The sequence below is a fragment of the Baekduia sp. genome (assembly GCF_035318805.1).
In the GTDB taxonomy this organism is placed as follows: domain Bacteria; phylum Actinomycetota; class Thermoleophilia; order Solirubrobacterales; family Solirubrobacteraceae; genus Baekduia.
The window spans coordinates 1-55,625 of record NZ_DATHDY010000031.1; the positions used below are offsets into that span (position 1 = coordinate 1).

Sequence of the window (55,625 nt, forward strand, 5' to 3'; positions counted from 1 at the left end):
GATGAGGTTCTTGCCCAGCTTCTGCTCGCCCTCCATGTCGAGGAGCAGGTGGTAGGGCATGATCAGGTGCGCGTTGGCGCTGAGCTTCAGGCCGCTGACGTCGACGCCGCGGGCGCGCAGGTCGTCGATCTCGGCGGTCAGCACCGCGGGGTCCACGACGACGCCGTTGCCGATGACGCAGGTGCGGCCCGGGTAGAGGATGCCCGACGGGATGAGGTGGAACTTCCACGTCTCACCCGCGTGGATGATCGTGTGGCCGGCGTTGTTGCCGCCCTGGAAGCGGACGACGACGTCCGCTCGCTCGGCGAGGAGGTCGATGACCTTGCCCTTGCCCTCGTCGCCCCATTGGGCGCCAACGATCACTGTGCCTGGCATTTCTTTGGGAAGTGTAGGCGGCGAAGGCCTACGCCCGGTCCCACGTGACTGGTGAGGCCACCGGGTCGGGTTCGTCTACCAGGTCGTAGGTTTTCCGACGAAGGTCCGCGCCGGTGACAGGCAGCACCTCGCACATCTCCTCCAAGCGGGAGACGGTGCGTGCGCCGATCTGCTCAGCCAACTCTTCGCGCTCGTTGAGATTCGTGGTTACGACGATCGCCTTCTTCGCTTCGTAGCGGGCGTTGACGATCGCGTAGAGCTGCTCGAGCACCCACGGGCTGGTCGATTCCGCGCCCACGTCATCGATGTGCAGGAGATCCACGGCGGTGAGTTGGTCGATCAGCTGGGTCTGGGTAATCGGGCTGCCCTCGTCGAACGTCCGCCTGATCTCTGCAAGAAGCCGTGGCAACGAATAGATCGCCACGGAATGACCCGCTGAGATCGCAGCTTTGGACACGAGCATCGCCAGCGTTGTCTTACCGGTGCCGTGGCCTCCGAACATCCAGAGGCCCTCGCCCTGGTCCAACCGCTCGTCGATCTGCGAGGTGTATCGCCGGACGGCGTACACCGCGGCTTGATTGATCTGAGGCACGGGATAGCGATCCCAGGACGAACCCGCGTAGAGCTTGGGGATGACAGCGCGCAGGCCCTTGGCCTGGCGCTCGGCAACAACCTGGTCGCGGCAACGGCAGAACGACGACGTCCGGGTGTCCTCGTCGACGAGGATCCCGCTGCCGTCACAGAGCGAGAAGGGGCAGGTGCGCGCCACGGGCTAGGCCGCTCGTTGCAGGCCGAGGAACCGCGGGTACTCGCCCTGGAAGGTGAGCGGGATCTCGCCCAGGCCGCCGTTTCGGTGCTTGGCGACGATGAGGTCCGCCTCGCCCGGGCGGTCGGTGTTCTCGTTGTAGTACTCGTCGCGGTAGATGAACATGACGAGGTCGGCGTCCTGCTCGATCTGGCCGGACTCGCGCAGGTCGGAGAGCATCGGCTTCTTGTCGGTGCGCGACTCGACGCCACGCGACAGCTGCGACAGCGCGATGACCGGGACCTCGAGCTCGCGCGCGAGGATCTTGAGGCCGCGCGAGATCTCGCCGATCGCCTGGACGCGGTTGTCGGTGCGCGCGTCGGTGCGCAGCAGCTGCAGGTAGTCGACGATGACGAGGCCCAGGCCGCCGTACTCGGCCATAGTCTGCTGGTGCAGGCGGCGCGCCTTGGCCCGCATCTCGAGGATGCCGATGTCGGACGAGTCGTCGACGTAGAGCGGCGCGCGGTCATACCGCGACGCGGTCTCCAGCACCCGCTTCCACTTGCGCTCGTCGCGCAGCCGACCCTTGCGCAGGTCGTCGCCCTTGATCGACGCCTGCGACGCGATGAAGCGCTGCGCCAGCTCGGGCTCCGACATCTCCAGGCTGAACAGCGCGACGGGCCGCGGGCGGTCGACGCTCAGCGCGACGTTCTCGGCGAAGTTGGTGACCAGAGCCGATTTCCCCATGGATGGTCTGGCCGCCAAGATGATCATGTTGCCGGGCTGGAAGCCGCCGGTGAGCTCGTCGAGGTCGTGGAAGCCCGAGGCGGTGCCGGTCAGCGAGCGGCCCTCGGTCGAGAGCTCGTGCCAGCGGTCGAGCTCCTCGTGGAGGACCTCGCCGACCTTGCGGAAGTCCTTCTGACGGTCGTCGCGACCGACCTCGAGCATCGCCTTCTCCGCCTGCTCGACGATGTCGCGCGGAAGGCCCTCGTGGTTGTGGACGGAGGACTGGATCTGGTAGGTCGCCGTGAGCAGCTTGCGCAGCAGCGACATCTCGCGCACGATCGAGCCGTAGCGGCGCAGGTTGCCGACGGCGGGCACCGCGGCCGTCAGCGCGTCGATCTCCGCGGGGCCTCCGGCCGCGTCCAGCACGCCGCGGGCCCGCAGGTGCTCGGTGACCGTGACGACGTCGATCGGCTCGCTCTCGTTGTAGAGCGTGAGCATCGAGTCGTAGATGAGCTGGTGGCGCTCCCGGTAGAAGTCCTCCGGCCGGAGGCCCTCCTCGATGACGTAGGCGTAGTGCACCTTGTCGGACAGCAGGACGGCGCCCAGCACGGACTGCTCGGCCTCGAGCGAGTGCGGCGGCGCCAGGGCCTGGCCGGCCGACGAGGGAAGGGCTTCGGGGTACGCGCTCACGGTGAATCGAATGACGCTAGCGGAGGGGGCAGACGCCGGGAATCGAAGTTCCCGCAACGTCCGGGCACGGCCGTCGGGCGCCCCAGAACGACGAACGGCGCCCCGCGGGGCGCCGTCCTGCGAAGGCTGCGGTGGGGTCGAGGCTAGGCCTCGGAGACCATCACCTTGACGGTGGCGGTGACGCCGTCGTTGACCTCGAGGACCACCTGGTAGGTGCCCACGTTCTTGATGGGCTCGTCGAGGTGGATCTTGCGGCGGTCCACGTCGATGGCGCGGGCCTCCTTGATCGCGTCGGCGATGTCCTGCGTGGTGACCGACCCGAACAGGCGGCCGTCCTCGCCGGCCTGCTGCGAGATCGTGAGGACCGTCTTGTTCAGCTGCTCGGCGTACTCGTGCGCCTGGGCGATGCGACCTGCGGTGGCCTTGGTGTGGGCCTCCTGGGTGCGGCGCGCCTCGTTGAGGGCGCCCTTGGTCGCCGGCGCGGCGAGCTTGCGCGGGATCAGGAAGTTGCGGAGGTAGCCCTTGGAGACGTCCACGACGGCGCCACGGGCGCCGATGCCGTCGACGTCCTTGAGGAGGATGGCCTCAGGCACGGGCTAGTCCCGCTCCCGATCGCGATCGCGGCCACGGCGGCCGCCGACGCTCTCCGACGCGGGCTCGGCGGCGTACGGCAGCAGGGCCACCTCGCGGGCGCGCTTGACCGCGCGGGCGATGGCGCTCTGGTGCCGGCGGCAGGCGCCGGTGATGCGACGGGAGCGGATCTTGCCGCGCTCGGAGACGAACCGGCGCAGGCTGGTCACGTCCTTGTAGTCGACGTGCTCGATCTTGTCCTTGCAGAACGGACAAGGCTTGCGGCGCCCGGAACCGGGTCCGCCCTTCTTGTCCCTGCGGCGAGCCGGCTTCGCTGGGCTCTTGCGCTGCTTGGCCACGTGTGTGAAGTCCTCTTTGGTGCGATGAAGTCTGGACGTGCGGACGCGCGCCGACGAGGGCGCGCGAACCCACAGTGTGACACGTGGGCGGCCGTACCGGCCTTCCGCTCGGTAGCGAACGGTCCGGATGGATCCCCGGACGCGCGGCTACTCGGGCGCTTCGTGCTCCACGATAGCGATGCCGAGGGCTGCCGCGAACGTCCCGGCGCCGGCGCGCCTGCTCCAGGGACGCCTCGCGCAGGTCGCACCCGCGCAGGACGACGCGGTCCAGGCGCGCGCCGGTCCCGGGCGCCAGCGTCCCGGTGAGCTCGAGGCCCTCGAGGCGATCCTCGTCGGCGAGGGCGATCTGGCCGAGGTCGGTCTCGGCGAGGTCGTCGGGGAGCGTGGGGGCGCGGGCGGGCGGGGGCCGGTTGAGCGGGCGCCGGTTGAGCGGGCGCCGGTCGAGCGGGGCGGCATCGGCGGGCATGCTGGCACGTGGCCTGACGCCGCGGGGCGCCCGGAACGCGCGAGCCCCCGGACGCGGGGCGTCCGGGGGCTCGAAGGCGCTACGACCCGCGCGCGGGCGATGCCCGCGCCGGGGCTAGAACGGGATGTCGTCGTCGGCCGGCGCGCTGACGGGCGCGGAGGCGGCCGCCGGGGCGAAGTCGCCCGTGTCGACGGGGACGTCGGAGCGCGGGGTGAAGCCGCCGGCCTGGCCGCCGCCGCCACCCTGGTCGTCACGCCCGCCGAGGAACTGCACGGTGTCGGCGACGACCTCGACCTTCGAGCGGTTCTTGCCGGTGTCCTTGTCCTGCCACTCGGACCACTCGAGGCGGCCGTCGATGGCGACCGGACGGCCCTTGGCCAGGTACCTGGCGCAATTCTCGCCCTGCGCGCCCCAGACCGTGACGTCGAAGTAGTTGGGCTTGTCCTCCCAGTCGCCGGTCGCGTTGTTCTTCTTGCGCGTGTTGACGGCGACACGCAGCTTGCAGACCGAGGTGCCGCTCGGCAGCGAGCGCAGCTCAGGGTCGAAGGTCAGGTTGCCGGTCAGGATGACCCGGTTGATGTTCGAGGCGGCCACGAGGGCTCCTTTCGGGGGCGAACTTGAAGTCTGCGGCGAGTCTAGGGGCCGCTCCGGATCGCACGGGCCAAAACCCTGCACCCTGCGGCCGATTCGTCGCAGAGTCGTCGCAAAGCCCGGTGATCGGACACGTCCCGGAACGACAGCAGCGCCGCGGAGGCGGCGCTGCGGGTGCGGCGAGACGGTGCGAGGACCGGTGCTACAGGCGCTCGACCGGCGCGAACTCCGCGGCGACCTCGGGAGCGGGCTCGCTCGAGGCGCTGAGGTCCGGCACGGGCGGAAGGCCGGCGCGGAGCTTGATCACGCGGAAGCGGATGACGCCGTCGGTGATGCGCAGGAAGCGCCCGACCGCCGCCGGGACCTCGGGGCCGCCCTGGAACTGGAGCAGGTGGTAGTCCGCGTCGTGCTTGTGGCGGATCTCGTAGGCGGTCCGACGCGTGCCCCAGTCGTGCTTGCTGACGATGGTGGCGTCGTTGCTCTCCAGGATGCGCTCAGCCTCGGCGAGCACCTTGGCGCGCTGGTCCTCCGGCGCAGCCGTGTCGAGGAGGAGCATCAGGTCGTACGTGGGGTTCTGTGCAGGCATGGTGAAGGTGCCCCGAGGGCGACGAAGGATTATAGCGGGAGGGTGCTGATCGGGACGTGCGGGGGGCGAGTTGCGCCGCGTGCGGGCCTTGTGCGGATGTGATGAACGACTTCTTGCACCGGATCCGCTGGCCCAACGTGGCGCGCGCCGCCGCCGTCCTGGCGGCCGTGGCGCTGCTGATCTCCTGGCCGCACCTGCGCGGCGCGGCGCCCGAGCTGCCGCCACCGGCGCCGTCGGAGGCGGCGGCGCAGCCGTCCGCGCCCGCGCCCGCCGCGCCCTCGCGCCGAACACGCACGCAGGCGCCGCCCCGGCCCGCGGCCGCCTCGGAGCCTCGCGGCGCGCGCCCCAGGCGCACGCGGACCGGCCGCCGCCACGCCACGGACCGCACGCGCCACCGCCGCCCGCCGGCACGCGTCCCATTCCCGCCGCCCGCCGCGCCGCCACCCCCGCCGGTCGCCGCCACCCCGCCCCCTGCGCCACCGTCCGGCGCGGAGTTCCGGCCCTAGGCGGCGCGCCGGGGTCCGGGTCGCTCTGTGCCGGATAATTCCCCGTCAGCCGACCCGGATCCCCCAGGACCGCCGAGGATGACCAGCCGCGCCGGCGCCCTCGCTCACCCTGTCTCCGTCATTGCCGACGAACCACGCGCCGCGGCACGACCAGCGCCCGAGCGGAACGCCACAAGCGCCGGCGCCCCCTCTACGCTTCCACGCCGGCCTTCTTGCGGATGTCGGCGATCTGGTCGTCGATCCAGTCACCCGGATTGCGGGACGTGATGATCTGCTGGAGGCCCTGGGCCCGGCGCTGGCGCTCGGCGGGGCTCATCGTGAGCGCCGCGTGGATGGAGTCGGCGAGCTCCTGGATGTCGAACGGGTTGACGCTGAGGGCGAACTCGCCGAGCTCCTCGTGGGCGCCGGTGTTCTCCGAGAGGATCGAGACGCCGTGGCGCTCGTTGACCATCGGCCCCTCCTTGGCCACGAGGTTCATGCCGTCGAACATCGCGTTGACCAGGAGGACGTCGTAGTTCTTATAGGCCGCCACGGCGTCCTCGAGGTCGTCCTTCAACTTCAACTGGATCGGCATCCAGTCGGGCGTGCCGTGGCGGTGGTTGACCACCGCCACGATCGCCTCGATGCGCTCCAGGTACTCCGCGTACTCGGGCACGTCGGTTCGGGACGGCATGAGCTGCGCGACGAACGTGATCTTCTCGCGGAACTCGGGGTGCTGCTCGAGGAAGAGGTCGAACGCCGTGAACCCGCGCAGGACGTTCTTCGACAGGTCGGCGCGGTCGACGCGCAGGACCAGGTGCTCGCGGCGGCGGCGCAGCAGCTCGGCCTCGAACTCGGCGACGCGTTCGGACTGCGCGGTGCGCCGGATCGCCTGGGCGTCGATCGGCAGCGGGTAGGCCCGCACCCAGACCTCGCGGTCCTCGAAGCGCACGACGCCGGCGTCGAAGTCGACCTCGACGTTCTCGAGCAGGTCACGGCAGCACTGCAGGAAGTTCCAGCGGTAGGACCGGGTGTGGAAGCCGATGATGTCGTTGGCCAGCAGGCCCTCGTAGATCTCGGTCCGCACGCCGCGCGGCAGGACGCGCCAGGCGTCGGGCTGGGTCCATGGGATGTGCACGAAGTGATGGAGGAACGCGTCGGGCCGCGCCCTGCGGACGAGCGCCGGCAAGGTGTACAGGTGGTAGTCGTGGACCATCACGACGGGCTCGTCGACGCCGTCGATCTCCTCCACGACGGCCTTGGCCAGGTCCTCGTTGACCACGTTGTAGCCGAACTCGAACGCCTCGATCTCGTGGCGCCGCACGTCCGGGGCGTTGGAGAGGTCCCAGAGGTAGTGCTGGATGAACCACAGCATCGGGTTGGCGAAGATGTTGTAGAAGCGGTCGTAGGCGTCGGGGTCGCTCTCGACCAGCCGGACCTGGAACTCGCCGTCGCCGCCGGCCTCGACGTCGAAGGACTGGCCGTCGGCCTCCTGGGCGCGCCTGGCGTCGCCCGCGGTCAGCGCCGAGGCGATCCAGACGACCTCGCGGTGCGACGCCAGGCCGGTGAGCGCCGTCACCAGGCCGCCGGTCCCGCGCTTGAAGCCGCCGTCGTCGTCGAACGTCACGGGCCCGCGGTTGGAGACCAGCACCAGCGGGCGCTTCTGGGTGGTCATGCGGCGCACCGCATGGTCGGGTTCTTGTTGGTGACTGCTCATGCGGCGTCGTCCTCCACGCGAGCCTGCTCGGCATGCACGCCGACGCCCAGCTGCTCGCTGAAGATCTTGAGGTAGTCGCGCAGGTAGCGCGGGGTGAGGAAGTGCTTGCGGACGTGCTCCTTGCCGCGCCGGCCGAGCGCCTTGCCCAGTGCCGGGTCCTGCAGGATGTCCAGGCAGCGGGCCGCGCACCGCTCGGGCGTGTCGACGAGGTAGCCGCTGATCCCGTTCTCGACCTGCAGCGGGATCCCGCCGACGTCGCCGCCCACGAACGGCCGCCCCTTCCACAGCGCCTCGCTCACGGTCAGGCCGAAGCCCTCCCGCGTCGACTTCTGCACGACCACGTCGGACTGCGACTGGAACGCGTTGACCTCGATCGAGCCGACGTTGTTGAAGTTGTTGAGGATGAAGATGTCCGGGTCGCCGTCGGCGTGGGCGACGGTCGCGTTGTAGAAGTCCCAGCCCTCGGGGTCGTCGCTGGCCATCGAGCCGACGAGCGCGAGCTGCACGCTGGGCATCTCCTCCTTGACCAGCCGGTACGCATCGATGACACCGAGCGGGTCCTTCCACGGGTCGAAGCGCGAGACCTGGCACATCAGCGGCCGGTCCACATCGATGCCGAACTGGTTGCAGACGAAGGCCGCGTCGTCGGGCGACAGGGCCATGTTCTTGGGCGCGAGCGGATCGATGGCCGGCGGCACGACGTTGACCGTCCCGCGCAGGCCGTCGGGCACGTAGGTCTCCATGTGGAACAGCGACTCGGGGTAGTCGCGGATGTAGGGCAGCAGCCGGTCGATCGTGCTCGGGTTCGGCGTCGAGAGGTCGATGTGGCAGCGCCACACCCAGCTGCGCGCCTTCTCGGGGACGAGCGCGAGCAGGCCCGCCGGCTGCGGGTCGTGCACGAGGCACACGTCCCAGCCGTCGTGCAGCTCAGCGGCGTTGATCTCGTTGTACTTCTGCCAGATGTCCCACTGCTCGTCGGTGAGGTCGTCCGGCGCGCCCTGCAGCGCGTTGTGCATCAGCTTGGTGACGTTGAAGAACTCCTCGCGCCCGTAGAGGATCTGCCACTCGACGTCGAGCCCGACGTCCTTCATCAGCGGCACGAGCGTGTACAGGATCTCGGCGACGCCGCCCCCGAACGCGGTCGCGGAGATGTGCGCGACGCGGGCGCCCTGCAGCGGCTCGGCGAGCTCGCGGATCTCCGCGATGAGCTCACGCCCCACGATGTGGGTGTAGTCCGTGAGGATCTTGGACCCGACGGCGACCGGCTGGAGCACGAACTGAGCCTAACTACCCGCGCGGCGACTGCAGCGGCCGCGTTCCGAGTCGTACCTCGATGGTGCGAGGCTTGCCGTCGCGGATGAGGCCCAGCGTCACGGTCTCGCCCGGCGCGTGGTCCTGGACGGCGAGCGCGAGGTCGGCGTCCTGGCGGATCGGCTCGCCCTCCACCGTCGTCACGATGTCGCCGCCGACGCGCCACGGCGTCTCCTGGAAGCGCTGGCGATCGGTCCCGGCCTTCAGCCCCGCGCCGGCGGCCGGCCCGCCCGGGACGACCGCCTGGATCCACGCGCCGCGCTCGGTCCCGAGGTGGAACCGCTCGGCCAGTTGCGGGTAGACGCCCTGCGTCGAGACGCCGAGGAAGGCGTAGCGCACGTGGCCGGTGGCGCGCAGCTGGTCCAGCGATCGCCGGACGACGTCGACCGGCACCGCGAACCCGACGCCGCTGCCCTCGCCCGAGGTCGTGCGGATCTGCGAGTTGATCCCGAGCACGCGGCCGCGCGCGTCCAGCAGCGGGCCGCCCGAGTTGCCGCTGTTGATCGCAGCGTCGGTCTGCAGCGCGCCCGAGGTCTGGAAGCCCGTGAGCGACTCGATCGACCGGCCCGTCGCCGAGATGACGCCGACCGACAGCGAGCGCTCCTCGCCGAACGGCGACCCGATGGCCGCGACCGGCTCGCCGACGTGGACGGCCGCGATCGAGCCGAGCGGCAGCGGCCGCAGCGTCAGGCCGCGGGGATCGACCTTGACCAGCGCCACGTCGGAGAACGGGTCGAAGCCGACGATCCGGCCGGCGACCTGGTTGCCGTCGCCGAAGCGGACGAACACCTCGCGCGCGGGCTTGATCGAGCGGCCCGTGCCGCTGGTCACCACGTGCGCGTTGGTGGCGATCTCGCCGCTGGCGTCGACCACGAAGCCCGACCCGAGGCCGCCGCGCGCCGACGAGCCCGTGCCGGGGTCGATCGCCAGGAGCGTCACGACGCCCGGCGACTCGCGCCGGTAGATCCCCTGCGGGTCGAAGCCCGTGTCGGCGCCGGCCTGCCGCACGACCTCGACGCGCGTGGTGCGCTGGACGGTCTCGGTTTGCGTCCGGGTCTGCGCGGTGGACGTGCCCCGGGCGCCGCCGCCACTCCCGTCGCCGCCAGAGCTGTCGCGCCCGCATCCGGCCGCCGGCAGGGCGAACGCCATCGCGGTCGCGAGGCCCGCCGCCGCGCGCGCGGCCGTCGTCGCCCTCATACCGGCAGCTCCAGCGTGAACGTCGTGCGCCCGGGCTGGCTGTCGACGGCGAGCCGCCCGTTCATGCGCTCGGCCAGCTCCCCGGCGATCGCGAGCCCGAGGCCGGAGCCCTGGGCGTCGTCGGTCGTCACGAACGGCTCGAAGATGCGGGGGAGCATGGTGCGGTGGATACCCGGTCCGAAGTCCCCCACTCCCAGGCGCGCGCGATCGCCGCGGCGCGAGGCCGAGACGACGAGGTCGGTGCCGGGCGGCGTGTGGGTGATCGCGTTGTCGATGAGGATGCGCATGACCTGGGCGATGCGCTCGGGATCGCCATCGACGACGATCGGCGCCGGCGGCAGGCGCAGCTCCAGGTGCGAGTCATGGCTGCTCAGCGCGGGGCTGAACTCGTCGGCGACCGTGCGCGCGACCACGCCGAGATCCGTGCGCTCGGCGCGCAGCTCCAGCGAGCCGGCCTCCAGCTTGGAGAGGTCGAGCAGGTCGGTGGCGAGCTTCTGCATCCGCCCGACCTGCTCGCGCAGCTGCGCGACGAAGCGCCGGCGGGTGTCCTCGTCGAGGTCCTCCTCCTCGAGCAGCTCGAGGAACCCGCCGAGGCTGAACAGCGGCGTGCGCAGCTCATGCGAGGCGATGGCGATGAACCGCTTGCGGGCGTCGTCGAGCTCGGCGAGCTGGCGGCGCATCGACTCGAGCGTGCGCGCGAGCTGTCCCAGCTCGTCGCGGGAGTCCACGGGGAAGCGCGCCGACAGGTCGCCCTGCGCGACGCGGTCGGCCACCGCCTCCAGGCGCCGGACCCGCCACGAGATCGCCCGTGCGACCAGCCAGCCGGCCAGCGTGGCGATGAGCAGCGCGGCCAGCCCCGCGGTCAGCAGCCGGTGGCGCACGAGCGCGACGTCGGCGGTGATGTCGTCGATCGGCTTTGAGAAGACGACCACCGTGCCGACGACCCGCCGGTGCGTGCGCGGGTCCTGGTAGAGCAGCGGGATCGCGGCCTCGCCGACGCGGCCGCTGTCGCCCGACTCCACGCCCGTCGCGGGCCGCCCGGTGCGGCCCGCCTCGGCGGCGACGTCGAAGCGCAGGTCGCGGATCTCGACCTGGCGGGTCGAGTCGGACTTGAACCATGTCTTGAGGTCGCCGGCCTGGCGGTACATGCCCAGCAGCGTCACGCGTGCCGTCGTTGCGTCGGCCGCGTCGCGGACCAGGCCGTTGATGCGGCCCGCCGAGGCGCCGCGGTCGATCGCCGCGTCGATGGAGCGCGAGTAGCGCTGGCCGTCGGCCTGCAGCTCCTGCAGCGCCTGGTCGCGCAGCGCGTCCTGCAGCGAGGTGAGCACGCCCAGCGTGACGATCGCGACCGTCCCGAGGACGATCACGAAGACAGACAGCGCGAGGCGGGTGCGCAGCGATCTCATGGACGCCGCGGATTCTCGCCGAGAGCTAGAGACTGTGTCGCTGTCGCGACTGGGGACCCACCTCCGGCGGCGACGGCTGGCCGTCGTGGGCCTCGGCCTCGCTGGCCGCCAACGGCACCCCTATCGCGCTTCGTCGCGGAAGCGGTAGCCGACGCCCCGGACCGTGAAGAGGTACTCGGGGTCCTTGGCGTCGGTCTCGAGCTTCTCGCGCAGGTGGCGGATGTGCACGTCGATCGTGCGCGGGTCGCGGTACGCGCTGTCGCCCCAGATGCGCGTCAGCAGCATGTCGCGCGTGAACACGCGGCCCGGGTTGCGCGCCAGGGCGTTGAGGATCTCGAACTCGACGAACGTCAGCTCGACCGACGTGTCGCGGATGCGGACGGCGCGCTTGGCCGGGTCGATCTCCAGCTCGTGGACGGTCAGCGGGAGGTCTTCGGCCTCGGGCTCGGCCTGCGTCTGCATGCCCGCGCGGCGCAGCGCGGCCCGCACGCGGCTGCGGAACTCGCGCAGCGAGAAGGGCTTGGTGATGTAGTCGTCGGCGCCCAACTCGAGGCCGAGCACCTTGTCGATCTCCTCGGCCTTGGCCGTGAGCATGATGATCGGGACGTTGTGGCGGGCCCGGATCCGCCGGCACACCTCCAGGCCGTCCATGCGCGGCATCATCACGTCGAGCACGACGAGGTCGAACCGGCTCTCGTTGAACCGTGCGAGCGCCTCGCGGCCGTCCGACGCGGTGGTCACGTCGTAGCCGTCCTTGCGCAACGGGAAGCTCAGCAGGGTCTGGATCGACTGCTCGTCGTCGGCGAGGAGGATCCGGGGGGCGCGTTCGGCCATCGGGTGAGACACACTGTATGTGCATGCTCGATCCGCGCCTCTACCGCGTCGCGTTCGTGCCCGTGCTCCTCGCGCTGCTCGTGGCGGCGTTCTCCCTCCAGGATCGACCGCGTCCGATCGGGACGACGCTCAACCCCGAGGCGTTCGACGGGATCCGGGCACAGGACACGCTGGACGCCCTGGCCCGCCGCTTCCCGACGAGCCGCCGCCCCGGCAGCGCGGCCGACGAGCGCCTGGCCGGCGACATCGCCGCGCAGCTGCGCAAGACCGTTCCCGGCACGGTCGAGGAGCATCGCTTCCGTGGCGAGACGATCGACGGCGAGCGCGATCTGGTCGACGTCGTCGCCACGCGCCCCGGCATGCCGGGACCCGGCCTCGTCGTCGTCGCCCACCGCGACGCCGCCGGCACGAGCGCGAAGGCCGAGCTCTCGGCGACCGCCGCGCTGCTGGAGCTCGCCCGGGTCGCGGCCGACGGGCGGCTGCGCCGGACCATCACGTTCATCTCGACCTCCGGCGGCAGCGGAGGGTTCGCGGGCGCGCGCGAGGAGGCCCGCCGGCTGCAGGGGCGTGCCGACGCGGTGCTCGTGCTCGGCGACGTCGCGAGCGCCAACACGCGCCGGCCGTTCGTCGTCGGCGTCTCCAACGACCTCGGCCAGGCGCCGATCCAGCTGCAGCGGACGGTGCAGGCGGCCGTGCGCGCGGAGGTCGGGAGTGACGCCGGGGCGCCGCGTGCGCTGACGCAGTGGCTGCGCATGGCGGTGCCCGTGACGATCTCCGAGCAGGGCCCGTTCCTGCGCGCCGGGCAGCCCGCCGTGCTGCTGTCGGCCAGCGGCGAGCGCCCGCCCGCCGCCGGCGCGCCCCTGCGCGACGGGCGCATGACCCGCTTCGGCCGCGCTGCGCTGCGCGTGCTCTACGGGCTGGACAACTTCCGCGACTACGCCGCGCGGCCGCGCGACGACCTGGTCCTCCGCGGCAAGGTCCTGCCGGGCTGGTCGGTCCGGCTGCTGGTCGGCACGCTGCTGCTGCCGCCGCTGCTCATGGGCGTCGACGCGCTCGCGCGGCTGCGCCGCCGCCGCGAGCCGCTCGGCGCCTGGGGCGTCTGGGCGCTGGCCGGGTCGGTCCCGTTCCTGATGGCGTGCCTGTTCGCGGTGCTCCTCGCCGCGATCGGGCTGATCTCGGTCGCCCCGGGCGCGCCCGTGCCGCCGGCCGCGCTGGCGCTCGGCACGGGATCGGTGATCGCGTTCGTCGCGATCCTCCTGATCTTCGCGCTCGGCTGGCTGGTCGCGCGCCCGGCGCTGCTGCACGCCGCCGGCGCGGCGCGTCCGACCCGGCGGTCGCCGACGTCCGATCAGCCCGGCGGCGTCGTGGCCGTCGGGCTGACGACCCTCGTCGTGGCGGGCGCGCTCTGGTTGGGCAACCCGTACGCCGCGGCGCTCGTGATCCCCGCCGTCCACATCTGGCCGTGGGCGCTGACGCCCGACCTGCGCCTGCCGCGCTGGGCGTCGCTGGCGATCGTCGTCTTCGCGCTCTTCCCGCTGGCGCTCGTCGGCCTGGTCGACGCGCGGGCGTTCGGCATGGGCCCGGTCCGTGGCGCGTGGTTCTGGACGGTGCTCGTCGCCGGTGGGCACATCCCGATCGGCTCATGGGTGCTGTGGAGCTTCGTGTGGGGCTGCGCCGTCGGCGCCTGCCTGCTGGCGCTGCGCCGGCGCCGCCCGCGCGACGACGACCCCGACGAGGTCACGGTCCGCGGACCGGTCAGCTACGCGGGACCGGGCTCGCTGGGCGGTACGCCCTCGGGCCTGCGGCGGTAGCCGATGGCGGCGCGTGCGCCCGTCCCGGAGCGTCGGCGGCGGGTCCTCCGCGGCCTCTCGACCGTCCTGATCGTGGCCGGCGCGCTCGTGCTCGCCGACGCCGCCACGACGCTGCTGTGGCAGGAGCCGGTCACGGCGCTGCAGACCCGCATCCGCCAGCACGGGCTCAGCGGCGACCTGCGGCGCCTCGAGGCCCGGGGCCCGACGCGCCTGGAGGCGCGCGCGCTCGCGGGCCTGGACGGCGAGCGGGAGCGCATCGCGTTCCTGGCGCGCTCGCTGCAGCGCCGCACCGCGCCGGGCGACGCCGTGGGGCGGCTGAAGATCGGGCGCCTCGGGGCGGACTTCGTGCTGGTCAAGGGCTCGGATCCCGGCGACCTGCGCAAGGGCCCCGGCACCTACGACGGCACGCCCCTGCCCGGCGTCCCGGGGACGGCGGCGATCGCGGGGCACCGGACGACCTACCTCGCGCCGTTTCGCCACCTCGACGAGCTCAGACCCGACGACCGCATCACGGTGCAGATGCCCTACGCGACGTTCACCTACCGCGTGGAGCGCACGCGCATCGTCGACGCCGACGCGCTGTGGATCCTGAAGCGCGCGACGACCGACCGGCTGGTTCTGTCGGCCTGCCACCCGTTGTTCAGCGCTGCTCAGCGCATCGTCGTCTTCTCGCGGTTGACCTCCGTCGTCCCCCTCGGCTTCGCCCGGGCTGGACAAGGGTCGGAGTTTGGCCGCGCTCCGCTCAAAGCGAAGCCGTCCTGAGCCGATGGAGGATCCAGCCCGGTACGCGCCTGCCCCGGATCACCGCTCCGAGAGAGGGTGCCGGCGGGAGGCGACTCCAGCCGAACCGGTCGAGCAAGGCAGGGACATGTACGCGAAGGAGCTCAAAGCTCAGGTCCAGGACGACGCCTATGTCGTGGACCCCCATCTGGTCGCCGAGGCGCTGCTGCGCAAGGCGGCCTCGCGGCGCGCGGACGCGCCGTCGGTCAGCCGACGGGGTGCTCGTGACCGCGCAGCGGCCGGGCCCCGTCCGCGCCCGCAAGGCTGAGCCCCGGCTCGCCGCCGGCAGGCACGGCCGTCACGCGGCCGACGACCGTCACGGCACCGCCGAGCGCGGCGACGGCCTCCGGTGCCAGGCAGGCGCACAGCTCGTAGTCCTCGCCCGACGTGGCGGCCAGCTCGGCCGCCCCGACGCCCAGCTGCGCCGCCACGGCCGCGACCCCGTCGGCCAGCGGCAGCGCGGCGAGGTCGACCTCGATCCGCACGCCACCGGCCTGCGCCAGGTGCGCTGCGTCGGTCGCGATGCCGTCGGAGAGGTCGATCAGCGCGTGGGCGCCCGCGGCCGCCAGCGCGCGGCCGGCCTCCAGGCGCGGCTCCGGGCGCAGGTGGCGCCGCACGAGCGCCCGGGGTCCTGTGGCCTCGCCGGTGAGGATCGCCAGCCCCGCGCCCGAGGCGCCGAGCGGGCCGGTGACGACCACGACGTCGCCCGGCTGCGCGCCGTCGCGACCGATCAGGTCCGCTTCGCGCTCGGCCCAGCCGACGACCGTGACCACGATGGTGAGCACGGGCGCACGCGTGACGTCGCCGCCGGCGATCGTCGTGCCGGTGCGGCGCGCGAGATCCTCCATCCCGCCGGCCAGCGCGACCGCGTCGTCGCGGGTGAACCCCGGCGGCAGGCCGAGCGCGACGTAGGCCTCGCCGGCGTCGGCGCCCATGGCGGCCAGGTCGCTCAGCGCGCCGGCCAGCGCGCGGTGCCCGACGTCGGCGGCCGTCACGTCGGGATGGTGCATCAGGAAGTGCACGCCGTCGACCATCGCGTCGGTGCTGACGGCCTGGAACGGCCGGGCCGCGACGACCGCGCAGTCGTCGCCGGACCAGCGCACCACGCGCGGCGAGCGGTTGGTCAGCAGCTCCTGGAAGGCCGCGATGAGGGCGTGCTCGCCCTCGGCGGGTGGCGGAGGCTCAGCGATGCCGGTAGACGATACGGGCCCGGTTGAGGTCGTACGGGCTGAGCTCGACGCGGACGCGGTCGCCGGGGAGGATGCGGATCCGGAAGCGGCGCATCTTGCCGGCGACGTGGCCCAGGACTTCGTGGCCGTTGTCGAGCTGCACCTTGAACATCGCGTTCGGGAGCGCCTCGGTCACCTCGCCCTCGAACTCGACCTTGTCCTCCTTGGGCATCGCGCCGAGACCGTACCAGGGCGTGCGACGCGCGACCGACGCGTTCTGCTACGGGAGGACCGTGTCTACGGGGGTGGCGCCGTGCCGCCGCCGGCGCCCGTGTCGGGGGCGGGCGTCGCGGTCCCGGTGCCCGTGCCGCCGCCGGTCCCGGTGTCGCCGGTCGTGCCCGGCGTCTGGGTGGCGGGCGGCGTCTGCGGCGGCGTCTGGTACTGGTCGGGCGGGTACTTGGTGGAGCCGTTGCCGTTGCCGCCGTTGGCGCCGTTGCCCTTGCCGGTCTCCAGCGCCTGGCTCCCGTTGCCGTTGGTCTGGTAGCTGCCGGGATCGACCTTGTTGTCCGTGACGCCGGTCTTGGCGTACTTGCCGAAGAACGGCGTGGAGACGAACGGGTTCTTCGGCTTGGCGAAGTCGCCGCAGTACGAGCCGTGCGCCGTCTTCATGTAGGCGCCCCAGATCGGCGCGGCGACCTCGCCGCCCGCGGCGCCCGGGCCGAGGGTGCGCCGGTCGGTCGCGTGCCCGACCCACACCGACGTCGCCAGGCGCGGCGTGAAGCCGACGAACCAGGCGTCGGTGAAGTCGTCGACGGTGCCGGTCTTGCCCGCGGCGGGGCAGCCGAACTGGGCCTTGGTGCCCGTGCCGCCCTCGACGTTCTGCTTGAGGATCTCGGTGGCCTTGGCGGTGACGCCGTCCTCGAAGGCGCGGTGGCGGTGCGCCTTCTCGGACTTGCAGTCGAACCCGCCCAGCTTCTTGGGGAAGCAGACCTTGCGCACGGCGCTGACGCGGTTGCGCCAGCCGTGGGAGGCGATCGTCCCGTAGGCGTTGGCCATCTCCAGCGGCGTGATGCCCTTCGTCAGGCCGCCGAGCGCCGCGGCGGGCAGCGCGTCGACGGGGGACTTGATCCCCATGTCGATCGCCGTCTTCTTGACCTCCTCGGGGCCGAGGTCGAGGTCGAGCTGCTGGTAGATCGAGTTGTCGGACGTCAGCGTCGCCTTGACGAGGTTCGCGCGGCCGATGTAGCTGTGGGAGTAGGTCTGGACGTCGATCGGCCCCCACTTGGGGTCGTTGAACTTCAGGGGCATCGACGTGTAGGTCGTGGTGTTGGGGTCCACGCCCTTGCGCAGGGCGGTCATCAACACCATCACCTTGAACGTCGAGCCGGCCGCGTAGTGGCCCTGGGACGCCAGGTTGAACTTGAACTGCCCGTACGTGGCGGTCGAGGCCATGGCCTTGAGGTCGCCGTTGCGCGGGTCGACCGACACGATGGCGCCCGAGCGGTCGGTGCCGGCCAGGTTGTCGTCGAGCGCCTTGCGTGCGGCCCGCTGCATCTTGAGGTCCAGCGTCGTGTAGATGTGCATGCCGCCGGCCTGAACGCGGGCGCGGCCGTACTCCGAGACCAGCTGCTGCTGGACGTAGTCGTAGAAGTAGCTCTCGCGCTTCTTGGAGTAGTAGCCGTTCGGCTTGACGCCCAGCGGCTGCTTGATCGCCTTGGCCGCCGCGGCCTGGGTGATGTATCCCTGCTCGGCCATCCGGCGCAGCACGTCGTCGCGGCGCGCCTTGGCCTTCGAGGCGCTGAGGAAGGGGTTGTAGACCGACGGCGCCTGGGGCAGGCCGGCCAGCAGCGCGGCCTGGGCGAGCGTCAGCTTGGAGGCGGGCTTGTCATAGAAGATGCGCGACGCGGCCTGGATGCCCACCGCGGTCTTGCCGCCGACCGTGCCGTAGGGCACGTTGTTGAGGTAGCTGTCGAGGATCCAGCGCTTGCCGCGGACGCCGGGGTGCTTGTTCTCGAGCTCCTCGGCGAGCTTGGCCTCGCGGATCTTGCGCTTGTAGCCCTCGACGCCATTGCGCACCGTGTCCTTGGTGTACAGGTTGCGGATCAGCTGCATCGTCAGCGTCGAGCCGCCCTGCACGTCCTTCTTGGACTCGAGGTTCTTGACCGCCGCGCGGACGACGCCCTCGAAGTCGACGCCCTTGTGGTCGAAGAAGCGCCGGTCCTCGATCGCGACGGTCGCGTCGCGGGCGACCTGCGGGATCTGGCCGCCGGTGACCGGGGTGCGCAGCACGTCGGTGCTGATGAAGCCGAGGCGCTGGCCGTCGGCGGAGTAGATGACCGAGGCGGCGCCCTGGTCCTGCGGCTTGATGCTGTCCAGCGACGGGCCGGAGGTCGCGACGGACACGACCCAGCCGACGGCGCCGAGCGCGCCCAGGGCGGCGAACAGCGTCAAGACGCCGAAGGCGAGCAAGAGGGGGCGGCCGGGGCCGCCCTTGTTGCGACGGCGGCGGCGCTGTCGTTCGCGGCGGGACATAAGTTGGGCGTAGCGCTGGTCAGCCCCTCCCGAGGGCGCGCACGCGAGTCCGTGATTCTAGCCCGCTTCCGAGAACCCTCCGCCGGTGGGGCTCTCGTTGCGCCAGCTGCGGGTGGCTCGGGCGGGGCTGGCTGGGCGGCACTCCGCGACGCCGTCACCGCGCTGCGCTGCGCGCTCGCGTGTTTGGCGGCGCGTACATCGGTCGTCGGTATCGCTGTGCCGGGCGACGCGATCCGCCGTGGCATCGATCACGCGCTTAGCCGCTCCGCGCGGATGCCGACGTCACGGAGTGCCGCCATGGACCGTCCCCGCGGCAGCGCTCCATCCTTCCCCGACGCTCGTGAGCACTTCTCGGTCCAAGCCGAGAACCGACGGAGGCTCAGCGCCACCGGTCCGCGAGCCGCGCCGGCGGCGTTCGCGGGAGCGCTGGGCGGCGCAGCCGTGTGCCGAAGCTGTGGACGTAGCGGGGACGTGTGACGTCGCCATCCGCGCGGAGCGGCAAAGCGCGTGATCGATGCCAGCGCCGTCGGCGCCCCGGCCGCAGCGATACCACCGACCGACGCCAGCGCCACCGCCACGCGAGCGCGCAGCGCAGCGCGGGGGCGACGCCACACGGCGCCGCCGACCAACCACGCCCCGGGTCACGACCAAGTGCCCACAGCTACCCCCGAACACCCGCCGCCCGCAGCGCCGCGAGCGCCGAGGCGCGGAGGTCGCCCTCGTGGGCGAGGCGCTCGCTGGGTGGGCCCGGCGCGCCCGTCACCAATAGGCGCAGGCCCTCGTGCGTTGCCTCTTCGATGCGGGCGCTCACGCCCTCGATGGCGTTCAGCGCGGCGACCGCGACGGACTCCTCCGCGTCGGGCGCCACCCACACCGAGACCTGCACGGCCACCGTGGGCGAGCGGATCGAGTCGTTGCGCAGCACGCCGCTCGCCAGCCGCTCGTTGGGGATCAGGATGCGCGCGTCGGCGCCCGTGCGCAGCCACGTGTAGGCCAACCCGACGTCCTCCACGGTCCCGGTCTCCCCTTCGAAGGTCACCAGGTCGCCGATCCGGATCGGCTGCACGATCGCCAGCAGGATGCCGGCGACGCCGTTGGCCAGCGTCTGGCGCGCGGCGAAGCCGACGATGGCGGCGGTGATCGCGCTGGAGGCGAGGATCGTGCGCCCGACGCGGTCCAGCGAGTCGAACTGCGACAGCGCGACGGCGAACGCGATGAGCACGATGATCGCCTCGATCGCGCGGCGGGCGAAGCGCAGGCGCGTGGCGGCGTCGCGCGACAGGCCGCGATCCCCGGCGACCGCGTGGGCCAGGCTGCTCGCGCGGTGCACCAGGAACCGATCCACGAGCACGACGGCCACCACCGCGGCGATGATCGTCCCGACGGCGGTGAAGAGGTTGGCGTACTTATCCAGGAACGACTGGGCTGCGACGATGGTCCTCACGTGGGCGTGACCGTACAAAAGCCGCAGGCGTCCCCACGCCCGGCGACGCATCCGTGGCGCGCCGACTTCGCCGTCGCGTGGCGTGCGTTCTGGCTCTCGCGCCTGGTGGTCTGGGTCGCCGGGATCGGCGCGATCGCCGTCTGGGGCGTGCACGCCGGGCATCGCCTCGCGTTCGACCCGGCCGGGGTGACGCGCCCGTTCGGGGCGGTCGGCGACCTGCTGGTCGCGCCGGCCGCCCGCTGGGACTCCGTGTGGTTCCTGACGATCGCCGACTCCGGCTACGACGGCGGCGACCGCACGGCGTTCTTCCCGCTCTACCCGTTGCTGGTGCGGATCGGCGGCACGCTCTGCGGCTCGCCGCTGGTCGCCGCGATCGCGATCTCGTGCGCGGCGTTCGTCGTCGGCCTGGCGGCGCTGCACCGGCTCGCGGTGATCGAGGTGGGGGAGGAGGGCGCGCGCTGGGCGGTCCTGTCACTGGCGCTGTTCCCCGGCGCGCTGTGGTTCTCGGCCGCCTACTCGGAGTCGCTGTTCCTGATGGTGTCGGTCGGCGCGGTGCTGGCGGCGCGGCAGGGCCGCTGGCTGGTGGCGGGCGCGCTCGGCGCGCTGGCGGCCGCCACGCGCAGCGCGGGGCTGCTGCTGCTCGTGCCGCTGGCGCTGCTGTGGCTGGACGCGTGGCGCGCCCGCGAGGCGCGCGTGCCCGACCTGCTGTGGCTGGTGGGCGTGCCGCTCGGGCTCGCGGCGTTCTGCGGGTACCTGGCCCTGGCCGGCCATCCGGCCGACGCGCCGTTCTCGGCGCAGGACACCTGGCACCGCAGCCTCGCCGGGCCGTGGGCGGGCGTCCGCGACGGCGTGGTGGCGGCGTGGGACGGTGTGCGCCAGATCGCGCACGGGTCCGACGACCCCGTGTACTTCACCCGGGCGGCGGGCGACCCGATGGCGATCGGGCGCCACAACATCGCGCTGCTGGCCTGCCTCGTGGCGGCCGTGCCCGCGGTGATCGGCGCGCTGCGCCGGCTGCCCCTGGCCTACGGCGCCTACGCGCTGGCGGCGCTGCTGCTGCCGCTGTCCTACCCGGTGGCGCCCCAGCCGCTGATGTCGCTCGTGCGCTTCGAGGCGGTGCTCTTCCCGCTGTTCATCTGGCTGGGATGGTGGCTGGCCCGCGGGCCTGCATGGCGCCGCGCGGCGGTCATCTCGATCTTCGTCGCGGGCCTGGCGGCCTGCAGCGCGCTGTTTGCGACGTGGCACTGGGTTGCATGAACGCGGACGACCCGCCCAGGGGGCGAGCTTCCGTGCGCGGGCACGCCCAGGGACTCGCTCGCGCGGCATGGGGTGCTGCGTGACCGCTCCGGCGCGCCGCGCCGTGCTGCTCGACGCCCTCGGCGTCCTGCTGGAGCTCGAGCCGCCGTGGCCGCCGCTGCGCGCCGAGCTGGCGGCGCGCGGCGTGGCGATCACCGAGGACGAGGCGCGGACGGCGCTGCGCGCCGAGATCGCCTACTACCGCGCCCATCACGACGAGGCCTCGGACGCCGAGCGCCTCGAGGCGCTGCGCGACCGCTGCGCGCGGGTGCTCGACGCCGCGCTGCCTCCGCACGCCCGCGGCCTGCCCGACCTGCGCGCCGTGCTGCTGGCCAGCCTGCGCTTCCGCCCGTACCCCGAGGTCGCCGAGACGCTTGCCGCGCTGCGCGACGACGGCGCCACCCGCCTGGTCGTCGTCAGCAACTGGGACGTCTCGCTGCACGGCGTGCTGGCCGACACCGGGCTCGCGCCCCTGCTCGACGGGGCGATCACGTCGGCCGAGTGCGGTTCCTCCAAGCCCGATCCCGCGATCTTCGCTCGCGCGCTGGACCTGGCCGGCGGCGTCGCGCCGGCCGCCGCGGTGCACGCCGGCGACATGGTCGGCGCCGACGTGGAGGGCGCCCGCAGCGCCGGCATCCGACCCGTGCTCGTGGCCCGGGACGGCACCGCGGCGTGTCCCGGCGTGGCCGTCCTGGAGGACCTGCGGGGGCTGCCTGCGCTCGTGGCGGCCTATCTTCCCTTGCGATGACGAGCGAGCCGCCCGCCGATCACCCCTCTCCCCCCGAGCATCCCGAGCGGCCCCTCGGCGCCGAGACGCGGTCCGCGCCGCCGCCCTGGCCGGCCTGGACCGCGCCGGCCGCCCTGCTGGCCGGCTTCGCCGCCGCCATCGTCGGGGCGCTCGTGCTCGGCCTGATCGCCGCGATCCTCGGCGCCGACTTCAACAAGACGCCGGCCTCGGTGAGCATCCTCTCCGTCGTCGTCCAGGACGCCTGCCTCATCGGCGCCGCGCTGGTGTTCGCTCGCATGACGGCCTTCCCGCGGCCGTGGCACTTCGGCCTGCGGCCGGCGCCCTTCTGGCGCGCCGTCGGCTTCACGGTCGCCGGCTACCTGATCTTCGTCGTCGCCAGCTACGTGTGGCTGCAGATCATCGGCGAGCCCGACGCCAAGGACACGATCACCGAGGAGCTCGGCGCCAAGGACAGCACGGTGGCGCTCATCGGCGTGACCTTCGTGGTGACCGTGTGCGCACCGCTGGCCGAGGAGTTCTTCTTCCGCGGCTACTTCTACGGCGCGCTGCGCCGGATGGGCGTCTGGCGGGCCGCGGCGCTCACCGGCCTGGCCTTCGGCACCGTTCACGTCTTCGGCTCGCCGATCGCGTTCATCGTGCCGCTGGCCCTGCTGGGCATGGGCCTCGCGCTCCTGCGCGAGTACACCGGCTCGCTCTATCCGGGCATCGCGCTGCACTGCATCAACAACTCGGTGGCCATGAGCAGCAGCGAGGGATGGAGCTGGCAGGTCCCGGTCGTGCTGGTCGGCTCGCTGGGCACCATCGCGCTCCTGATCTGGCTCGCGCTGCGCTTCTGGCCCGAGCCGCGGCCGACCGCCGCCGCGCCAGCCGCGCCGGCGCCCGCTCCGGCGGGGTGAGCGCGCCACCGACGCGGGTAGGATGGCGGCGCCATGCGCCGCCTGATCGCCCTGTCGCCCGCCCTGCTCCTCCTGGCCGGGGCCGGTCCGGCCGCCGCGCAGGATCCCGCTCCGACCAGCGCCACGCCCGCACCGACGACCGCCACGCCGGCGCCCACGACGGTGCCCGTCCCGGCGCCCGCGCCCGCTGCGGGCACCCTCGGCCTCACGCTCGAGCGCGTCAACGGCAAGGCCGCCAGCGTGCTGGCCGGCGACCGGATCCGCGTCCGCGGCGCGGTCACGCCCTACGTCGCGGGCCAGAAGGTCGTCGTGCGCTTCTACCGCGGCGCGAAGAAGCTCGCCAGCCGCCAGGTCACGATCAAGCCCACCAAGAGCGGGACGAGCGGCACGTTCGTCCTCGGCTACCGGACGTCCTCGGCGGGCCACGTCACGGTGCGCGCGAGCCACCGCGCCACCGCGCAGCTGCTGACGATGGTCGCCAAGGGCCAGGGGGTCGACGTCCTCCCGCTGCGCGCCCGCCCCGGCTCCAAGGGCCTGGCCGTCCGCGTGCTGCAGAGCAAGTTGAAGGCCTTCGGCTACGTGATCGGCCAGGCCGGCGTCTACGACGGGCGCACGGCGCGCGCGGTCCTCGCCTTCCGCAAGGTGACCGGGATGGCGCGCACGCAGGACGCCACCACGGACGTCTTCCGCAAGCTCGCCCGCGGCGCGGGGGCGTTCAAGGTCCGCTTCCCCAGGCAGGGCAAGCACGTCGAGGCCGACCTCTCGCTCCAGGTCCTGGCGCTGATCCGCGGCAGCAAGGTGGAGCGGATCTACCCGATCTCGTCGGGCAAGCCCTCGACGCCGACGATCCTCGGCAGCTACCGCGTGTACTCCAAGACCCCGGGCACCAACGCCAAGGGCATGGTCTACACGAGCTACTTCCACGGCGGCTACGGCATCCACGGCTACGCGGACGTGCCGACCTTCGCCGCCAGCCACGGCTGCCTGCGCACCCCGGTCCCCGACGCGATCTCGATCTTCCGCTGGATCGCCTACGGCGACTACGTGGACGTGTACCGGTAGGACCGGGACGCGGCGAGCGCCGCGTCCATCAGCGCCCTGCCGCGAAGCGGGCCAGCAGGCCGAGGCCGAAGCCGTAGACCACCAGCGCCAGCAGCGCCGGGATCGAGCGCCGCAGCCATTTGCTCGAGCTGTCGGCCGTGACGGCGGCGAACGGGCGCAGCAGCACGTCGTTGGCATCGTCCACGTACTCGTGGACCTTGCCGTGGGCCTGCTCCCGAGCACGCTCCTGGTCGGGATCCGGATCGACCGTCCGTGTGGCCACCTGGCCCGCGATCTCGGCCTGCGTGTCCCGGGACGCCGCGCCGGTCTCGTCCGCGGCGAACCAGCCCCAACCGGCGACCACCAGCAGGCTGCAGATGATCGCGGCGAGGCGCAGGGCACGTTCCAGCACGCGCATAGACTACGGCCGCTCATGGACGCGACCCAACGCCTCGTGGACGAACTACGGACGCACGCCCTCGTCGTCGGCGAGGTGGTGCTCACCAGCGGAGCGACCGCGCAGTACTACGTGGACGCCAAGCGGGCCGTCCTGCGGCCGGCCGGCTTCCGCGCGCTCGGCGAGATCGTCGCCGCCCAGGCCGCCGCGTGGGGCGCCACCGCGGTCGGCGGCCTGACGATGGGCGCCGACCCGGTCGCCTGCGCCGCCCTGGCCGGCGGCTTCGACGGCAAGGCCTTCTTCGTCCGCAAGGAGACCAAGCAGCACGGCCTCCAGCGCCGCATCGAAGGCCCGTTCCTCGAGCCGGGCGACCGCTGCGTGATCGTCGAGGACGTGGTGACGACCGGCGGCTCGACGCTGGAGGCCATCGAGGCCGTGCGCCGGGCGGGGCATGAGATCGTGGGCGTCATCTCGGTCCTCGACCGCCTCGCCGGTGGCGCCGAGAAGATCGAGGCCGCCGCCGGCGCCCCGTACGTGGCGTGCGCGACGATCGACGACGTGTACCCGGACCGTCCCGACCGATCCTGAGCAGGGCCGGCGCAAGCGCGTGTAGGTTGGCGCCGTGCACGCGCCGGGCACCGTCAGCGAGACGGAATTCCTGAGAGACACGGCCCTCCGACTGCTGCTCGTCGAGGACGACGACGGCGACGCGTTCCTGTTCGAGGACCTCCTCGAGGACGCGGATCTCAACGTGGACGTCTCGCGCGCCCGCACCGTCGCCGGCGCCGAGGACCTCCTGCCGGCCGACGTGTCCTGCGTCGTGCTCGACCTCGGCCTGCCCGACGCCGACGGCCTGGCCGCGCTGCACCGCCTGCGCGCCGCCGCACCGGGCGTCCCGATGCTCGTCCTGACGGGCCTGTCGGACACCGCGCGCGGCCTGGAGGCCGTCGCCGCGGGCGCCCAGGACTATCTCGTCAAGGGACGCGTCGACGGCGAGCTGCTCGCCCGCTCGATCCGCTACGCCGTCGAGCGCCAGCGCGCCGAGGCGGTCCAGGGCGAGCTGCGCTCCGCGCACCTCCACGCCGAGGAGAACGCCCGCCTCGAGCGTGGCCTCCTGCCGCGGCCGATCGTGTCCGACCCACGCGTCAGCGTCGCCACCGGCTATCGCCCGGGCCGCGCCCGCACGCTGCTGGGCGGCGACTTCTACGACGTCGTCGAGACCGCCGACGGCACGCTGCACGCCCTCATCGGCGACGTCTGCGGACACGATCCCGACGCCGCCGCGCTGGGCGTCTGCCTGCGGATCGCCTGGCGCACCCTCGTGCTCGGCGGGCGCGCCGCCGACGACGTGCTCCAGACGCTGGACGAGGTGCTCGTCCACGAGCGGCTCTCCGACGACGTCTTCGCCACGGCGTGCATGGTGTCGGTGGCGCCGGACCGGGGCTCCGCGATGCTGCGCGTCGCGGGCCACCCGCTCCCGGTGCTCATGGCCCGTGGAACGGTGGCCGAGCTGCCCGGTCCGAGCGGGCGGCCGCTGCTGGGGATCGGGGCGCGCGCGGCCGGCTGGGCCGGCGTGGCGGTGCCGCTGCCGGCGTCGTGGGAGCTGCTGCTCTACACCGACGGCCTGATCGAGGGACGCGTCGGCGGCGGCGGGGAGCGGTTGGGCTCCGCGCGGCTCGTGGATCTCGTGCGCGAGCGCGCAGGCGCGCGCGGCGCGACGGCCGAGTCGGGTCCGGCGCTGATCGAGCGGCTCATCGCCACGGCGCGGAGGCTCAACGGCGAGGATCTCGCCGACGACGTGGCGGTGCTGCTGGTCACCATGGACGGCGATGGCTGAGCCGGGGCGCGCTTCGCGGGGCGACCTGTCGCGCCTGCGCAGCGGCCAGTGGCTCGCGCTGACCGCGGGCGCCCTCGTCGTCGCGGCGCTCGTCGGCGTCGCGGTCTCGCTGATCGCGCTGCACAACCTGACCGGGGCCCGCACGGCGGTGGTCGACCGCGCCGACCCGGCGCGCGTGCTCTCGGCGGAGTACTACAACGGCCTCGTCAACCAGGAGACGGGCATCCGCGGCTACGCGCTCTCGGGCCGCCGCGACTTCCTGACGCCGTTCGCCCAGGGCGGGCGTGACGCCGCGCGCGCCCGGCGCGCCCTGCAGCAGATCGCCGACACCGGCGACGTGCCGCGGCTGGCCGACGACCTGACGACGGTGGGCGTGCGGTCGACCTCGTGGCACCTGCTCTATGCCGATCCCGTCGTGCTGTCGGTGCGCCGCGGCGGCTCGTCCTCGCAGGCCGTGCCGCAGCTGCAGCAGGGCAAGGCGCTGTTCGACGACGTTCGCGCCGGCTTCCGCACGATGGACCAGCACCTCGGCGCCGCGCGCGCCGACGCCCGCGGGCGCCTGCGCCGCGCCGCGCGCGCCGCGCAATGGGCGGTGCTGTTCACCGGCTTCCTCGTCCTCGCCGCGGCGTTCGTGGCGTCGTCCACCCTGCGCCGGGTCGTGACACGGCCGCTGGCGCAACTGGCCCGCGACGCCCGGCGCGTGGCGCGTGGCGAATTCGACCACGAGGTGGCCGTCCAGGGGCCGCGGGACATCGTGGGCCTGAGCACCGACGTGGACTCGATGCGGCGCAAGGTCCTCGCCGAGCTCGACGTCGCGGGCGCCGCCCGCGAGCGCCTCGAGGAGCAGGCGCTGGACCTGCGGCGCTCCAACGCCGAGCTCGAGCAGTTCGCCTATGTCGCCTCGCACGACCTCCAGGAGCCGCTGCGCAAGGTCGCCAGCTTCTGCGGGATGCTGCAGCACCGCTACCACGGCCAGCTCGACGAGCGCGCCGACCAGTACATCGACTTCGCCGTCGACGGCGCCAAGCGCATGCAGGGGCTCATCAACGACCTGCTCGCGTTCTCCCGCGTCGGCCGGGTCGGGGCCGAGCACGTGCTGCTCGACATGGACGACATCGCCGCCGAGGCCGTCGGCAACCTCGAGTCCGCGATCGCCGAGGCCGGGGCCACGGTCGAGGTGAGCGGCCCGCTGCCCGAGGTGCGCGGCGACCGCTCGCTGCTGACCGCGCTGCTGCAGAACCTGATCGCCAACGGCATCAAGTTCCGCGGCGAGGACCAGCCGCGCGTGCGCCTGTCGGTCGCGCAGGCCGACGGGATCTACACCTTCGCCGTGGACGACAACGGCATCGGCATCGCCCCGCGCTACGCGGATCGCATCTTCGTGATCTTCCAGCGCCTGCATCCCAAGGAGGAGTACTCGGGCACCGGCATCGGCCTGGCGATGTGCCGCAAGATCGTCGAGTTCCACGGCGGCGAGATCCGCCTGGAGCCCGAGGGCGCCGACGGCGGCGCCAGCTTCCGCTTCACCCTGCCCGTCCCCGAGGAGGACGCGACCGCATGACGCCCAAGCCCACCGGCCAGCCGATCGAGGTCCTGCTGGTCGAGGACGACCCGGGGGACGTGCTCCTGATCCAGGAGGCGTTCGACTTCAACAAGGTCCACAACAACCTCAACATCGTCAGCGACGGCGAGCAGGCCCTGGCGTACCTGCGCCGCGAGGGCGACTACGCCGAGGCGACGCGGCCCGACCTCGTGCTGCTGGACCTCAACCTCCCGCGCAAGGACGGCCGCGAAGTCCTGCAGGAGGCCAAGAGCGACGAGGACCTGCGCACGATCCCGATCGTCGTCCTGACGACGTCGGAGGCCGAGGAGGACGTGCTGCGCAGCTACCAGCTGCACGCCAACGCCTACGTCACCAAGCCCGTCGACTTCGAGTGCTTCGTGTCGATCGTCCGCCAGATCGATGACTTCTTCGTGTCCGTCGTGCGTCTGCCGTCGTAGGCTTCACCCAACGCCGGCCCCGATAGCTCAGCTGGATAGAGCGTCCCCCTCCTAAGGGGAAGGCCGCTGGTTCGAATCCAGCTCGGGGCGCTGAGAGTCCTCGCCGTGCCGTGATCGGCCCGGCGCGCGCCGGCGGTAGTCGCCCGATTGGCACACCGTTCTGGCCGCGAATTGTCCAAAGTGGAGCCGTTTGGCTCTGGAGCTTGCGTGAAGCGCGTGTTGTGTGTGGTCAAGTCACCTGACATATCCCCCAGAAGAGGAGTAGCCTGCGCGCGGCTCGCCAGGGGTTCCTCCCGTAGAGGAGGTGCAGGGGCTCCGAGCTTGGCGACCATCGAACAGCTTCTGGGAGAGGGACCCATCAAGCAGTACGAGACCACGCAAGCGGGGGCTGGAGCGTGAGCACCGGCACCCCCGAGACGCTCCTCGAGAGCGAATCCATCGACCTGACGGACGAGTCCGCCGCGGGGATCGCTGCCCGATCGCCCCTGGAGCTCTTCTGGCGACGGCTGCGGCGCGACAAGGTCGCGCTCGTCTCGCTGGGCATCGTCCTGTTCATGGTGCTCATGGCGATTTTCGCGCCACTGATCGTCAAGGTGTTCGGGCTGCCGAACCCGAACACGCAGAACGACGACCTGCTCGGCGACTTCGGCGAGCCCACCGGCCCGAGCGGCGCGCACCCGTTCGGCGTCGACGAGCGCGGCCGCGACGTGCTGGCGCGCGTCATCTACGGCTCCCGCGTCTCGCTCGAGGTCGCGTTCATCGCCACGGCGCTCATCGTGATCATCGGCGTGACGGCCGGTCTGGTCACGGGCTACTACCGCGGCAAGGTCGACACGTTCATCAGCCGCGTCATGGACCTGTTCCTGGCGTTCCCGGTGCTCGTCCTGGCCGTGGGCCTGGGCGTCGCGTGCGCCGACGGCTGCCTCGGCGGCGCGATCCAGCCGGGCCTCCCCGTCGTGATCTTCGTGATCACGCTGACGACGTGGCCCTACATGGCCCGCATCGTGCGCGGTCAGGTGCTGTCGCTGCGCGAGCGCGAGTTCGTGGAGGCGTCCCGCTCACTGGGCGCCGGTGACCCGCGCATCATCTTCCGGGAGATCCTCCCGAACCTCGTCGCCCCGATCATCGTCTACGCGACGGTGCTGATCCCGCAGAACATCCTCTACGAGGCGGCGCTGTCGTTCCTCGGCGTCGGCGTGGATCCGTCCAAGCCGAGCTGGGGCGCGATGATCTCCGACGCCACCTCGATCTTCCAGGACGCCTGGTGGTTCATGTTGTTCCCAGGCCTCGCCCTGCTCGTCACGGTCCTCGCCTTCAACATCGTCGGCGACGGCCTGCAGGATGCCCTTAACCCGCGGACGTCGAAGTAGTGCACGTGCGACGCCGCTTATCCCCATTGCCGGTCCTTGAGAACGACCGGCAGCCACGTCAGAAAGGACCGCACATGTCTCGGAGCTTCCTCCGATTCCTGGTGGTGAGCATGCTGGCCGTGCTCACCTTCGTGGTCGCTGCCTGTGGGGGCAACGACAACAGTTCGTCGTCGTCCACCACCAAGAGCAGCGGCGGCACCACCACCAACGCAGCCGAAGCGCCCGCCAAGAAGGGCGGCACGTTCAACATGCTCGCCGCTTCGGACGTCGACTTCAACGACCCCGGGCACACGTACTACACGTGGGGGATGGTCTTCACGTTCGCGACGAACCGTCCGCTGTACAGCTTCAAGCCCGACGACGGCGCCAACCCGGTGCCGGACCTCGCCGAGGCCGCGCCGGAGATCTCCGCGGACAAGAAGACCGTCACGGTCAAGATCCGCACGGGCGTCAAGTACGCGCCGCCGGTCAACCGTGACGTGACGTCCAAGGACGTCAAGTACGCGATGGAGCGGTTCTTCTCGGTCAACGTCGGCGGTCAGTACCCCGGGTACTTCCAGCCGATCGTCGGCTCCCCGGCGAAGCCGACCAAGGGCGTCAAGCCGATCTCCGGCATCGAGACGCCGGACGACCAGACGATCGTCTTCAAGCTCAAGCAGGCCACGGGTGTTTCGTTCGCGGCGGCCCTCGTGATGCCGATCACGGTGCCGGTGCCCGAGGAGTACGCCAAGCCGTTCGACGCCAAGAGCCCGTCGACGTACAACACGCACGTGGCGTTCACCGGCCCGTACATGATCAAGAACGACAGCAAGGGCTCGCTGACGGGGTACAAGCCCGGCAAGAGCATCGCGCTGGTCCGCAACCCGAACTGGGATGCCAAGACCGACTACCGGCCGGCCTACCTGGACGCGATCAACGTCCGGACCAACGCGACGGACGCCAACGTGGCCGCGCGCCAGGTCATCGACGGCCAGAGCATGGGCCTCGACACGAACCCGCCCGCGAACATCCTTCGCGACCTCGTCACGAAGATCAAGGGCCAGTACCTGTCGGTCCCCTCGGGCGGCTACCGGTACTTCCCGATGAACACCGAGGTCAAGCCGTTCGACAACATCAACGTGCGCCGCGCGGTGATGGCCGGGTTCGACCGAGACGCGGCCCGCAAGGCTCGTGGCGGCAAGTACGTCGGTGACATCGCCACGCACTGGCTCCCGCCGGACTTCCCGGGCTTCAAGGAGGCCGGAGGGTATGACGGGTTCTCCGACATCGATTTCTTCAACAAGAACAACGAGAAGGGCGACCTGGCGATCGCCGCCAAGTACTTCAAGGCGGCGGGCTACGCCTCCGGCAAGTACGAGGGCAACGACGAGATCCTGATGGTCGGCGCCAATGCCGACCCGGGCAAGGCCCAGGCCGAGGTGGCCCAGGCCCAGCTCGAGAAGATGGGCTTCAAGGTGCGTCTGCGCCTCGTCCCGCAGGACGCGGTCTACACCGACTGGTGCCAGGTCCCGTCCAAGAAGGTCGGGATGTGCGGCGGCGCCGGCTGGTTCAAGGACTTCGCCGACCCGCAGTCCATGCTCGAGCCGACCTTCAAGGGCTCGTTGATCAACCGCTCCAGCGGCAACATCAACTACTCGATGTTGAACGACCCCAAGGTCGACGACGCCATGAACAAGGCAGCCCTGCTGGAGGGCGACGCGCGCCTGCAGGCCTGGGCCGACATCGACAAGATGATCGTCCAGGACGCGGCCGCCATCCCGTTCATCTGGGACAAGACCACGCTGGCGTTCTCGAAGAACGTCAACGCCGTCGCGAACCCGTACATCGCGCTCTGGGACCTGTCCTACACCTCGATCAAGTAGCTCACTGATCCGCGCCAGCCGCCCCGGGGCCCAGCCCCGGGGCGGCGACGTGCGGAGCCGAGCCCTCCATCAATGGCCAGTTACATCGCGCGGCGCCTCCTCTGGACGCTCCTGCTGCTCCTGGTGATCACCGCGGTCACCTTCCTCATCTTCTACGTGCTCCCGACCGCCGACCCGGCGGCACAGCGCGCAGGCCGCGACCCCTCACCCGAGCTCATCACGGCGATCCGGCATCAGCTGGGACTCGACAAGTCGCTCCCGGCGCAGTACGTCGACTACACCAAGAACCTCTTCCTGCACTTCGACTTCGGGCAGAGCTTCATCAACAACACGTCGGTGCGGTCGCTGATCTTCGACCGGCTGCCCAACACGTTGTTCCTGGTCCTCGGCGCGGCGGTCGTCTGGTTCGTCATCGGCGTGAGCATCGGCATCATCTCCGCCGTGCGGCGCGGGTCCTTCTGGGATCGCCTGCTCATGGGCGGCGCGCTGGTCGCCATCTCGGCCCCCGTCTACTGGATGGGCCTGGTCTGCCTCTATCTGTTCTCCAACGACATCGGGGTGTGGCACATCTTCCCCGGCTCGGGCGCCTATCAGGACGCCCACGGGTTCTTCGCGAAGTGCTGGTCGCTGGTGATGCCGTGGCTGGTCCTGTCCGCGGCGTTCGCCGCGATCTACGCGCGGCTGTTGCGCTCCAACCTGCTGGAGACGATGAACGAGGACTACATCCGCACCGCACGGGCCAAGGGCCTGAGCGAGCGGCGGGTGGTCCTCCGCCACGGCGTTCGCTCGGCGATCACGCCGGTCGTCACCGTGCTCGGCCTCGACATCGGCATCCTCATGGGCGGCGCGATCCTCACGGAGACCGTCTTCAACATCGATGGCGTCGGCCGCCTGTCCTTCGACGCCATCCAGCGTGGCGACCTCGCCACGATCCAGGGCACGACCATCGTCCTGGCGGCCGGCGTGGCCATCATGAGCCTGGTCGTCGACATCTTGTACGCGTTCCTCGACCCGCGCGTGCGCTACTAGTGGGGGTGTGAGTCCCATGGCGCAGCCACTGCCGGAGGTCAAGGACCTCATGCGAGATCCCAATGTCTGAACCACTTCTCGAAGTCAAAGATCTCGCCGTGCACTTCGAGACCGAGGACGGCGTCGTCCAGGCCGTCGACGGCATCAGCTACACCGTCGAGCGCGGCAAGACGCTCGGCATCGTCGGCGAGTCCGGCTCGGGCAAGTCCGTCTCGAGCATGACCGTGATGGGGCTGACGCGTGCGGGCAACGCCCGCATCAGCGGCTCGATCACGTTCGAGGGCCGGGACCTGCTGAACGCGTCCGACGCCGACATGCGCAAGGTGCGCGGCGGCGAGGTCGCGATGATCTTCCAGGACCCGCTGTCCTCGCTGCACCCGTTCTACAAGATCGGCGACCAGCTGATCGAGGCGCACCGGTCCCACAACGACGTGTCCAAGGCCAAGGCCCGCGACCGCGCCGTCGAGATGCTCGGCCTGGTCGGCCTGCCCGACCCGCGGCGCCGGATCGACAGCTACCCGCACGAGTTCTCGGGCGGCATGCGCCAGCGCGTGATGATCGCGATGGCGCTCATCAACGACCCCAAGCTGCTCATCGCCGACGAGCCGACGACGGCCCTGGACGTGACCGTCCAGGCCCAGATCCTCGAGCTCATCCAGAAGCTCCAGGCCGAGCTCGACACCGCGGTGGTCATGATCACCCACGACCTCGGCGTCGTCGCCGAGGTCACCGAGGAGATCGCGGTCATGTACGCCGGGCGCATCGTCGAGTACGGCAAGTCCGACACGATCTTCGCGGCGCCCGAGCACCCCTACACCTGGGGCCTGCTCAAGTCGATCCCGCGGCTGGACACGCCGCGCGACCAGGAGCTCGTGCCGATCTTCGGCCGCCCGCCGTCGCTGATCAACAAGCCCTCGGGCTGCTCCTTCCATCCGCGCTGCCCCTACGTGCGCGAGGCGCACAAGAAGGTCGACCCGGCCCTCGAGCCGGCCGGCGACGCGGATCGGACCCACAAGGTGGCGTGCCTGCTGCCGTCCGAGACGCGCCGGTCCCTGTGGGCCGGGCTGCGGGCCGGCGACACGCCGGCAGAAGTCCTCCAGGAGGTCGAGATCCCCGCCGAGAAGCTGTCGCCGTCCGCCGAAGGCCCGACCGGCGAGGAGGTGGCGGGCCAGTGAGCACCACGATGCGCGAGCCGCTCGTGCAGGTACGCGGGCTCAAGAAGCACTTCCCGATCCGCAGCGGGTTCCTGATCCAGCGCGACGTCGGCGCCGTGCGCGCCGTCGACGGCGTCGACTTCGACGTGCTGCGCGGCGAGACGCTCGGCCTGGTCGGCGAGTCGGGCTGCGGCAAGTCCACGACCGCCCGCCTGATCACGCGCCTGCTGGAGCCGACCGCCGGTTCGATCAGCTGGGAGGGCCGCGACATCGCGGGCCTCTCGCGGCGGGAGCTCAAGCCCCTGCGTCGCGAGATGCAGATGATCTTCCAGGACCCGTACTCGTCGCTGAACCCGCGCAAGACGGTGGGCACGATCATCGGCGAGCCGTTCGTCATCCATCGCGTCGAGTCCAACGAGGACCGGCGCCGGCGCCTCGTGCAGGATCTGATGGAGCAGGTCGGGCTCAACCCCGAGCACTACAACCGCCTGCCGCACCAGTTCTCCGGCGGCCAGCGCCAGCGCATCGGCGTGGCGCGCGCGATCGCGCTGAAGCCGAAGATGATCGTCGCCGACGAGCCGGTCTCCGCGCTCGACGTGTCGATCCAGGCGCAGATCCTCAACCTGCTGCGCGACCTGCAGCGCGATCTGGGGCTGACGATCGTCTTCATCGCCCACGACCTGTCGGTCGTGCGCCACACGTGCGACCGCGTCGCGGTGATGTACCTCGGCAAGATCGTCGAGCTCGCGTCCTCGGACGAGCTCTACGCGCATCCGCGCCATCCGTACACCGGCGCGCTGCTGTCGGCAGTCCCGGTGCCCGATCCGCGGCTGGCCCGCAACAAGGCTCGGCAGGTTCTGGGCGGCGACGTCCCGTCGCCGACCAACCCGCCGAGCGCGTGCCGGTTCCACACCCGCTGCCAGAAGTTCGTCGAGGGCCACTGCGACGTCGAGGAGCCGCTCCTCGAGGTCAAGGACGGCGGCAACGTGGCGGCCTGCCACTACCCGCTCACCGACGAGGAGATCGCCCGGCGCGTGCCGACCGCGGCGGCGTAGATCTCAGTCCAGGAAGCGCAGGACGTCGGCGAGCGGCGCGCGGTCGGGCACGCGCTGTTCCTGGCGCGGCGTGCCGAAGTGCAGCAGGCCGATGCAGTGCTCGCCCTCGGGCAGCCCGATCGCGGCGCGGCCGGCCGGCTCGTTCAGCGCGCCGATCGTGCGCCAGTAGGCGGCCAGGCCGCGCGCGTGCGCGCCGAGCAGGACCGCGTAGGCGGCGCACCCGGCGGCGAGGAGGTCCTCCTCGTCGGCGCCCGGGTCGTCCGGGGTACGGACGTAGGACACGGCGACGAGCGTCGGCGCGCGGTCGAGCTTCGTCGCGCCCTCCGGCCCGACGGCCTCCTTGAGGGCGTCCCGCGCGTTCGGTCCCAGGACGCGAAAGCGCCACGGGTTGGTGAGGTGGTGGTTGGGCGCCCAGCGGCCGAGGTCGAGCAGCTCGGTCAGGGTCTCGCGATCGACCGGCTCGGCCCCGTAGGCCTTGTGCGTGCGGCGCGTGCGGATCGCGGTCTCGACGTCCATCACGCCTCGGCGCCCTCGTCCTCGTCGTCCTCGCCGTCCTCGGCGTAGAGCGACTCGCGCGCGATCTCGCGGCCGGCGACGGAGTAGACGGCGACGTCCAGCGTGTCGCCGCGGTAGTCGTCGGGGGCCAGCAGCGTGAAGCGGTTCTCGATCAGCAGGCACTGGTCGACGGTGAGGCCGGCCAGCTCGGCGGTGGCGATCGCGACGCGGTCGACGACCGGCGTGCCCCAGACGAGGGTCATCGCGGCGACCTTGCCCTGCTCTCCGCGCCAGCCGCCGACGACCTCCTCGCAGACGTCGATCGTCCAGTCGGGGTTCGCCTCCACGGTCTCCTCGGTCCAGTCCGCCGTGGCCCGGAAGTGCTCGGGCTCCTGGTGGTCCTCGACCGCGGGCGCGTAGGAGACGGTGCCGTAGAGCTCCAGGCCGGTGGTCGTGCGCGACGTGACCGGCACGTAGGTGCGCCCGCCCCACGTGCGGTCGGGGAACCACACCAGCTCGCCGGGCTCGCCGATGTCGTCCTCGATGGTCAGGCAGGCGGCGAGGAACTCCTCACGCAGGCGATCGGCCCAGCGGCCGTAGGGCAGCAGCTCCTGTGGCGGCTCGGCGGCAAAGCGGGGGACGAACCGTTCCTCGGGCGGCATGGGCGGGACATTACGGTGCTCGGGCGCTTGCGGTCGGGGGCCTCGGCGCTGGTGGTCGGCGGGGGCGCGTGACGTCGCCCCCGCTACGTCGACAGCGTCCGGTCCACGGCTGCGCTGCCTCAGCCCGGAGCGAGGCGACGCCTGCGGGCCGGCCCGGGAAACGGATGGCTGATGGGAGCGCTCGGGGATGGCTCGACCGAGCAGCGCTGCGAGCGCGCGCTGCCGCGGGGACGAGCCATGCCGGCGATCCGTGATGTCGTCATCCCGCCGCGGAGGCGGAAGCGCGCGATCGATGCCCACACAGGTGCGCCGACGAGAGCAGCGATACCACCGGCCGAGCCCGGGGCGCCCGAGCGGAGCGGCGGGTGGCGAGCGTCGCGGAGCGCCGGCCCAGCCAGCCCCGCTCGCACTGCCCGCCGCAAACCGCAAGGGTCTACGGCAGCTCCACGAGCAGCGTCACCGGCCCGTCGTTGACCAGCTCGACCTCCATGTGCGCGCCGAAGCGGCCTCCTTGGGCGCCCAGGCGGGTCCGGAAGCGCTCGTAGAGCGGCTCGGCGACCTCTGGCCGTGCGGCGCCGATGAACGACGGCCGGTTGCCCTTGCGGGTGTCGCCGTAGAGCGTGAACTGGCTGACGACGAGGACCTCGCGGCCGTCGCCGAGCGACTCGTTCATCTTGCCCTCGGCGTCCTCGAAGATCCGCAGCGCGCGCACCTTGCCGGCGAGCCGGTCGGCGCCCGCCGCGTCGTCGTCGTGCGTGATGCCGAGCAGGACGAGGAGGCCGGGGCCGATCGCCGAGATCGTCTCGCCGTCGACGGTGACCGAGGCGCGGCGGACGCGCTGGACGAGGGCTCGCATGGAGGCCATCAGATCATGGGCGCGAGGATGAGCGCCGCCGGTTGTTCGCCAGGACTGGTGCTCAGACGCCCAGCGCGGTGAGGGCGACTGCCGCGACGACGGCGATCGTCGTCGACCACGCGATCGCGCCGGCGGCCAGCCGGAGGTCCAGCCCGTACAGGTGGCCGACGACCAGGCAGTTGATGCCGGCGGGCATCGCGGCCTGCACGAGGTAGGCGTCGGGCACGCCGACCGTGATCGCCGACAGCCCGACCAGCAGCGCGGGCGCGACGACCATCCGCAGGACGATCGCGGCGCCGATCGGCGCGGTCAGCGGCGGCGGGAAGCGCAGGACGCCTCCTTCGCGCTCGCCCATCAGGTTGACGCCGAGGATGAAGAAGCCGATGGGCAGCAGCGTGTAGGCGGCCAGCGCCTTGGCGACGTCCACGACGGCCTGCGGCGCCAGCGCGTCGGGCGCGAGCAGGCCGGCGATCAGCGCCCACAGCACCGGGTTGCGCGTCACGAACGCCTTCATGCGCTCGCGCGGGTTCTCGCCCGCCTCGGTCCCGAACGCCGCGCCCACCGCGAACCCGGCGGTGTAGAGCATGACCTGGCTGACGATCGTGTCCCAGGCGATCGCCGGCGCCAGCGTGCCGTGGCCCAGTAGCGCCGCGTTGAGCGGGATGCCGAGGTACCCCGTGTTGGCGAGGATCACGGCCAGGATGAGGGCGCCGACCGACGGGCGCGGCAGGTGCAGGACGCGCGTGCCGACGACGTAGGCCAGCGTGCCGACGGCCGCCAGCTCGACGAACCCCAGCGCCAAACCGATCCCGACACCGCCGCCGAGGTGCAGGCGGGCGACGACGAAGAACGCGATGAACGGCAGCAGCGTCCAGACCATCGTGTCGATGAGCTTGCGCGAGAAGGCGATCGCGCCCGCGCGGAAGCGCTGCTCGACGCCGACGCCGATCGCGGTCGACGCGAGGATGGCCAGGGCGACGAGGGTCACGCGTCGCGCAGCTGCGCGGCGGCCTGCTCGGGTGCCACGATGTTCAGGTGCACGCCGGTGCCGAGCTCCAGCCCGGCGAGGTGCGTGAGGCGCGGGACGACGTCGATGCGCCAGCAGAACTGGTCGGCGCCCAGCGGCGCGGTGCGGACCCAGAGGTTCAGCGGCGGCATGAACCCGAGGTGGCGGCGCAGCCGGTTGAGCACGTCGTGCAGCAGCGCGGCGCCGAGCGGCCCGTCGTCCTCGAAGTGCCGCCGCGGCCGCCGGGGCGCCAGCAGCAGCTGGTAGGGCAGGCGGGCGGCGAAGGGCGACAGCACGACGGCCTCGTCGTCGATGGCGACGACGCGGTCGCGCAGCCGGACCTCGTCCTGGACGAGGTCCTGCAGCAGGTTGCCGCCCATGGTCCGGGTGGCGTGTGCCGTGAAGCGCTCGCGCTCGCGGGCGATCTGGGCGGGGACGAAGTCCATGGCGTACAGCTGGGCGTGCGTGTGCGCCAGCGACGCGCCGCCTTCGGTGCGCTCGTTGACGAGCACGTGGACGCAGGCTGCGCCGGCGTCGGCGTGCGTGGCCATCCGGGTCCGCCAGACCTCCATCGCGGCGGCGACCTGCTCGGGACGCAGGTCGGCCAGAGAGGTCACCGCGTCGGGCGCGTTGACGATGACCTCGTGACTGCCGTAAGCGGCGACCGCCGTGAACAGGTCGGGGTCGTGCGACGGCTCCGGCTCGGCCTCGTCGCGCGTCAGCGCGGGGTAGAGGTTCGGCACCACCCGCACCGACCAGCCCGGCGTGTTCGCCGCGCTGCCGCCGGGGCGCACGGCGTAGATCTCGGGCGGCGTCTGGTCCTCGTGACCCGGGGCGAACGGATCGCGCTCGGGATCGATCGGCGCGGGATCGCCGGAGATCGCCCAGCCGCCGGGCCGGCCGGCGCGGCGGGCGGCGATGATCGTGCGCAGCCCGGTGAGGGGGTCGACGCGGACCTCAGGCATCGGCGCGGCGCCCGCCGGTCACGAGGGACGGCCCAGCGCGTAGCGCCGGATGTCGGCGTCCAGCGCGGCGTCGGTCGAGTAGAGCCCCTGGTGGACGTACTGCAGCTTGCCCGCGGCGTCGTAGTACATCGTCGTCGGGTAGTTCTTCCCGATCTCCAGCGCTTGGGCGATCCGCGAGTTCTGGTCGACGTAGCTCGGGTAGGTCAGCGGGAACTGCTTCAGGAAGCGCTTCGCGGCCGCGCCCTCGTCGTTGGAGTCCAGCCCGATGAACGCCACCTGCTTGCCGTAGCGCACGCTGTTGCGCTGCAGGAAGGGGAACTCGTAGCGGCATGGTCCGCACCATGACGCCCACTTGTTGACGACCACGGGGTGGCCCTTGAGCTCCTCGATGCGCGCCTGCACGTCCTTCTTGGAGCCGGGCAGCAGCACGCTGGCCTGTTCGTGCAGCGCGGCCAGCGGCGCCGGAGCGCCCGCCAGCGCGCGCTTGGCGGCCGCCAGATCGAAGGCGTTGGCCTTCGGCGCGGCGTTGTTGGTGTTGGTCTGCGAGAGGCCGACGACGACCACGACGACCACGGCCACGGCGCCGAGGACGAGCAGCAGGCGGCGGGACATGGCCAATAGGGTCGCAGGTTTCTGTGGATCGTCGGCGCGATCGGGTATCCTTGGCGTACGAGGCGAGGGTGCAGCTGCTGGTTCATGGGAGGTCCCTCGCTTCCCCCTGGTCCGTCGAGGACTGCAAGCATCCGTCCGCCGCTGTCCCATCGCGGGCGCTCCTCACGAAGAGCGAGCCGTTTCATGGCTGAACCCACGACGCAGGCCGTCGAGGCCGCATCGATTCCCGATCCCACCTTGGTCAAGCGTGCCGAGGCGTTCACCCGTGAGCGCTTCCTGCACGACGGCGAAGAGGCGAGCGTCGCGCTCGCCCCCGGCAGCGCACGCCGCCGCGCGCTGGACGCCGCGGTGGCCGAGATCGACGCCGGCGCGAAGGTCCCGTCGACGAAGTGGCGGCGCCGCTACGCGCTGCTGCTCGGCCTGGAGCGCGTCCTCAGCGAGGACGAGCCGCGGCTGGCCGACGGCACGTCGCTCAACCCGCACCAGGTGGATGCCCTGTCGGGCACGCTCGTCGCGCTCATGGCGGCGACGCAGAAGGGCGCCAACGGCACTGATGCGGCGGCTGCGCCCGTGCTCGCCGTCGACGACGCCCCCGAGCCCGAGCCGTCGCGGGACGAGGCGCCGGAGCCCGAGCCCGAGGATCCCGACGAGGACGAAGACGACGACGAGGACGACGAGGACGAGGACCGCACGCCCGTCGACATCGAGATCGAGGGCCTCGACGACGAGGACGAGGACGACGAGTCCGACGAGCCGGCCGAGGAGGAGTCCTACGACGACGACGAGGACGACGACGTCGACGAGGACGTCTCGGAGGGCGCGGCCGACGACCCCAATGCGGGCAAGCGCTTCTGGTTCGAGCACGCGACGGGCGCCGGCAAGACGGTCGCCGCGATGGGCTTCGTGGACGCGTCGCGCACCGGCGGCGTCCTGATCCTCACGCACCGCCGCAACCTGGTCGACCAGTTCCTCGGCGAGCTCCACACGCGCGGCTACGGCAAGCGCGAGAGCCCGCCCCTGCTCGACGGCGAAGGCACCGGCCGCACCGACGGTCCGGTCACGGTCGAGACCTACCAGTGGTTCGTCCGCAACGCCGGCCGCATCTCCGACGCCTACACCATCGTCATCTGCGACGAGGCGCACACCGCGCTGGGCGAGAAGACGTCGGCGGCGATCCGTGCGTGGACGGGCCCGATCTTCGTCGGCATGACCGCCACGGGCGCCCTGATCGCCCGCCACGTCACCGACCTGTTCCCGACGCAGACCTCGCGCTTCGACCTCGCGCAGGCCGCGCGCCGCGGCGTCATCGCGCCGCTGCGGTCGATCCGGATCCCGCCGGGCCCGGGCGTGCGCACGATCGCCAAGGTGCCGCTGCGCAAGGGCGAGGTCGACGTCGAGTTCGACCAGGAGATGCTCGCCGAGCTGCTGGACCAGCTCCCGTTCAACCTGGCGATCGCCGATCTCTACAAGACGCGCTTCAACGGCGTGCCGGGCGTGGTCTACGCCGCCGGCGTGCGCCACGCGATGAACGTCGCCGAGGCCTTCCGCCAGGAGGGCATCAAGGCGATGGGCGTCTCGGGCGAGACCCCGAAGCGCGAGCTGGCCGAGATCCTCGCGCGCTACGAGCGCGGCGAGATCGACGTGCTGGTCAACGCGCAGCTGCTCGCCGAGGGCTGGAACTCGCCGCGGGCGACCATCTGCATGCACCTGGCGCCGACGGCGTCCAAGCGCATCTACCAGCAGCGCGTCGGCCGCGTGACGCGCCGCCACCCCGGCAAGGAGTCGGGCATCGTCGTCGACTTCGTCCATCCCGCGACGCGGCACGACGACCCGGTCGTCACGCTGCACTCGCTGCTGGACCGCGACGTCTACCGCGGCGGCGCGATCGTCGTCGGCCCCGTGCGCCGCGGCCGCGGGCGGCGGGTGCGCGTCGAGCGCCGGGTCATCCCGGTGTGCGCCGACGAGGACCGCCGCATCGAGGTCTTCGAGCGCGAGCTGTGGCGCATCGCCGTCGAGTTCCTCGACTACGGCGAGCAGGTCCAGTGGGCCGCGCTGGCCGGCGCGCGCGTCGCGCCGAGCGGCTGGCGGCGGGCCCGCGCGATGCTGCACTTCGACAAGTCGGGCGAGCTGAAGCGCAGCTTCCTGTTGACCGCGGTCGAGCGCAACAAGAACTCGCAGCTGCGCCTGCGCGCGCTGCAGGAGATCGCGCAGTCGCGCGACGCCGACGCGTTCGAGCGGGCGGTCGACGTCGTGCGCACGTGGTCGCGCGACGAGCGCCGCGAGGGCGTCAAGGTGCTGCTGCAGGCGCTGGCCGAGCGCCGCATCGGGCGCCGCGACCAGGCCTCGCACTGGATCTGGGACCTCGCCGACATGACGCGCGAGGTGCACGAGGAGTACGCCGTGCAGCGCTGGCCCGAGACGAAGCGGCTGCTGGGGCTGCTGGTCAACTCCAGCGGCGGCGCGCACGCGCGCAACGCTCGCCGGCTGGTGCACGCCGCGCGCAAGCAGGACCGGCGGCTCTCGGCCGCCATCCTCGCCGCGGCGGTCGCCCATACGCCGGAGGCCATGGAGGTCGTGCGCGGGGCGCGGACCCGCATGGCGCGCAAGCCCAGCGCGCTGTCGCGCGAGCTGCTGCGCAACTTCCCCAAGCGCAAGACCCGTGGCCGCCGCCGGCGCAAGAAGGGCGACGACGCGGCGAAGACCCCGCAGATGGTCGGCGGCGCGCAGAACGGCGGGATCCTGGAGATCGGCGCCGACAGCGCCGTGCTCGAGCCCGTGGGCGCGGCCGGCAGCAACAACGGCAACGGCAACGGCGAGGGCGGCGAGCCGGGCGAGGGGCGGTCGCGCTCCAAGCGCCGCAGCCGCTCGCGGCGCAAGGCCAACGCCAAGGCCCGGGCGGCGGCGGAGGCTGCTGCGGTCGCGGAGGGCGGCGGCGAGGAGATCGGCGACGCCGAGGCCGCGGGCGAGAACGGCGCAGAGCCGGCGCGCGCGCCGGCGGCGGCCGCCACGCCTGCGCCGGTGGACGACGCCGAGGCCGCGCGCGCCATCGACGCTGCCGCGTCGCTGCTGCACCCCGGCCGGAGCGGTCGCCGTCGGGCCGCTGCGCGGGTCGAGGCGGTCGAGGTGACCGAGGCGGTCGAGCCCACCGAGATCGTTGAGCCGACCGAGGTCGTCGAGGTGACCGAGCTCGCCGATGAGGCTCCGGCGCCCAAGCGTCGCCGCACGCCCGTGCGCAGGCCGGTGGCGGACGAGCCCGTGGCCGACGAGGCCGCGGTGGAGGAGACGCCGAAGCCCAAGCGTCGCGCGCCCGCGAAGAAGAAGGTCGTCGAGGAGGCCGGCGAGGCCGAGGCCGAGGCCGACGCGGAGAAGCCCAAGCGCCGTCGCGCGCCGGCGAAGAAGCAGGTCGCCGAGGAGCCCGCGGTCGACGAGGCGGTCGGCACCGTCGAGGCCCCCGGGGACGAGCCGAAGCCCAAGCGCCGCCGCGCGGCCGCCAAGAAGGACGACGCCGCCGCGCCCGAGGCCGAGGCCACGCCCGCCGCCAAGCCCAAGCGCCGCGCGCCCGCCCGCAAGAAGGCGGCAGCGGAGCCCGAGGCCGAGACGGCCGCCGAACCCGCAGCCGACAAGCCCAAGCCCCGCGCCCGGCGCACGCCCGTGCGCGCGGCCGCAGCCGAGCCCGAGCAGCTGGCGCTCGACGCCGGCGACGCGCCGGCCGAGGACGCCCCGAAGCCCAAGCGCGCCCGCACCGCGCGCGCCAAGGCGGCCGACGAGCCGTCGTCGGACCCCCCGCCGCCCGAGCAGCTCGACGACGCCGCCTGATCCGCACCGGCCCATAGGCTGATCGGCGTGGATCCCCGCCCCGAGCCCGACGGCCTCCTCGCGCCGGCCGCCCGCGCGCTGTGGACCATCGAGGCGCTCGCCTGGAGCGGCCCGGCGACGGTCGCGGCGTTCGCGATCCTGCCCTCCGTGCTCGACGGCGACGGGATCGTCGGGGTGCTCGGCGACGTGCTGCCGTTCCTCGTGCTGCTCGGCGCGCTGGTCGCCGTCCTCGTCGTGCCGACGCTGCGCTGGCGCCGCTGGCGCTGGCGCCTGGATGACGACGAGCTCGACCTGCGCCGCGGCGCGTTCACCGAGATCCGCACGATCGTGCCCGTCGCGCGGATCCAGCACGTCGACGTCAAGCGCACGTTCTTCGCGCAGATCGTCGGCGTCGCCGCCGTGGTCGTCCACACCGCTGCCGGCACCACCGAGATCCCGGCCCTGCAGGACGGCGACGCGGCGCTGGTCCGCGACCGGCTCGCCGGGCTGATCCGCAAACCCGATGAGCTCTGAGCCGCACCGGCTGCACGTCGCGGCCGCCATCGACGAGGCCGTCCGCGCGCTGGCCGACGTCGCGGTCCCCCTGCTGATCGGGCTCGTCGCCGGCGGGACGCGCAGCAGCTTCTCGGCGATCCTCTTCGGCCTGCTCGGCGTCGGCGCCGCCGCGGCCATCGGCATCACCCGCTGGCGGGCCACCACCTACCGGATCAGCGACCGCGCGCTGCACTTCCGCTCCGGCGTGTTCTCGCCCGACGAGACGGTCGTGCCGCTCGATCGCGTGCAGGCCGTCGACACCATCGCCGGGCCGATCCAGCGCCTGTTCGGCGTCAGCGGGCTGCAGGTCCAGACGCCGGGTGCCGGCGAGCACGCCGAGGTCATGCTCAGCGCCCTGTCGGACGCGCAGGCGCGCGAGCTGCGGGCCGCGCTCGGGCACCCCGACCAGGAGGAGCAGGCGGCCCACCGGCGCCGGCGCCTGACGATGGCCGGCCTGCTCGTCACGGCGCTGACCGCGCCGCAGCTTGGCGTCGTCCTGCCGGTCGTCGGCGGCGTCTTCGGCCTGCTCCAGAACGGCCTGGCCGGCGAGAGCGAGACGCTGGCGCGCAGCGTCGACACCGTCCATGAGGTCGTCCTGATCGCCCTCGCGCTGCTCGGCGCGGCCTGGGCGCTGTCGTTCCTCGGTGCGGTCGTGGCCTTCTCGGGCTTCGAGATCCAGCGCGATGACGAGCGCCTGCGCATCCGCCGCGGGCTGCTGCAGCGCCGCGCCGTCAGCGTGCCGGTCGCGCGGGTCGACGGCGCGCAGATCGTCGAGAGCGCGCTGCGCCGCCCGTTCGGGCTCGTGACGCTGCGCCTGGAGGTCACCAGCCTGGGCGGCCGCGAGACGGTGGAGCGCACGCTGTTCCCGCTGCTGCCGCGGCGCGACGTCGAGCCGTTCCTCGCGACGTTCCTGCCCGAGCTGTCGGGGCCGCTGGCGCTGCAGCAGCGGCCGCCGGAGCGCGCGCGCCGGCGCTACGTCATGCGACCGGTCCTCGCGGCGCTCGCGGTCAGCGCGATCCTGATCGGCATCGTGCCGGCGGCCTGGCCGGCGGCGCCGGTGCTCGTCGCGCTCGCCGTCGCGCTCGGGCTCGACGCGTTCGCGGCCGCGGGCCTGCGGCTGGACCCCGACGACCGCCGCGTCGTGCTGCGCGCGCGTCACCGCGCGGCGCGGATCACGCTGGTGGCGCGCCGGCGGCGCCTGCAGCAGCTCGGGGTGTCGCGTACGATCCTCCAGCGCCGCGCGGACCTGGCGACGGTGTCGGTCACCGTCGCGCGCGGCACGCGCCTCGCCGTCCGCCACGTTGACCCGCCGCTGGTGGATCGCTTCTTGGTGGTCTTGGATCCGCGCGCCTAGCGTGACGGCGGCTCGGTGTCCGGCAGCCGCCCGAGGTGCACCTCGCCGGCGTTCAGCGCCGTCCGGCCGCCGCCGGGCAGCGTGACGACCAGCCGGCCCTCGCCGTCGATCCCGGCGGCCGTCCCGGTCCCGCCGGCCCAGGCGACCGCGTGGCCGGCGAGCGCGTCGCGCGCGCGCCACTCGTCCAGCAGCGTGGCGGTCTCCAGCGCCAGGGCCCCGTCCAGGGCCGTCAAGAGGTCGGCCAGGAACGGCGCGACGTCGGCGCGCGCGCGCCCGAGGGTGCCCGCCCTGGCGTGCAGGTCGGGCGGCAGGTCGGCCGGGTCGACCGCGACGTTGACGCCGATCCCCAGGATCGTCCAGCCGTCCTGCGGCCGGCCCTCCGCGAGGATCCCCGCGACCTTGCGCCCGCCCACGAGGACGTCGTTGGGCCACTTGATCTGCGCGCCGGGGCCGCAGGCCTGCGCCACGGCGACGGCCGCGACCAGCGGGAGCAGCGGCGGCGCGTCGCGCAGCACCAGCGACATCGCCAGCGTGGCGCCGGGCTGCGTCGTCCACCTGCGGCCCTGCCGGCCGCGCCCCGCGGTCTGGGCCGCGGCGGTCACCAGCGCGCCGTGCGGCGCACCGGCCAGCGCGAGCTCCTTGGCGCGGTCGCTCGTCGAGTCGGTCGACCGCAGGTGCAGGCGCGGCGTGCCCAGCATCAGCGCGCGCGGATCCGCAGCTCGTCGTCGCGGGCGACGCCGAGCAGCTCCCGCGCCGAGCCGCGGTTGACCGCCAGCGAGAGGGTCCGGTAGGCGTCCTCGTAGAGGATCAGCTCGCCGGCGGCGACGTCGGCGAACGTCGTGGCGTAGACGCCGGTGCGGCCGTTGACGTCGACCGCGTGGCCGAGCTTGAACCCCGACTCGGTCAGCTCGGCGTGCTCGACGTCGAGCATGATGTTGCCGAAGCGGTCGAAGCCGACGGCGTGCGCGAACAGCTCGCCGTTCTCCAGGAGCGCCAGCGGCATGTCCAGGCGGATGATCTCGTCGGCGTCGATCGGATCGCCGGCGTCGGCCAGCTCCGCGCCCGCGGCGAGGTGGGCGGCCACGGGCGCGAAGATGTCGCGCCCGTGGAAGGTCGCCGAGACCGGCTCGAGCCGGTGGGGCGAGCGGGCGACGTCCACGACCTCGGCGATCCCGCCGAAGCGCTGGGCGGCCAGCGACAGCAGGCCGTTGTCGGGCCCGACGAGGATCCGGTCCTCCTCGGTGGTGCGCAGCGCGAGCGCGCGCCGCTCGGCGCCGACGCCCGGATCGACGACGGCCAGATGCACGCCCGGCGCCGCGAACGGCAGCGCCCGCCGCAGCACGAGCGCGGCGGTCCGGATGTCGTGGCGGTCCAGTCCGTGGGTGAGGTCGACGACGCGCGCCTCCGGCGCGATCCGCGCGATGACCGCATGGCAGACGCCGACGAAGTCGTCGTCCAGGCCGTAGTCGGACAGGAACGTGATCGGATGGGCCATGCCGCGGGGAGGCTAGCGGCGCGCCGGCCGCGCTCGGAGCGTGGGTCCCTAGCCCGCCGCGGGTTTCGCCCCCTGGGCGAACACCCGCAAGGGAACCTGGCCCTCTGGGCCAGTGTTCCCCCTAGGCCCCGGCGGCGGCCACCAGCGCGGCGACGAGGCCGTCGGGCGTGTGCTCGGTGGCCTCGACGTGCGGCTCCAGCCCCAATTCGCGCAGCGCCGTGGTCGTGATCGGGCCGATCGAGGCGAGCTGCAGGCCGCTGTCGCGGATCGCGTCGGCGCCGCCGACCGCCTCGCAGAAGAAGCGCGCCGATGACGCCGAGGTGAACGTCGCCCAGTCGGCCTCCAGCGCCCGTGCGCGGGCCCGCGGGTCCAGCGGCTCGGCGACGGTGACGTAGGGCTCGATCACGGTGATGTCGGCGGCCGGCGGGTCCGCGCCGGCGAGCGCCTCGCGCACGACGTCGCGGCCGCCCCGCGCGCGCACGATCAGCGCGCGCTGCACCTCGAGGCCCGCGACCAGCTCGGCCAGCGACTCGCCCACCGCCCTGCGGGGGACCAGGTCGGGCTCCACGCCGTGGGCGCGCACGGCGTCGGCGGTGCCGGGGCCGATCACGGCCACGCGCGTGCCGGCCAGCGCGCGGGCGTCGCGGCCGGAGTCCCGCAGCGCGCCGAAGAACCGCGCCGCGCCGTTGGGCGAGGACAGGACGAGCAGGTCGGTGCCGGCGAGGTCGGGCACCGTGAAGTCCAGGGGCTCGGGGACGATCACCGCCGCCTCGACGACGCGGGCGCCCAGCTCGCGCAGCGCTCGCGCCAGGCCGCTGGCCTTCGCGCGCGGGCGCGTGACGACCACCGACGTCTCGGCGAGCGGGCCGACGCCGAGCCACCCGAGCTCCTCGCCCAGCGCGGCGACGCGGCCGACCACGGTCACCGACGGCGGCTTGATCGCGGCCGCGGCCGCGAGCTCGGCGATGGTGTCCAGCGTGCCGTGCACCGTGCGCTGGTCGGGCAGCGTGCCGCGCTCGACGATCGCCACGGGCTCGTCTGCCGGCCGGCCGTGCTCGGTCAGCTGATCGGCGATGCGCGGCAGCGCGCGCACGCCCATGTAGAACACCAACGTGCCCGGGAAGGCCGCCAGCGCGGGCCAGTCGAGCTGCGTCTCCGGCTTGCCGGGGTCCTCGTGGCCGGTGACGAACGCCACCGCGGCGGCCATCCCGCGCTGCGTGACCGGGATGCCGGCGTAGGCGGGCGCCGCGACGCCGGCGGTGACGCCGGGGACGACCTCGAACGGGATGCCGTGCTCGCGGCACAGCAGCGCCTCCTCGCCGCCGCGCCCGAAGACGAACGGGTCGCCGCCCTTGACGCGCACGACGGTGCGACCCGCCTGCGCGTGGGTCAGCAGCAGCCGGTGCGTCTCGTCCTGCGGCACCTGCTCGCCGCCGCCGACCTTCCCCACGTCGAGCAGCTCGGCGCCGGCGCGCGCGCCGTCCAGCGCGGTGGCCGGGATGAGCTTGTCATACAGGATGACGTCGGCCTGCGCGATGGCCTCCAGCGCGCGGACGGTCATCAGCCCCGGGTCGCCGGGACCGGCGCCGACGAGCACGACGCGCCCTGCGCGAGTCACGTCGCAGCCATCATCTCGGCCTGCTCCAGCAGCGCCGCGGCGCCCATCGAGCGCAGGCGCTGCACCATCAGCGGCGCGGGGTCGTCGGCGACGACGCTGTCGCGGATCCACGCGCTCCCGTCGGGCAGCCCGACGAACGCGTGCAGCGCGGTGCCGTCGTGGTGGACGCCGACCGGCGTGTCGCAGGTGGCGCCCAGCGCCTCGACGACGTGGCGCTCGGCGCGCAGCTGCGCGTCGGTCGCCGGGTCGACCAGGTGCTCCGGGATCGCCCGGCCCTCGACGGCGAGCGCGCCCTGGCCGGGCGCGGGGACGAAGACGCTGGCGTCCAGCAGCGCGCCGATCTCCCCCTCGCGGCCGAGGCGGCGCAGCCCGGCGGCGGCGAGCACGAGCGCGTCGCAGGCGCCCTCGCCGAGCTTGCGCAGGCGCGTGTCGACGTTGCCGCGCAGCTCGACGACCTCGAGGTCGTCGCGCGCGGCCAGCAGCTGGGCGCGACGGCGCAGCGACGAGGTGCCCACGCGCGCGCCCGCCGGGAGCGCGTCGAGCGACGCGGCACCGACCAGCGCGTCGCGCGCGTCCTCGCGGGGCAGCACGGCGGCGAGACGCATGCCGGGCCGCAGCAGCTTCGTGGCGGGCACGTCCTTGGCCGAGTGCACCGCGAGGTCGATCTCGCCGCGCTGCAGCGCGTCCTCGATGGTGTCGATCCAGCGCGCCTTGTCGGATGGGTGGGTCCGAATTCCGCGGTCGCCGCTGGTGGTGATCTCGACGATCTCGGCGGCGTCGCCGCCCGCCGCGCGCAGCGCCTCGGCCACCGCGTGGGCCTGCACGAGCGCGAGCGCGCTGGCGCGCGTGCCGAGCCTCACTGGCCGGCGCGCCGGCGCAGGGGGCGCACGTCGGCGTCGGTGTCCTGCTCTGTGGGCAGCGAGGCCTCGGCGGCGCTCTCCTCGAGGCCGAAGAGCTCGCGCGCCAGCTGGACGCGGCCGTGGCCGCCCTCGCGCTCCAGCGACTTGAGGCGGATCGTCGGCTCGTGCAGCAGGCGCTGCATCAGCGAGCGCGCCAGCGCCTCGATCCGGGCGCGGTCGCGCACCGACGCGCTCTCCCAGCGGCCGGCGTTCTCGGCGAGGAGCTGCTCGACGATGCTCTCGCCCTGGGCGCGGAGCGCGGTGATGGTCGGCAGGACGTCGAGCTGGCCCATCCAGCGGGCGAAGCGCTGGATCTCGTCCTCGACGACCGCCTCGGCCTGCTCGCGCTCGGCCTCGCGGACCTGGCGGTTGCGGGCGACGACCGACTGGAGGTCGTCGATGTCGTAGAGCGTCACGCCCTCGAGCTCGGCGCAGGCCGGGTCGATGTCGCGCGGGACGGCGAGGTCGATCAGCAGCAGCGGCGAGCCGTCGCGCTCGCGCATGACCACGGCGAGCTCGTCGACCTCGATGATCGGGTGCGGCGAGGACGTCGAGGCGACGACGATGTCGGCCTCGGCCAGGCGCTCGGGCAGCTCGTGCAGCGAGGAGACCGAGCCGCCGAAGCGCTCGGCGATCGAGCGGGCCCGGTCGGCGTGGCGGTTGGCCACGAAGATCGTCCGCACGCCCTGCTCGGCCAGCGCGCGGGCGGTGAGCTCGCTCGTCTCCCCGGCGCCGATGATCACGACGTCGCGGGAGGAGAGCTCCGGACCCATCACGTCGCGCGCCAGGCCGACGGCGACACTGGAGACGCTCGCGCGGCCCTCGCCGATCGTGGTCTCCGAGCGCACGCGCTTGCCGGTCTGCAGCGCGGCGGTGAAGAGGCGGTTCGTCAGCGGGCCGGTGGTCCCGGCCTCCAGCGCGGCCTCGTAGGCGCGCTTGGCCTGGCCCTGGATCTCGGCCTCGCCGACGATCATCGACTCCAGGCCGCTGACGACGCGGTACAGCTGGCGGGCGGCGTCGCAGTTGCGCGGCGCGTAGAGCGCCTCGGCCAGCTCGGTGGGGCGGGTGCCGGCGCGCTGCGCCAGGCGGGTCAGCAGCTCGGTCTCCGCGCCGACCGGGTCGCCGACGAGGTAGACCTCGGTGCGGTTGCAGGTGGAGATCGCGACCGCCTCGCGGATGTGCTCGCTCTGGACCAGCTCGCGGCACAGGGCCTGGCCCTCCTTGGTCGTCAGCGCCAGGCGCTCGCGGACCGCGACGCGCGCGGTCTTCTGGGAGATGCCCAGGCAGAGGAGCTCGGTCATACGCTCGTCGCCTCCTCGCTTGCGCGGGCGGTGTCCGGCTCGCCGGTGCCCGGGCGCTCCGCGTCGGCGAGCCGGTTGAGCTCGACGACGTCGCGCTCGACGCGCATCAGCTTGTAGGCCATGATGCCGACGTAGACCACCAGCAGCGCCAGGAAGACGAGGTAGGCGGCGGCGACGTAGCCGGCGTTGTCGGGCAGCGTGTTCGAGGCGGCGGTGATCATCAGACCTGGAGCTCCGGGGCGGCCGAGCGGCGGCTGCGCAGGCCGTCGTCTCCGGCGAGCTTGCGCTTGAGGGATCGCAGCTGGGCGACGGTGTTCTTGTGGGCCATCTCGTACCGCCAGAGCAGCACGTACAGCAGGACCATGCCCAGGAAGCACACCAGGAACGCGGTGCGCATCGCGCCGGGCAGGTTGTCGGCGGAGTCGAACGTGCGGGGGTGCACGAGCGACGTGGCGGCGCGGACCGCCAGGAAGTTCAGCGGCACGAACGCGCCGGCGGTGATCGCGAAGACCGACGCGTAGCGCGCCTGCTTCTCGCGGTCCTCGATCGAGAAGCGCAGCGGCGTGTAGGTCGCGTAGAGCAGGAAGACGATCAGGAAGCTCACGAGCGTGGGCTCGTCCCACACCCACCAGTGGCCCCACGACGCCTTGGCCCAGATCGCGCCGGTCAGCAGGACGCCGACGCCGAGGATCACCGAGATGTGGATCGCGACGTAGGAGCGCAGGTCCCACTTGGCGTCGTCGGTGCGCAGGTGCATGATCGCGCAGATCCCGCCGAACACGAACCCGCCCAGCGCGACGATCGCCATCGGCACGTGCAGGTAGAAGATCTTCTGCATGAAGCCCTGGTCGGCGTCCATGGGCGCGACGAACGCGGCCAGGCAGTAGCCGGTGATGAGTGTCACCACGGTCGCTGCGGACAGACTGCGAAGGCGTGAGCCGTACATCGGAGAACTCCCGGGGCCGCTGCGGCCCGCTCAGTCTTCGAGGAGGAAGTCGAAGACGGCGTACGCGAGAAGGCCGAAGATCAGATCATAGAGCCCGAGGATCGCCAGCCAGCGCCCCGGGAGCGCCCCGGCGCCCGCCGCGGCGAACGTGGGCGCGAGCGCCTTCGCCGTCCCGATGACCACGGGCAGCAGCAGCGGGAGGGCGATCAGGGGCACGATCAGGTCGCGCGCGCGGGTCTGGATGGCCAGCGCGCCGACCAGCGTCCCCACCACGGCGATGCCGACGTCGGCCAGCAGGAGGACCACGATCGTCTGCCACAGGGCCGCGCCCGTGAGGTTCGGGTCGAGGAGCATCAGCCCGAACGCGGGAACCGCGACGACCTCCAGGGCGACCAGGAACCCCCCAAGGGCCAGCGCCTTGGCGACGAGCATCGCGGTGCGGTCCACGGGCGCCAACAGGAAGCCGTCGAAGCCGCCCTCCTCGTGGTCGGCGACGAACAGGCGGTTGATCCCGAGGATCGCGCTGAACAGCAGCGTCACCGTGAGCACGCCGGCCGCCAGGGCGCCCTCCACGGAGTTGGCCTGCAGCGAGAAGTGGAAGACGATCAGCGTCGTGATGCTGAACAGCGCCATCGCCGGGATGACCTGAAGCGTGCGCAGCTCCAGGCGCACCTCCTTGCGCAGCAGGGCCGAGACGGCGCGCCGGGTCGAGGGCGGCGGGGGCGTCACCGGTACAGCGCCCCGATCGCGTCGCGGTCGACGCCCGCCGCGGGCGCGAGCAGCTCGGTACGGCCGGCGCGCAGGCCGAGCGCGAGGTCGGCGCCCTGCAGCCCGCCGACCGGGTCGTGGCTAGTCAGGACGCGCGTCCGGCCCGACGCCGCGCCGATCAGCGGCTCGACCAGCTCGGTCGCGTGCGGGTCGAGGTTCGCGGTCGGCTCGTCGAGCAGCAGCAGCTCGGGGTCGTGCAGGACCGCGCGGGCGACCGCGGCGCGCTGGACCATCCCGCGCGAGTAGGTGTGCACCGGATCGTCGGCGCGCAGCGTCAGGCCGACGGCCTCCAGGAGCTGCTCGACGCGGCCGGGCTCCGTGCCGTGCAGCCGCGCGTGGAACGTGAGGTTCTCGCGCGCGGTGAGGTCGCGGTACAGCAGCGAGGCGTGGCCGAGGAACCCGATGCGCCCGCGGACCGCCCAGCCCTCGCCGGGCAGCGCGTGGCCGAGGACGCGGGCACCGCCCGCGTGGGGCCGCAGCAGCGTGGCGAGGACCCGCAGCAGCGTGGTCTTGCCCGCGCCGTTGGGGCCGAAGACGACGAGCGTCTGGCCGGCCGGCAGCGCGAGCGACACGTCGGAGAGGGCCTCGCGGTCGCCGTAGCGGCGCGTCAGGCCCTCGAGCTCAATGGCGGGAGCTGCCATCGTCGCGCTGCAGCGTGCGGACCGCGTGCTCGAGCACGGGCGCGACGACGGGGAAGAGCTCGGCGACGGCCTTCGGGCTCCCGGGGAAGTTGACGATCAACGAGCGGTGGGCGATGCCCGAGGCGCCGCGCGAGAGCATCCCCATCGGCGTGTGGCGGGCCGACTCGGCGCGCAGGGCCTCGGCGATGCCGGGCGCGTCGCGCTCGATCACCGCGCGGGTGGCCTCGGGCGTGACGTCGTCGGGCGTGAAGCCGGTCCCGCCGGTGGTGAAGATCAGCGCGAAGCCGTCGTCGACGTAGTGGTGCAGCCGGTCCTCGATCAGCGCGAAGTCGTCGGGGACGACCTCCATCGCCTCGACGTCGGCGCCGGCCTCCTCGGCCAGCCGCGCGAGCAGGGGACCGGACTCGTCCTCGCTCGCCCGGCGCGAGACCGACGTGGAAACGGTCAGGACGCAGGTGCGCACGGAACGGAGAGTAGGCGTCAGCGGCCCGTCAGCGCCGCCAGGTGCCGCTGCGGCCGCCCGACTTCTCCAGCAGCACGACCTCTTCGACGGCCACGCCGCGCTCCACGCCCTTGACCATGTCGTACACGGTGAGCGCCGCCACCGCGGCCGCGGTCATGGCCTCCATCTCGACGCCGGTGCGCGCGGTGACCCCGGCGCTGGCGATGATCGTGACCGTCCCGGCCTCGGCGTCGACGGTGGCGTCGACGTCCACGTGGTCCAGGCCGATCGGGTGACACAGCGGGATCAGCTCGCCCGTGCGCTTGGCGGCCATGATCCCGGCGATCCGCGCGGTGGCCAGGACGTCGCCCTTCGGCGCGTCTCCCGCCTGCACCATGCGCGCCGTCTCCGGCGCCATCCGCACGACCGCCCTGGCGACCGCGCGCCGCTCCGTGACGGCCTTGCCGGCCACGTCGACCATCCGCGCGTCGCCGTGCTCGTCGAGGTGCGTGAGGCGCTCGGGCATTCCCTACGCCGTCGCCGGCGCGTGCTCGCGCTGGGCGGCGGCGATGATCTCGCGCAGGCGGGCCTCGTCGCCGGCGCGGATCAGCCGGATCGGGTCCGGGTCGCCGTTGACGATGGACTCGAAGAAGTCCTTGCGGTCCTGGTAGGTCGGAAGCGTGCCCTTCGCCCAGCCGCGGACGTCGTTGAGCATGACCGCCAGGCGCGCGTAGTCCTCGCCGAACTGGGCGCTGATCTCGCGCTTCATGCGCTTGGCCAGCGCGGGCGAGGCGCCGGCCGTCGAGATCGCGATGGCCAGCGGGCCGGTGCGCACGATCGCCGGGAGGATGAAGTTGCACAGCGGCGGGACGTCGACGATGTTGACGAGCATCGCGCGACGCTCGGCGTCCTCGTAGATCGCGATGTTGGTGTCTGTGTCGTCGGTGCAGGCGATGACCATGAAGATGCCCTCGAGGTCCTGCGGCCCGGCGTACGTGCGCCGCTCCCAGCGGATCGACCCCTCGGCGGCCAGCGCCGCGAGCTCGGGGCCGACCTCGGGCGCGATGACCGTGACGTCACCGTCGCAGGCCAGCAGGCCCTCGGTCTTCTCGAGGCCGAGCGCTCCGCCGCCGATGACCAGGCAGCGCCGGCCGCGCAGCTTCAGGCAGGCGATGTAGAACGGCGTGTCCAGCATGTCCCGCACGCAGGTCTGATCGCAGACCCCGCGCTTGAACTGGCACACGCACTCCTTTCCCTCATAAGCGGCGGCAGGCATCTCTGACAGGGTAGACGGCCGTACACGGTGCGAGAGATCACAGGACTCATGTCACGCACGAGCTACTTCACCGATGATTCGCTGCTGCGCCGCGTCCACCGCGAGAAGGTCGCCGCGCTCTCCGGGCCGCGCGCGCTGCTGATGATGGGCGCCCACCCCGTGGCGTTCGAGGGGTTCTTCATGGCGACCGGATCGCTCGACGATCCGTACGACCGCCTGCGCCGCACCGCCGAGGTCATGGACGCGATCGCGTGGGGCCCGAAGGCCGACGCCGACCGCATGACCGCGCGCGTGCGCGCCATGCACGCCCGCGCCCGCGGCACCCTGCCGCGCGCCGCCGGCCCGTTCCCGGCCGGCACGCCGTGGGCCGCCGACGACCCCGCGTTGCTGCTGTGGATCGTCGCGTGCCTGGTCGACTCGGCGGTGCTCGTCCACGAGCGCTACGTCGAGCGCCTCACGCCGTCCGAGCGCGACGCCTACTGGGCCGACTACCGCGTGGTCGGCCGCCTGTTCGGTCTGGCCGACGCCGACATGCCCCAGACGTGGGCCGACTTCCAGGCCTACATGTCGGACATGCTGGGCTCGGGCGATCTCGTCGTCACGCCGACCGCGCGCCAGGTCGGCATCGAGGTCGTCCTGCGCCCGCCGGTGCCGCTGAAGGTCCGGCCGCTGGTCGAGCTGGCCAACTTCGTCACCGTCGGCCTGCTGCCCGGCGCCATCCGCCGTGGCTACGGCTTCTCGTGGGATCCCGCGCGCGCCCTGGCGGTCCGCGGCGGCGCCGAGTACGTCAAGCGCGTGCTGGTGCCGCTGCTGCCCGGGCGGCTGCGCTACGTGGCGTCGGCGGGCAGCTCAGCCGCGGCCTGAGCACCTGGGGCGCTCCTACGAGCCGTCGGCGGGCAGGTCCGCCGCGGCCTGATGCGCCTGGGGCGCGCCTATGTGCCGTCGGCGGGCAGCTCCGCCGCGGCCTGAGCGCCCGGCGCCCACTGCATCAGCAGCAGCGCCCGCGTGCCGGCGCGCGCCTCGTAGATGTGCGGCTCGTCGGCGGCGAACGTCGCGTAGTCGCCGCCGGCCAGCCCGACCTCGCGCCCGAGCGGCCCGACCTTCAGGCCGCCGCGCGTGATGAACACGTGCTCGCGCGTGCCGGGCCCGTGGCCGCCCGCGTTGCGCGTCGAGCGCTTCGGCCACTGCGCCTCGTAGACCTCGACCGTCCCGCCCGGCGTGAACCGCGCGATCAGGCGCAGGTCGTTGGCCGTGCCCGGAATCGCGGTGCCCTCGTCGTTGCGCACGACGGTCACGGGCTCGGGGTCGGCGGCGGTGATGAGGTCGCCCATCGGGACCTCCAGGGCGGCGGCGACCGCCGAGAGCGTCTCGAGCGTCGGGTTGCCCCGGCCGCTCTCCAGCGCCGACAGCGTCGCCTTGGCCACCCCGGACGCGCGGGCGAGGTCCGACAGCGAGCGGC

Annotated in this window: 56 protein-coding genes and 1 tRNA gene (1 of these 57 running past the window's edge); 21 read left to right on the forward strand and 36 right to left on the reverse strand. The window is 72.8% G+C overall.

The features are described from left to right. The 7 genes from VK501_RS07835 to rpsF form a co-directional block, all read right to left on the reverse strand. Nucleotides 1-375: adenylosuccinate synthetase (locus tag VK501_RS07835; protein ID WP_324336343.1), on the reverse strand; the 375-nt coding region annotated here is incomplete at its 3' end. A gap of 28 nt (nt 376-403) precedes the next feature. Then, nucleotides 404-1,144, reverse strand: coding sequence for an ATP-binding protein (locus VK501_RS07840; RefSeq protein WP_324336345.1), 741 nt, complete (start codon nt 1,142-1,144; stop codon nt 404-406). Between the two features lie 3 nt (nt 1,145-1,147). Then, nucleotides 1,148-2,536: a replicative DNA helicase gene (gene dnaB, locus VK501_RS07845; RefSeq protein ID WP_324336346.1), complete on the reverse strand. Its 1,389-nt coding sequence runs from the start codon at nt 2,534-2,536 to the stop codon at nt 1,148-1,150. A gap of 143 nt (nt 2,537-2,679) precedes the next feature. Next, entirely contained in the window at nt 2,680-3,129 is a 450-nt protein-coding gene (gene rplI, locus VK501_RS07850) for a 50S ribosomal protein L9 (protein ID WP_324336348.1), read from the reverse strand. 3 nt (nt 3,130-3,132) lie between these two features. Next, nucleotides 3,133-3,465, reverse strand: coding sequence for a 30S ribosomal protein S18 (gene rpsR / locus VK501_RS07855; protein ID WP_324336349.1), 333 nt, complete (start codon nt 3,463-3,465; stop codon nt 3,133-3,135). Between the two features lie 580 nt (nt 3,466-4,045). Beyond that, nucleotides 4,046-4,525 (reverse strand): single-stranded DNA-binding protein, encoded by a 480-nt coding sequence (locus tag VK501_RS07860; RefSeq protein WP_324336351.1) that lies wholly within the window; start codon nt 4,523-4,525, stop codon nt 4,046-4,048. A gap of 199 nt (nt 4,526-4,724) precedes the next feature. Further along, nucleotides 4,725-5,108 (reverse strand): 30S ribosomal protein S6, encoded by a 384-nt coding sequence (gene rpsF / locus VK501_RS07865; protein WP_324336353.1) that lies wholly within the window; start codon nt 5,106-5,108, stop codon nt 4,725-4,727. 101 nt (nt 5,109-5,209) lie between these two features. On the opposite strand from rpsF, the gene VK501_RS07870 reads away from it, so the two are divergent. After that, nucleotides 5,210-5,614: a hypothetical protein gene (locus VK501_RS07870; RefSeq protein ID WP_324336355.1), complete on the forward strand. Its 405-nt coding sequence runs from the start codon at nt 5,210-5,212 to the stop codon at nt 5,612-5,614. Nucleotides 5,615-5,804: 190 nt separating this feature from the next. Here the strand turns inward: VK501_RS07870 and VK501_RS07875 are convergent, their stop codons facing one another. The 5 genes from VK501_RS07875 to VK501_RS07895 form a co-directional block, all read right to left on the reverse strand. Then, nucleotides 5,805-7,268, reverse strand: coding sequence for a trehalose-6-phosphate synthase (locus tag VK501_RS07875; protein ID WP_324336357.1), 1,464 nt, complete (start codon nt 7,266-7,268; stop codon nt 5,805-5,807). A gap of 38 nt (nt 7,269-7,306) precedes the next feature. After that, a complete protein-coding gene (locus VK501_RS07880; protein ID WP_324336362.1) occupies nt 7,307-8,584 on the reverse strand; it encodes a glycosyltransferase in 1,278 nt (425 codons plus the stop codon). A gap of 13 nt (nt 8,585-8,597) precedes the next feature. Further along, nucleotides 8,598-9,818 (reverse strand): S1C family serine protease, encoded by a 1,221-nt coding sequence (locus VK501_RS07885; RefSeq protein WP_324336365.1) that lies wholly within the window; start codon nt 9,816-9,818, stop codon nt 8,598-8,600. After that, nucleotides 9,815-11,224, reverse strand: a complete 1,410-nt coding sequence (locus tag VK501_RS07890; RefSeq protein WP_324336367.1) for a HAMP domain-containing sensor histidine kinase — start codon at nt 11,222-11,224, stop codon at nt 9,815-9,817. The genes VK501_RS07885 and VK501_RS07890 overlap by 4 nt, the downstream gene beginning before the upstream one ends. Before the next feature lie 120 nt (nt 11,225-11,344). Then, nucleotides 11,345-12,058: a response regulator transcription factor gene (locus VK501_RS07895; protein WP_324336371.1), complete on the reverse strand. Its 714-nt coding sequence runs from the start codon at nt 12,056-12,058 to the stop codon at nt 11,345-11,347. Nucleotides 12,059-12,081: 23 nt separating this feature from the next. Between VK501_RS07895 and VK501_RS07900 the strand changes: the two genes are divergently transcribed. Both VK501_RS07900 and VK501_RS07905 read left to right on the forward strand, forming a co-directional pair. Further along, nucleotides 12,082-13,869, forward strand: coding sequence for a hypothetical protein (locus VK501_RS07900; protein ID WP_324336373.1), 1,788 nt, complete (start codon nt 12,082-12,084; stop codon nt 13,867-13,869). A 72-nt stretch (nt 13,870-13,941) separates the two neighbouring features. Next, nucleotides 13,942-14,631 carry a class D sortase gene (locus tag VK501_RS07905; protein WP_324336375.1) on the forward strand — a complete coding sequence of 230 codons (690 nt, stop codon included), beginning with the start codon at nt 13,942-13,944 and terminating at the stop codon, nt 14,629-14,631. A gap of 224 nt (nt 14,632-14,855) precedes the next feature. Here the strand turns inward: VK501_RS07905 and thiL are convergent, their stop codons facing one another. From thiL to VK501_RS07925, 4 genes are all read right to left on the reverse strand, one after another. After that, entirely contained in the window at nt 14,856-15,839 is a 984-nt protein-coding gene (gene thiL / locus VK501_RS07910) for a thiamine-phosphate kinase (protein WP_324336526.1), read from the reverse strand. Then, nucleotides 15,832-16,050 (reverse strand): translation initiation factor IF-1, encoded by a 219-nt coding sequence (gene infA / locus VK501_RS07915; protein ID WP_324336377.1) that lies wholly within the window; start codon nt 16,048-16,050, stop codon nt 15,832-15,834. The genes thiL and infA overlap by 8 nt, the downstream gene beginning before the upstream one ends. A 65-nt stretch (nt 16,051-16,115) precedes the next feature. After that, nucleotides 16,116-18,350 (reverse strand): transglycosylase domain-containing protein, encoded by a 2,235-nt coding sequence (locus VK501_RS07920; protein ID WP_324336379.1) that lies wholly within the window; start codon nt 18,348-18,350, stop codon nt 16,116-16,118. A gap of 661 nt (nt 18,351-19,011) precedes the next feature. Next, nucleotides 19,012-19,794: a mechanosensitive ion channel family protein gene (locus VK501_RS07925; RefSeq protein ID WP_324336381.1), complete on the reverse strand. Its 783-nt coding sequence runs from the start codon at nt 19,792-19,794 to the stop codon at nt 19,012-19,014. Here VK501_RS07925 and VK501_RS07930 point away from each other — a divergent pair, their 5' ends adjacent. From VK501_RS07930 to VK501_RS07945, 4 genes are all read left to right on the forward strand, one after another. Further along, nucleotides 19,795-21,051 (forward strand): mannosyltransferase family protein, encoded by a 1,257-nt coding sequence (locus VK501_RS07930; RefSeq protein WP_324336383.1) that lies wholly within the window; start codon nt 19,795-19,797, stop codon nt 21,049-21,051. Nucleotides 21,052-21,130: 79 nt separating this feature from the next. Then, complete coding sequence (locus VK501_RS07935) at nt 21,131-21,838, forward strand: HAD-IA family hydrolase (RefSeq protein ID WP_324336385.1); 708 nt, start codon at nt 21,131-21,133, stop codon at nt 21,836-21,838. Beyond that, a complete protein-coding gene (locus VK501_RS07940; protein ID WP_324336387.1) occupies nt 21,835-22,734 on the forward strand; it encodes a type II CAAX endopeptidase family protein in 900 nt (299 codons plus the stop codon). The genes VK501_RS07935 and VK501_RS07940 overlap by 4 nt, the downstream gene beginning before the upstream one ends. 33 nt (nt 22,735-22,767) lie before the next feature. After that, on the forward strand, nt 22,768-23,796 hold the full coding sequence (locus tag VK501_RS07945) for a L,D-transpeptidase family protein (protein ID WP_324336389.1): 1,029 nt from the start codon (nt 22,768-22,770) through the stop codon (nt 23,794-23,796). A 28-nt stretch (nt 23,797-23,824) separates the two neighbouring features. On the opposite strand, the gene VK501_RS07950 is transcribed toward VK501_RS07945, so the two are convergent. Then, nucleotides 23,825-24,187, reverse strand: coding sequence for a hypothetical protein (locus VK501_RS07950; RefSeq protein ID WP_324336391.1), 363 nt, complete (start codon nt 24,185-24,187; stop codon nt 23,825-23,827). 21 nt (nt 24,188-24,208) lie between these two features. Between VK501_RS07950 and pyrE the strand changes: the two genes are divergently transcribed. The 10 genes from pyrE to VK501_RS08000 all read left to right on the forward strand — a co-directional run bounded on the left by pyrE (nt 24,209) and on the right by VK501_RS08000 (nt 34,480). Beyond that, nucleotides 24,209-24,760: an orotate phosphoribosyltransferase gene (gene pyrE, locus VK501_RS07955; protein WP_324336393.1), complete on the forward strand. Its 552-nt coding sequence runs from the start codon at nt 24,209-24,211 to the stop codon at nt 24,758-24,760. 34 nt (nt 24,761-24,794) lie between these two features. Further along, on the forward strand, nt 24,795-26,009 hold the full coding sequence (locus VK501_RS07960) for a PP2C family protein-serine/threonine phosphatase (protein ID WP_324336395.1): 1,215 nt from the start codon (nt 24,795-24,797) through the stop codon (nt 26,007-26,009). Next, the gene (locus VK501_RS07965; protein WP_324336397.1) at nt 26,002-27,570 is read left to right on the forward strand and encodes an ATP-binding protein; all 1,569 of its coding nucleotides are present in this window, start codon (nt 26,002-26,004) and stop codon (nt 27,568-27,570) included. Before VK501_RS07960 ends, VK501_RS07965 begins: the two co-directional genes overlap by 8 nt. Then, the gene (locus VK501_RS07970; protein WP_324336399.1) at nt 27,567-28,010 is read left to right on the forward strand and encodes a response regulator; all 444 of its coding nucleotides are present in this window, start codon (nt 27,567-27,569) and stop codon (nt 28,008-28,010) included. The genes VK501_RS07965 and VK501_RS07970 overlap by 4 nt, the downstream gene beginning before the upstream one ends. 16 nt (nt 28,011-28,026) lie before the next feature. Further along, nucleotides 28,027-28,100 (forward strand) — tRNA-Arg (locus VK501_RS07975). Nucleotides 28,101-28,405: 305 nt separating this feature from the next. After that, a complete protein-coding gene (locus VK501_RS07980; protein ID WP_324336401.1) occupies nt 28,406-29,380 on the forward strand; it encodes an ABC transporter permease in 975 nt (324 codons plus the stop codon). Between the two features lie 74 nt (nt 29,381-29,454). Further along, a complete protein-coding gene (locus tag VK501_RS07985) occupies nt 29,455-31,242 on the forward strand; it encodes an ABC transporter substrate-binding protein (protein WP_324336403.1) in 1,788 nt (595 codons plus the stop codon). A 72-nt stretch (nt 31,243-31,314) separates the two neighbouring features. Further along, nucleotides 31,315-32,271, forward strand: a complete 957-nt coding sequence (locus VK501_RS07990) for an ABC transporter permease (RefSeq protein ID WP_324336405.1) — start codon at nt 31,315-31,317, stop codon at nt 32,269-32,271. Nucleotides 32,272-32,369: 98 nt separating this feature from the next. Then, nucleotides 32,370-33,446 carry an ABC transporter ATP-binding protein gene (locus VK501_RS07995; protein WP_324336407.1) on the forward strand — a complete coding sequence of 359 codons (1,077 nt, stop codon included), beginning with the start codon at nt 32,370-32,372 and terminating at the stop codon, nt 33,444-33,446. 8 nt (nt 33,447-33,454) lie between these two features. After that, on the forward strand, nt 33,455-34,480 hold the full coding sequence (locus tag VK501_RS08000) for a dipeptide ABC transporter ATP-binding protein (protein ID WP_349260988.1): 1,026 nt from the start codon (nt 33,455-33,457) through the stop codon (nt 34,478-34,480). A gap of 3 nt (nt 34,481-34,483) precedes the next feature. On the opposite strand, the gene VK501_RS08005 is transcribed toward VK501_RS08000, so the two are convergent. The 6 genes from VK501_RS08005 to VK501_RS08030 all read right to left on the reverse strand — a co-directional run bounded on the left by VK501_RS08005 (nt 34,484) and on the right by VK501_RS08030 (nt 39,076). Continuing rightward, a complete protein-coding gene (locus VK501_RS08005; RefSeq protein WP_324336411.1) occupies nt 34,484-34,996 on the reverse strand; it encodes a nitroreductase in 513 nt (170 codons plus the stop codon). Beyond that, the gene (locus VK501_RS08010) at nt 34,996-35,637 is read right to left on the reverse strand and encodes a hypothetical protein (RefSeq protein WP_324336414.1); all 642 of its coding nucleotides are present in this window, start codon (nt 35,635-35,637) and stop codon (nt 34,996-34,998) included. The genes VK501_RS08005 and VK501_RS08010 overlap by 1 nt, the downstream gene beginning before the upstream one ends. 433 nt (nt 35,638-36,070) lie before the next feature. After that, nucleotides 36,071-36,493, reverse strand: a complete 423-nt coding sequence (gene dtd, locus VK501_RS08015) for a D-aminoacyl-tRNA deacylase (protein ID WP_324336416.1) — start codon at nt 36,491-36,493, stop codon at nt 36,071-36,073. A gap of 61 nt (nt 36,494-36,554) precedes the next feature. Next, nucleotides 36,555-37,481: an AEC family transporter gene (locus tag VK501_RS08020; protein WP_324336418.1), complete on the reverse strand. Its 927-nt coding sequence runs from the start codon at nt 37,479-37,481 to the stop codon at nt 36,555-36,557. Further along, nucleotides 37,478-38,464, reverse strand: coding sequence for a galactose-1-phosphate uridylyltransferase (locus tag VK501_RS08025; RefSeq protein ID WP_324336420.1), 987 nt, complete (start codon nt 38,462-38,464; stop codon nt 37,478-37,480). Before VK501_RS08025 ends, VK501_RS08020 begins: the two co-directional genes overlap by 4 nt. Before the next feature lie 18 nt (nt 38,465-38,482). Next, complete coding sequence (locus tag VK501_RS08030; RefSeq protein ID WP_324336423.1) at nt 38,483-39,076, reverse strand: TlpA disulfide reductase family protein; 594 nt, start codon at nt 39,074-39,076, stop codon at nt 38,483-38,485. A gap of 183 nt (nt 39,077-39,259) precedes the next feature. Here VK501_RS08030 and VK501_RS08035 point away from each other — a divergent pair, with 183 nt between their 5' ends. Genes VK501_RS08035 through VK501_RS08045 form a run of 3 tightly spaced genes read left to right on the forward strand, consistent with a single transcriptional unit; the run spans nt 39,260 to nt 44,780 of the window. Continuing rightward, nucleotides 39,260-42,892, forward strand: a complete 3,633-nt coding sequence (locus VK501_RS08035; RefSeq protein ID WP_324336424.1) for a DEAD/DEAH box helicase — start codon at nt 39,260-39,262, stop codon at nt 42,890-42,892. A gap of 27 nt (nt 42,893-42,919) precedes the next feature. Next, nucleotides 42,920-43,405 (forward strand): PH domain-containing protein, encoded by a 486-nt coding sequence (locus VK501_RS08040; protein ID WP_324336427.1) that lies wholly within the window; start codon nt 42,920-42,922, stop codon nt 43,403-43,405. Then, nucleotides 43,395-44,780: a PH domain-containing protein gene (locus VK501_RS08045; RefSeq protein ID WP_324336430.1), complete on the forward strand. Its 1,386-nt coding sequence runs from the start codon at nt 43,395-43,397 to the stop codon at nt 44,778-44,780. The genes VK501_RS08040 and VK501_RS08045 overlap by 11 nt, the downstream gene beginning before the upstream one ends. On the opposite strand, the gene VK501_RS08050 is transcribed toward VK501_RS08045, so the two are convergent. From VK501_RS08050 to VK501_RS08105, 12 genes are all read right to left on the reverse strand, one after another. After that, nucleotides 44,777-45,478, reverse strand: coding sequence for a biotin--[acetyl-CoA-carboxylase] ligase (locus tag VK501_RS08050; RefSeq protein ID WP_324336432.1), 702 nt, complete (start codon nt 45,476-45,478; stop codon nt 44,777-44,779). The genes VK501_RS08045 and VK501_RS08050 overlap by 4 nt on opposite strands. Then, nucleotides 45,478-46,275, reverse strand: coding sequence for an SAM-dependent chlorinase/fluorinase (locus VK501_RS08055; RefSeq protein ID WP_324336433.1), 798 nt, complete (start codon nt 46,273-46,275; stop codon nt 45,478-45,480). Before VK501_RS08055 ends, VK501_RS08050 begins: the two co-directional genes overlap by 1 nt. 121 nt (nt 46,276-46,396) lie before the next feature. Then, nucleotides 46,397-47,893, reverse strand: a complete 1,497-nt coding sequence (cobA, locus tag VK501_RS08060; RefSeq protein ID WP_324336435.1) for a uroporphyrinogen-III C-methyltransferase — start codon at nt 47,891-47,893, stop codon at nt 46,397-46,399. After that, the gene (gene hemC / locus VK501_RS08065; protein ID WP_324336437.1) at nt 47,890-48,753 is read right to left on the reverse strand and encodes a hydroxymethylbilane synthase; all 864 of its coding nucleotides are present in this window, start codon (nt 48,751-48,753) and stop codon (nt 47,890-47,892) included. The genes cobA and hemC overlap by 4 nt, the downstream gene beginning before the upstream one ends. Continuing rightward, the gene (gene hemA, locus VK501_RS08070; RefSeq protein WP_324336439.1) at nt 48,750-50,093 is read right to left on the reverse strand and encodes a glutamyl-tRNA reductase; all 1,344 of its coding nucleotides are present in this window, start codon (nt 50,091-50,093) and stop codon (nt 48,750-48,752) included. The genes hemC and hemA overlap by 4 nt, the downstream gene beginning before the upstream one ends. Beyond that, nucleotides 50,090-50,314 (reverse strand): hypothetical protein, encoded by a 225-nt coding sequence (locus VK501_RS08075; protein ID WP_324336441.1) that lies wholly within the window; start codon nt 50,312-50,314, stop codon nt 50,090-50,092. Before VK501_RS08075 ends, hemA begins: the two co-directional genes overlap by 4 nt. Next, the gene (locus tag VK501_RS08080; protein ID WP_324336443.1) at nt 50,314-51,039 is read right to left on the reverse strand and encodes a cytochrome c biogenesis protein; all 726 of its coding nucleotides are present in this window, start codon (nt 51,037-51,039) and stop codon (nt 50,314-50,316) included. The genes VK501_RS08075 and VK501_RS08080 overlap by 1 nt, the downstream gene beginning before the upstream one ends. Nucleotides 51,040-51,069: 30 nt before the next feature. After that, nucleotides 51,070-51,768, reverse strand: coding sequence for a heme exporter protein CcmB (locus VK501_RS08085; RefSeq protein ID WP_324336445.1), 699 nt, complete (start codon nt 51,766-51,768; stop codon nt 51,070-51,072). Continuing rightward, nucleotides 51,765-52,448 carry a heme ABC exporter ATP-binding protein CcmA gene (gene ccmA / locus VK501_RS08090; protein WP_324336447.1) on the reverse strand — a complete coding sequence of 228 codons (684 nt, stop codon included), beginning with the start codon at nt 52,446-52,448 and terminating at the stop codon, nt 51,765-51,767. Before ccmA ends, VK501_RS08085 begins: the two co-directional genes overlap by 4 nt. After that, a complete protein-coding gene (locus tag VK501_RS08095) occupies nt 52,429-52,911 on the reverse strand; it encodes a MogA/MoaB family molybdenum cofactor biosynthesis protein (protein ID WP_324336449.1) in 483 nt (160 codons plus the stop codon). Before VK501_RS08095 ends, ccmA begins: the two co-directional genes overlap by 20 nt. Before the next feature lie 28 nt (nt 52,912-52,939). Beyond that, nucleotides 52,940-53,416 carry a cyclic pyranopterin monophosphate synthase MoaC gene (gene moaC, locus VK501_RS08100; protein WP_324336451.1) on the reverse strand — a complete coding sequence of 159 codons (477 nt, stop codon included), beginning with the start codon at nt 53,414-53,416 and terminating at the stop codon, nt 52,940-52,942. Between the two features lie 3 nt (nt 53,417-53,419). After that, on the reverse strand, nt 53,420-54,166 hold the full coding sequence (locus VK501_RS08105) for a bifunctional precorrin-2 dehydrogenase/sirohydrochlorin ferrochelatase (protein ID WP_324336453.1): 747 nt from the start codon (nt 54,164-54,166) through the stop codon (nt 53,420-53,422). A 48-nt stretch (nt 54,167-54,214) separates the two neighbouring features. Here VK501_RS08105 and VK501_RS08110 point away from each other — a divergent pair, with 48 nt between their 5' ends. After that, on the forward strand, nt 54,215-55,030 hold the full coding sequence (locus VK501_RS08110; RefSeq protein WP_324336455.1) for an oxygenase MpaB family protein: 816 nt from the start codon (nt 54,215-54,217) through the stop codon (nt 55,028-55,030). Between the two features lie 68 nt (nt 55,031-55,098). On the opposite strand, the gene VK501_RS08115 is transcribed toward VK501_RS08110, so the two are convergent. Beyond that, nucleotides 55,099-55,625, reverse strand: partial view of an XRE family transcriptional regulator gene (locus VK501_RS08115; RefSeq protein ID WP_324336457.1) — the 3' portion only. Its footprint extends 61 nt past the window's final position; the window shows 527 of its 588 coding nt (coding positions 62-588); the start codon falls outside the window, past its right edge; it ends in the stop codon at nt 55,099-55,101.

What these genes read in the sequence shown, in the direction of transcription:
- rpsF (WP_324336353.1), bottom strand. Translation starts at nt 5,108, where the DNA reads ATGCCTGCACAGAACCCCACGTACGACCTGATGCTCCTCCTCGACACG.
- VK501_RS07870 (WP_324336355.1), top strand. Translation starts at nt 5,210, where the DNA reads ATGAACGACTTCTTGCACCGGATCCGCTGGCCCAACGTGGCGCGCGCC.
- VK501_RS07875 (WP_324336357.1), bottom strand. Translation starts at nt 7,268, where the DNA reads ATGACCACCCAGAAGCGCCCGCTGGTGCTGGTCTCCAACCGCGGGCCC.
- VK501_RS07885 (WP_324336365.1), bottom strand. Translation starts at nt 9,818, where the DNA reads ATGAGGGCGACGACGGCCGCGCGCGCGGCGGCGGGCCTCGCGACCGCG.
- VK501_RS07890 (WP_324336367.1), bottom strand. Translation starts at nt 11,224, where the DNA reads ATGAGATCGCTGCGCACCCGCCTCGCGCTGTCTGTCTTCGTGATCGTC.
- VK501_RS07895 (WP_324336371.1), bottom strand. Translation starts at nt 12,058, where the DNA reads ATGGCCGAACGCGCCCCCCGGATCCTCCTCGCCGACGACGAGCAGTCG.
- VK501_RS07900 (WP_324336373.1), top strand. Translation starts at nt 12,082, where the DNA reads ATGCTCGATCCGCGCCTCTACCGCGTCGCGTTCGTGCCCGTGCTCCTC.
- infA (WP_324336377.1), bottom strand. Translation starts at nt 16,050, where the DNA reads ATGCCCAAGGAGGACAAGGTCGAGTTCGAGGGCGAGGTGACCGAGGCG.
- VK501_RS07920 (WP_324336379.1), bottom strand. Translation starts at nt 18,350, where the DNA reads ATGTCCCGCCGCGAACGACAGCGCCGCCGCCGTCGCAACAAGGGCGGC.
- VK501_RS07940 (WP_324336387.1), top strand. Translation starts at nt 21,835, where the DNA reads ATGACGAGCGAGCCGCCCGCCGATCACCCCTCTCCCCCCGAGCATCCC.
- VK501_RS07945 (WP_324336389.1), top strand. Translation starts at nt 22,768, where the DNA reads ATGCGCCGCCTGATCGCCCTGTCGCCCGCCCTGCTCCTCCTGGCCGGG.
- pyrE (WP_324336393.1), top strand. Translation starts at nt 24,209, where the DNA reads ATGGACGCGACCCAACGCCTCGTGGACGAACTACGGACGCACGCCCTC.
- VK501_RS07965 (WP_324336397.1), top strand. Translation starts at nt 26,002, where the DNA reads ATGGCTGAGCCGGGGCGCGCTTCGCGGGGCGACCTGTCGCGCCTGCGC.
- VK501_RS07970 (WP_324336399.1), top strand. Translation starts at nt 27,567, where the DNA reads ATGACGCCCAAGCCCACCGGCCAGCCGATCGAGGTCCTGCTGGTCGAG.
- VK501_RS07985 (WP_324336403.1), top strand. Translation starts at nt 29,455, where the DNA reads ATGTCTCGGAGCTTCCTCCGATTCCTGGTGGTGAGCATGCTGGCCGTG.
- VK501_RS07990 (WP_324336405.1), top strand. Translation starts at nt 31,315, where the DNA reads ATGGCCAGTTACATCGCGCGGCGCCTCCTCTGGACGCTCCTGCTGCTC.
- VK501_RS08000 (WP_349260988.1), top strand. Translation starts at nt 33,455, where the DNA reads ATGCGCGAGCCGCTCGTGCAGGTACGCGGGCTCAAGAAGCACTTCCCG.
- VK501_RS08005 (WP_324336411.1), bottom strand. Translation starts at nt 34,996, where the DNA reads ATGGACGTCGAGACCGCGATCCGCACGCGCCGCACGCACAAGGCCTAC.
- VK501_RS08010 (WP_324336414.1), bottom strand. Translation starts at nt 35,637, where the DNA reads ATGCCGCCCGAGGAACGGTTCGTCCCCCGCTTTGCCGCCGAGCCGCCA.
- dtd (WP_324336416.1), bottom strand. Translation starts at nt 36,493, where the DNA reads ATGCGAGCCCTCGTCCAGCGCGTCCGCCGCGCCTCGGTCACCGTCGAC.
- VK501_RS08025 (WP_324336420.1), bottom strand. Translation starts at nt 38,464, where the DNA reads ATGCCTGAGGTCCGCGTCGACCCCCTCACCGGGCTGCGCACGATCATC.
- VK501_RS08030 (WP_324336423.1), bottom strand. Translation starts at nt 39,076, where the DNA reads ATGTCCCGCCGCCTGCTGCTCGTCCTCGGCGCCGTGGCCGTGGTCGTC.
- VK501_RS08035 (WP_324336424.1), top strand. Translation starts at nt 39,260, where the DNA reads ATGGCTGAACCCACGACGCAGGCCGTCGAGGCCGCATCGATTCCCGAT.
- VK501_RS08045 (WP_324336430.1), top strand. Translation starts at nt 43,395, where the DNA reads ATGAGCTCTGAGCCGCACCGGCTGCACGTCGCGGCCGCCATCGACGAG.
- VK501_RS08050 (WP_324336432.1), bottom strand. Translation starts at nt 45,478, where the DNA reads ATGCTGGGCACGCCGCGCCTGCACCTGCGGTCGACCGACTCGACGAGC.
- VK501_RS08055 (WP_324336433.1), bottom strand. Translation starts at nt 46,275, where the DNA reads ATGGCCCATCCGATCACGTTCCTGTCCGACTACGGCCTGGACGACGAC.
- hemA (WP_324336439.1), bottom strand. Translation starts at nt 50,093, where the DNA reads ATGACCGAGCTCCTCTGCCTGGGCATCTCCCAGAAGACCGCGCGCGTC.
- VK501_RS08075 (WP_324336441.1), bottom strand. Translation starts at nt 50,314, where the DNA reads ATGATCACCGCCGCCTCGAACACGCTGCCCGACAACGCCGGCTACGTC.
- VK501_RS08080 (WP_324336443.1), bottom strand. Translation starts at nt 51,039, where the DNA reads ATGTACGGCTCACGCCTTCGCAGTCTGTCCGCAGCGACCGTGGTGACA.
- ccmA (WP_324336447.1), bottom strand. Translation starts at nt 52,448, where the DNA reads ATGGCAGCTCCCGCCATTGAGCTCGAGGGCCTGACGCGCCGCTACGGC.
- moaC (WP_324336451.1), bottom strand. Translation starts at nt 53,416, where the DNA reads ATGCCCGAGCGCCTCACGCACCTCGACGAGCACGGCGACGCGCGGATG.
- VK501_RS08105 (WP_324336453.1), bottom strand. Translation starts at nt 54,166, where the DNA reads ATGCCTGCCGCCGCTTATGAGGGAAAGGAGTGCGTGTGCCAGTTCAAG.
- VK501_RS08110 (WP_324336455.1), top strand. Translation starts at nt 54,215, where the DNA reads ATGTCACGCACGAGCTACTTCACCGATGATTCGCTGCTGCGCCGCGTC.